55 protein-coding genes (2 of these 55 running past the window's edge) are annotated in these 56,702 nt (G+C 72.8%); 40 read left to right on the plus strand and 15 right to left on the minus strand.

Translation table 11 applies throughout. The features are described 5' to 3' along the window. The 14 genes from QSK21_RS05430 to QSK21_RS05495 all read left to right on the plus strand — a co-directional run. Positions 1 to 134, plus strand: partial view of a UDP-N-acetylmuramoyl-tripeptide--D-alanyl-D-alanine ligase gene (locus tag QSK21_RS05430; protein ID WP_285694117.1) — the final stretch only. 1,312 nt of this gene lie to the left of the window's left edge; only the last 134 of its 1,446 coding nucleotides appear in the window; its start codon lies beyond the left edge, outside the window; the stop codon is at positions 132 to 134. Beyond that, positions 131 to 1,192 (plus strand): phospho-N-acetylmuramoyl-pentapeptide-transferase, encoded by a 1,062-nt coding sequence (mraY, locus tag QSK21_RS05435; RefSeq protein ID WP_285694118.1) that lies wholly within the window; start codon positions 131 to 133, stop codon positions 1,190 to 1,192. The genes QSK21_RS05430 and mraY overlap by 4 nt, the downstream gene beginning before the upstream one ends. After that, positions 1,189 to 2,619, plus strand: coding sequence for a UDP-N-acetylmuramoyl-L-alanine--D-glutamate ligase (gene murD, locus QSK21_RS05440; RefSeq protein WP_285694119.1), 1,431 nt, complete (start codon positions 1,189 to 1,191; stop codon positions 2,617 to 2,619). Before mraY ends, murD begins: the two co-directional genes overlap by 4 nt. Before the next feature lie 21 nt (positions 2,620 to 2,640). Further along, on the plus strand, positions 2,641 to 3,939 hold the full coding sequence (gene ftsW, locus QSK21_RS05445) for a putative lipid II flippase FtsW (protein ID WP_502871507.1): 1,299 nt from the start codon (positions 2,641 to 2,643) through the stop codon (positions 3,937 to 3,939). Between the two features lie 125 nt (positions 3,940 to 4,064). Beyond that, positions 4,065 to 5,156 carry an undecaprenyldiphospho-muramoylpentapeptide beta-N-acetylglucosaminyltransferase gene (gene murG / locus QSK21_RS05450; RefSeq protein ID WP_285694120.1) on the plus strand — a complete coding sequence of 364 codons (1,092 nt, stop codon included), beginning with the start codon at positions 4,065 to 4,067 and terminating at the stop codon, positions 5,154 to 5,156. A gap of 84 nt (positions 5,157 to 5,240) precedes the next feature. Then, a complete protein-coding gene (gene murC, locus QSK21_RS05455; protein ID WP_285694121.1) occupies positions 5,241 to 6,680 on the plus strand; it encodes a UDP-N-acetylmuramate--L-alanine ligase in 1,440 nt (479 codons plus the stop codon). Between the two features lie 112 nt (positions 6,681 to 6,792). Beyond that, complete coding sequence (locus QSK21_RS05460) at positions 6,793 to 7,533, plus strand: cell division protein FtsQ/DivIB (protein ID WP_285694122.1); 741 nt, start codon at positions 6,793 to 6,795, stop codon at positions 7,531 to 7,533. 506 nt (positions 7,534 to 8,039) lie between these two features. After that, a complete protein-coding gene (gene ftsZ / locus QSK21_RS05465) occupies positions 8,040 to 9,539 on the plus strand; it encodes a cell division protein FtsZ (RefSeq protein WP_285694123.1) in 1,500 nt (499 codons plus the stop codon). 7 nt (positions 9,540 to 9,546) lie between these two features. Beyond that, positions 9,547 to 10,320: a peptidoglycan editing factor PgeF gene (gene pgeF, locus QSK21_RS05470; RefSeq protein ID WP_502871508.1), complete on the plus strand. Its 774-nt coding sequence runs from the start codon at positions 9,547 to 9,549 to the stop codon at positions 10,318 to 10,320. Next, positions 10,317 to 11,090, plus strand: a complete 774-nt coding sequence (locus QSK21_RS05475; RefSeq protein ID WP_285694124.1) for a YggS family pyridoxal phosphate-dependent enzyme — start codon at positions 10,317 to 10,319, stop codon at positions 11,088 to 11,090. The genes pgeF and QSK21_RS05475 overlap by 4 nt, the downstream gene beginning before the upstream one ends. Before the next feature lie 106 nt (positions 11,091 to 11,196). Then, positions 11,197 to 11,739: a cell division protein SepF gene (locus tag QSK21_RS05480; RefSeq protein WP_285694125.1), complete on the plus strand. Its 543-nt coding sequence runs from the start codon at positions 11,197 to 11,199 to the stop codon at positions 11,737 to 11,739. 23 nt (positions 11,740 to 11,762) lie between these two features. Next, complete coding sequence (locus QSK21_RS05485) at positions 11,763 to 12,047, plus strand: YggT family protein (protein ID WP_285694126.1); 285 nt, start codon at positions 11,763 to 11,765, stop codon at positions 12,045 to 12,047. 49 nt (positions 12,048 to 12,096) lie between these two features. After that, positions 12,097 to 13,017, plus strand: a complete 921-nt coding sequence (locus QSK21_RS05490) for a DivIVA domain-containing protein (RefSeq protein WP_285694127.1) — start codon at positions 12,097 to 12,099, stop codon at positions 13,015 to 13,017. Positions 13,018 to 13,204: 187 nt separating this feature from the next. After that, positions 13,205 to 14,341 carry a hypothetical protein gene (locus QSK21_RS05495; protein ID WP_285694128.1) on the plus strand — a complete coding sequence of 379 codons (1,137 nt, stop codon included), beginning with the start codon at positions 13,205 to 13,207 and terminating at the stop codon, positions 14,339 to 14,341. 49 nt (positions 14,342 to 14,390) lie between these two features. Here the strand turns inward: QSK21_RS05495 and QSK21_RS05500 are convergent, their stop codons facing one another. Together QSK21_RS05500 and ileS are read right to left on the minus strand one after the other, a co-directional pair. After that, positions 14,391 to 15,290, minus strand: a complete 900-nt coding sequence (locus QSK21_RS05500) for a DUF1707 SHOCT-like domain-containing protein (protein ID WP_352231253.1) — start codon at positions 15,288 to 15,290, stop codon at positions 14,391 to 14,393. Between the two features lie 83 nt (positions 15,291 to 15,373). Next, a complete protein-coding gene (gene ileS, locus QSK21_RS05505) occupies positions 15,374 to 18,559 on the minus strand; it encodes an isoleucine--tRNA ligase (protein ID WP_285694129.1) in 3,186 nt (1,061 codons plus the stop codon). Positions 18,560 to 19,548: 989 nt separating this feature from the next. Here ileS and QSK21_RS05510 point away from each other — a divergent pair. The 3 genes from QSK21_RS05510 to QSK21_RS05520 all read left to right on the plus strand — a co-directional run bounded on the left by QSK21_RS05510 (position 19,549) and on the right by QSK21_RS05520 (position 21,553). Next, entirely contained in the window at positions 19,549 to 19,950 is a 402-nt protein-coding gene (locus QSK21_RS05510) for a TraR/DksA family transcriptional regulator (RefSeq protein ID WP_285694290.1), read from the plus strand. An 80-nt stretch (positions 19,951 to 20,030) separates the two neighbouring features. Beyond that, positions 20,031 to 20,636 carry a signal peptidase II gene (lspA, locus tag QSK21_RS05515; protein ID WP_285694130.1) on the plus strand — a complete coding sequence of 202 codons (606 nt, stop codon included), beginning with the start codon at positions 20,031 to 20,033 and terminating at the stop codon, positions 20,634 to 20,636. Next, entirely contained in the window at positions 20,636 to 21,553 is a 918-nt protein-coding gene (locus QSK21_RS05520) for an RluA family pseudouridine synthase (RefSeq protein WP_285694131.1), read from the plus strand. The genes lspA and QSK21_RS05520 overlap by 1 nt, the downstream gene beginning before the upstream one ends. A 48-nt stretch (positions 21,554 to 21,601) precedes the next feature. Here the strand turns inward: QSK21_RS05520 and QSK21_RS05525 are convergent, their stop codons facing one another. Together QSK21_RS05525 and QSK21_RS05530 are read right to left on the minus strand one after the other, a co-directional pair. Continuing rightward, positions 21,602 to 21,916, minus strand: coding sequence for an AzlD domain-containing protein (locus tag QSK21_RS05525; protein WP_285694132.1), 315 nt, complete (start codon positions 21,914 to 21,916; stop codon positions 21,602 to 21,604). Next, positions 21,913 to 22,707, minus strand: coding sequence for an AzlC family ABC transporter permease (locus tag QSK21_RS05530; RefSeq protein ID WP_502871509.1), 795 nt, complete (start codon positions 22,705 to 22,707; stop codon positions 21,913 to 21,915). The genes QSK21_RS05525 and QSK21_RS05530 overlap by 4 nt, the downstream gene beginning before the upstream one ends. 77 nt (positions 22,708 to 22,784) lie before the next feature. On the opposite strand from QSK21_RS05530, the gene QSK21_RS05535 reads away from it, so the two are divergent. Further along, a complete protein-coding gene (locus QSK21_RS05535) occupies positions 22,785 to 23,615 on the plus strand; it encodes an AraC family transcriptional regulator (RefSeq protein WP_285694133.1) in 831 nt (276 codons plus the stop codon). A 271-nt stretch (positions 23,616 to 23,886) separates the two neighbouring features. Continuing rightward, on the plus strand, positions 23,887 to 27,417 hold the full coding sequence (gene dnaE, locus QSK21_RS05540) for a DNA polymerase III subunit alpha (RefSeq protein ID WP_285694134.1): 3,531 nt from the start codon (positions 23,887 to 23,889) through the stop codon (positions 27,415 to 27,417). Positions 27,418 to 27,534: 117 nt separating this feature from the next. Here dnaE and QSK21_RS05545 read toward each other — a convergent pair whose 3' ends face one another. Further along, the gene (locus QSK21_RS05545) at positions 27,535 to 28,233 is read right to left on the minus strand and encodes a DUF6882 domain-containing protein (protein WP_285694135.1); all 699 of its coding nucleotides are present in this window, start codon (positions 28,231 to 28,233) and stop codon (positions 27,535 to 27,537) included. Positions 28,234 to 28,423: 190 nt separating this feature from the next. On the opposite strand from QSK21_RS05545, the gene QSK21_RS05550 reads away from it, so the two are divergent. Then, the gene (locus tag QSK21_RS05550) at positions 28,424 to 29,011 is read left to right on the plus strand and encodes a hypothetical protein (RefSeq protein ID WP_285694137.1); all 588 of its coding nucleotides are present in this window, start codon (positions 28,424 to 28,426) and stop codon (positions 29,009 to 29,011) included. Here the strand turns inward: QSK21_RS05550 and ybaK are convergent. Together ybaK and QSK21_RS05560 are read right to left on the minus strand one after the other, a co-directional pair. Continuing rightward, the gene (gene ybaK / locus QSK21_RS05555; protein WP_285694139.1) at positions 28,895 to 29,392 is read right to left on the minus strand and encodes a Cys-tRNA(Pro) deacylase; all 498 of its coding nucleotides are present in this window, start codon (positions 29,390 to 29,392) and stop codon (positions 28,895 to 28,897) included. The genes QSK21_RS05550 and ybaK overlap by 117 nt on opposite strands. Before the next feature lie 74 nt (positions 29,393 to 29,466). Then, positions 29,467 to 30,129: an LON peptidase substrate-binding domain-containing protein gene (locus QSK21_RS05560; RefSeq protein ID WP_285694140.1), complete on the minus strand. Its 663-nt coding sequence runs from the start codon at positions 30,127 to 30,129 to the stop codon at positions 29,467 to 29,469. Between the two features lie 188 nt (positions 30,130 to 30,317). Here QSK21_RS05560 and QSK21_RS05565 point away from each other — a divergent pair, with 188 nt between their 5' ends. The 8 genes from QSK21_RS05565 to hisF all read left to right on the plus strand — a co-directional run bounded on the left by QSK21_RS05565 (position 30,318) and on the right by hisF (position 36,808). Next, positions 30,318 to 31,133, plus strand: coding sequence for a PhzF family phenazine biosynthesis protein (locus QSK21_RS05565; protein WP_285694141.1), 816 nt, complete (start codon positions 30,318 to 30,320; stop codon positions 31,131 to 31,133). 45 nt (positions 31,134 to 31,178) lie between these two features. Continuing rightward, positions 31,179 to 32,489 (plus strand): histidinol dehydrogenase, encoded by a 1,311-nt coding sequence (gene hisD, locus QSK21_RS05570; RefSeq protein ID WP_285694142.1) that lies wholly within the window; start codon positions 31,179 to 31,181, stop codon positions 32,487 to 32,489. Beyond that, a complete protein-coding gene (locus QSK21_RS05575; RefSeq protein ID WP_285694143.1) occupies positions 32,486 to 33,574 on the plus strand; it encodes a histidinol-phosphate transaminase in 1,089 nt (362 codons plus the stop codon). Before hisD ends, QSK21_RS05575 begins: the two co-directional genes overlap by 4 nt. Then, the gene (hisB, locus tag QSK21_RS05580) at positions 33,571 to 34,176 is read left to right on the plus strand and encodes an imidazoleglycerol-phosphate dehydratase HisB (protein ID WP_502871510.1); all 606 of its coding nucleotides are present in this window, start codon (positions 33,571 to 33,573) and stop codon (positions 34,174 to 34,176) included. Before QSK21_RS05575 ends, hisB begins: the two co-directional genes overlap by 4 nt. Positions 34,177 to 34,222: 46 nt before the next feature. Then, entirely contained in the window at positions 34,223 to 34,864 is a 642-nt protein-coding gene (gene hisH, locus QSK21_RS05585) for an imidazole glycerol phosphate synthase subunit HisH (protein WP_285694144.1), read from the plus strand. 83 nt (positions 34,865 to 34,947) lie between these two features. Then, positions 34,948 to 35,667, plus strand: coding sequence for a bifunctional 1-(5-phosphoribosyl)-5-((5-phosphoribosylamino)methylideneamino)imidazole-4-carboxamide isomerase/phosphoribosylanthranilate isomerase PriA (priA, locus tag QSK21_RS05590; protein WP_502871511.1), 720 nt, complete (start codon positions 34,948 to 34,950; stop codon positions 35,665 to 35,667). Next, positions 35,664 to 36,050: a RidA family protein gene (locus QSK21_RS05595; RefSeq protein WP_285694146.1), complete on the plus strand. Its 387-nt coding sequence runs from the start codon at positions 35,664 to 35,666 to the stop codon at positions 36,048 to 36,050. Before priA ends, QSK21_RS05595 begins: the two co-directional genes overlap by 4 nt. After that, the gene (hisF, locus tag QSK21_RS05600; RefSeq protein WP_285694147.1) at positions 36,047 to 36,808 is read left to right on the plus strand and encodes an imidazole glycerol phosphate synthase subunit HisF; all 762 of its coding nucleotides are present in this window, start codon (positions 36,047 to 36,049) and stop codon (positions 36,806 to 36,808) included. The genes QSK21_RS05595 and hisF overlap by 4 nt, the downstream gene beginning before the upstream one ends. A 1-nt stretch (position 36,809) precedes the next feature. On the opposite strand, the gene QSK21_RS05605 is transcribed toward hisF, so the two are convergent. Further along, complete coding sequence (locus QSK21_RS05605) at positions 36,810 to 38,564, minus strand: CocE/NonD family hydrolase (RefSeq protein ID WP_285694149.1); 1,755 nt, start codon at positions 38,562 to 38,564, stop codon at positions 36,810 to 36,812. 163 nt (positions 38,565 to 38,727) lie between these two features. Between QSK21_RS05605 and QSK21_RS05610 the strand changes: the two genes are divergently transcribed. Further along, a complete protein-coding gene (locus tag QSK21_RS05610; RefSeq protein WP_285694150.1) occupies positions 38,728 to 39,345 on the plus strand; it encodes a hypothetical protein in 618 nt (205 codons plus the stop codon). Between the two features lie 27 nt (positions 39,346 to 39,372). On the opposite strand, the gene QSK21_RS05615 is transcribed toward QSK21_RS05610, so the two are convergent. The 7 genes from QSK21_RS05615 to QSK21_RS05645 form a co-directional block, all read right to left on the minus strand. Next, positions 39,373 to 40,533 (minus strand): acyl-CoA dehydrogenase family protein, encoded by a 1,161-nt coding sequence (locus QSK21_RS05615; RefSeq protein ID WP_285694151.1) that lies wholly within the window; start codon positions 40,531 to 40,533, stop codon positions 39,373 to 39,375. A gap of 69 nt (positions 40,534 to 40,602) precedes the next feature. Then, positions 40,603 to 41,808 (minus strand): winged helix DNA-binding domain-containing protein, encoded by a 1,206-nt coding sequence (locus QSK21_RS05620; RefSeq protein ID WP_285694152.1) that lies wholly within the window; start codon positions 41,806 to 41,808, stop codon positions 40,603 to 40,605. A gap of 57 nt (positions 41,809 to 41,865) precedes the next feature. Continuing rightward, on the minus strand, positions 41,866 to 42,201 hold the full coding sequence (locus QSK21_RS05625; protein WP_285694153.1) for a hypothetical protein: 336 nt from the start codon (positions 42,199 to 42,201) through the stop codon (positions 41,866 to 41,868). 101 nt (positions 42,202 to 42,302) lie between these two features. Then, positions 42,303 to 42,749 (minus strand): hypothetical protein, encoded by a 447-nt coding sequence (locus tag QSK21_RS05630; protein WP_285694154.1) that lies wholly within the window; start codon positions 42,747 to 42,749, stop codon positions 42,303 to 42,305. Between the two features lie 141 nt (positions 42,750 to 42,890). After that, positions 42,891 to 44,135 (minus strand): hypothetical protein, encoded by a 1,245-nt coding sequence (locus tag QSK21_RS05635; RefSeq protein ID WP_285694155.1) that lies wholly within the window; start codon positions 44,133 to 44,135, stop codon positions 42,891 to 42,893. Between the two features lie 135 nt (positions 44,136 to 44,270). Then, on the minus strand, positions 44,271 to 46,052 hold the full coding sequence (locus tag QSK21_RS05640; RefSeq protein WP_285694156.1) for an ABC transporter ATP-binding protein: 1,782 nt from the start codon (positions 46,050 to 46,052) through the stop codon (positions 44,271 to 44,273). After that, positions 46,049 to 47,908 (minus strand): ABC transporter ATP-binding protein, encoded by a 1,860-nt coding sequence (locus tag QSK21_RS05645; protein WP_285694293.1) that lies wholly within the window; start codon positions 47,906 to 47,908, stop codon positions 46,049 to 46,051. The genes QSK21_RS05640 and QSK21_RS05645 overlap by 4 nt, the downstream gene beginning before the upstream one ends. A gap of 1,011 nt (positions 47,909 to 48,919) precedes the next feature. Here QSK21_RS05645 and QSK21_RS05650 point away from each other — a divergent pair. The 11 genes from QSK21_RS05650 to QSK21_RS05700 form a co-directional block, all read left to right on the plus strand. Then, complete coding sequence (locus QSK21_RS05650) at positions 48,920 to 49,126, plus strand: cold-shock protein (RefSeq protein WP_026405868.1); 207 nt, start codon at positions 48,920 to 48,922, stop codon at positions 49,124 to 49,126. A 144-nt stretch (positions 49,127 to 49,270) separates the two neighbouring features. Then, positions 49,271 to 49,651 (plus strand): phosphoribosyl-AMP cyclohydrolase, encoded by a 381-nt coding sequence (gene hisI / locus QSK21_RS05655; RefSeq protein ID WP_285694157.1) that lies wholly within the window; start codon positions 49,271 to 49,273, stop codon positions 49,649 to 49,651. Continuing rightward, on the plus strand, positions 49,648 to 50,250 hold the full coding sequence (locus QSK21_RS05660; RefSeq protein ID WP_285694158.1) for a Trp biosynthesis-associated membrane protein: 603 nt from the start codon (positions 49,648 to 49,650) through the stop codon (positions 50,248 to 50,250). The genes hisI and QSK21_RS05660 overlap by 4 nt, the downstream gene beginning before the upstream one ends. Next, positions 50,247 to 50,915: a response regulator transcription factor gene (locus QSK21_RS05665; RefSeq protein WP_285694159.1), complete on the plus strand. Its 669-nt coding sequence runs from the start codon at positions 50,247 to 50,249 to the stop codon at positions 50,913 to 50,915. The genes QSK21_RS05660 and QSK21_RS05665 overlap by 4 nt, the downstream gene beginning before the upstream one ends. 10 nt (positions 50,916 to 50,925) lie before the next feature. Next, positions 50,926 to 51,333: a DUF2752 domain-containing protein gene (locus tag QSK21_RS05670; RefSeq protein WP_285694160.1), complete on the plus strand. Its 408-nt coding sequence runs from the start codon at positions 50,926 to 50,928 to the stop codon at positions 51,331 to 51,333. Between the two features lie 169 nt (positions 51,334 to 51,502). Next, positions 51,503 to 52,309: an indole-3-glycerol phosphate synthase TrpC gene (gene trpC, locus QSK21_RS05675; RefSeq protein ID WP_285694294.1), complete on the plus strand. Its 807-nt coding sequence runs from the start codon at positions 51,503 to 51,505 to the stop codon at positions 52,307 to 52,309. Between the two features lie 127 nt (positions 52,310 to 52,436). After that, positions 52,437 to 53,651, plus strand: a complete 1,215-nt coding sequence (gene trpB, locus QSK21_RS05680; RefSeq protein WP_285694161.1) for a tryptophan synthase subunit beta — start codon at positions 52,437 to 52,439, stop codon at positions 53,649 to 53,651. Beyond that, complete coding sequence (gene trpA / locus QSK21_RS05685; protein ID WP_502871512.1) at positions 53,648 to 54,508, plus strand: tryptophan synthase subunit alpha; 861 nt, start codon at positions 53,648 to 53,650, stop codon at positions 54,506 to 54,508. The genes trpB and trpA overlap by 4 nt, the downstream gene beginning before the upstream one ends. A 168-nt stretch (positions 54,509 to 54,676) precedes the next feature. Beyond that, on the plus strand, positions 54,677 to 55,171 hold the full coding sequence (locus QSK21_RS05690; protein ID WP_285694296.1) for a vitamin K epoxide reductase family protein: 495 nt from the start codon (positions 54,677 to 54,679) through the stop codon (positions 55,169 to 55,171). A gap of 82 nt (positions 55,172 to 55,253) precedes the next feature. Next, entirely contained in the window at positions 55,254 to 56,027 is a 774-nt protein-coding gene (locus QSK21_RS05695; RefSeq protein WP_285694162.1) for a DsbA family protein, read from the plus strand. A 195-nt stretch (positions 56,028 to 56,222) separates the two neighbouring features. Further along, positions 56,223 to 56,702: the 5' portion of a DsbA family protein gene (locus QSK21_RS05700; RefSeq protein WP_285694163.1), read on the plus strand. It continues 273 nt past the right edge of the window; 480 of the gene's 753 nt are visible here — the first part of the coding sequence; it begins with the start codon at positions 56,223 to 56,225; its stop codon lies off the right edge, out of view.

The raw sequence follows: 56,702 nt of genomic DNA on the forward strand, positions 1-56,702 counted from the left end.
TCGTACTGGTGAAGGGCTCTCGCGTCGCCGGGATGGAACGGGTCGCCGAGCGGCTGCTGGAGGCCGCGGGGGGTGTGGGAGGCCGCACCCCCGCGGGTGGCGCGCTCTCCTCCCCCGGGGGTGACCCGGCGTGACCAATATCATCATCGCGGCCGGGATCGCGCTGATCATCGGCATGGTCGGGACCCCGGTGTGGATCCGGATCGTCAACCGGCTCGGCTACGGCCAGATGATCCGCGAGGAGGGGCCGTCCGGGCACCACGGCAAGCGCGGCACCCCCACCATGGGCGGCGCGGTGTTCATCGCCGGCTCGCTGGCCGGGTACGCGGGCGCGCACCTGTTCACCGGCAACGCGCCGACGGTGTCGGGCGTGCTGGTGCTGTTCCTGATGGCCGGTCTCGGCCTCGTCGGGTTCGTGGACGACTACATCAAGGTGTTCAAGCAGCGCAGCCTGGGCCTGCGCAGCGGCGCCAAGATGATCGGGATCATCCTGGTCGGGGTCGTGTTCGCGGTCGCGTCGCTGAACTTCCGTAACGGGTACGACATCGCCCCCGCGGATCCGTACCTGTCGTTCCTGCGCGACTTCGGCCCGCCGATCGGCCCGTACCTGTTCGTGGTGTGGGCGCTGCTGCTGATCGCCGCGATGTCCAACGGGGTGAACCTGACCGACGGGCTGGACGGCCTCGCCGCCGGGCCGTGCGCGATGATCCTCGCCGCCTACGTGATCATCGGCAACTGGCAGCTCCGCAACAGCTGCTTCGACTTCGCGCTGGCGCCCAACTGCTACTCCGTCCGCGATCCGCTCGACCTGGCGGTGGTGGCCGCGGCCGTGCTCGGCGGGGTGTTCGGGTTCCTGTGGTGGAACGCGCCGCCCGCCAAGATCTTCATGGGCGACACCGGCTCGCTGGCGCTGGGCGGGGTCCTGGTCGGCCTGGCCATCCTCACCCGTACCCAGTTCCTCCTGGCCATCCTCGGCGGCCTGATCGTGATGATCACGCTATCGGTGATGATCCAGGTCGGCGGGTTCAAGCTGACCAAGAAGCGGGTGTTCAAGATGGCGCCGCTGCAGCACCACTTCGAGCTGTCGGGCTGGGCGGAGACCACCATCGTCGTGCGCTTCTGGCTGATGTCGGCGCTGTTCACCGCGATCGGCCTCGGCCTGTTCTACCTGGAATGGATGCCGAAGAGTTGACGCAGGACACGGGGGAGTGGGACGGGCGGGGCGTCTGCGTCGCCGGTATCGGGGTGTCGGGACGGGCCGCGGCGCGCGTCCTGGCCGCGCGGGGCGCCCGCGTGACGGTCGTCGAGGGACGCGACGACGAGGAGCGGCGCGCCCACGCCGCCGAGCTGGAGGCGCTGGGCATCGCGGTGCGGCTGGGGGACGGCGACACGCTTCCCGAGGGCACCGATCTGGTGGTGATGTCGCCGGGCTGGCGTCCCGACGCGCCGCTGCCGGCCGCGGCCGTGGCCGCGGGCGTCGAGACCTACGGCGAGGTGGAGCTGGCGTGGCGGCTGCGCGCCCCCGGGTCGGCGCCCTGGCTGGCGATCACGGGGACGGACGGCAAGACCACCGTGGTGCGGATGCTGGCCCGGATGCTGGAGGCGGCCGGGCACGACGCGCTGGCCGTCGGCAACGTCGGGACGCCCATCGTCGAGGCCGTCCTGGAGAAGCACGACGTCCTCGCGGTCGAGCTGTCCAGCTACCAGCTGTACTGGTCGGGCTCACCGGCGCCGCGCGCCGCCGCCGTGCTGAACGTCGCGCCGGACCACCTGGACTGGCACGGCACCATGGACGCCTACGTCGCGGCCAAGTCCCGGATCTTCGAGCGCGCCGAGGTCGCGGTCTGCAACGCCGACGACCCGATCTCCACCGAGCTGGCGGAGAAGGCGCGCCCCCCGGCGAAGGCCGCGTTCACCCTGGGGGTCCCCGCGCCGGGGCAGCTCGGCGTGGTGGACGACCTGCTGGTCGACCGGGCGTTCGTCGCCGACCCGACGCGCGAGGCCGCCGAGCTGGCCGCGCTGGGCGACGTCCGGCCGTTCGCGCCGCACAACGTCGCCAACGCGCTCGCGGCGGCGGCCCTGGCCCGCGCGTACGGCGTGCCGCCCGAGGCGGTGCGGGACGGGCTGCGCGCGTTCGTCCCGGACCCGCATCGCATCCAGCACGTCGCGGAGATCGGCGGCGTCACCTACGTCAACGACTCCAAGGCCACCCAGCCGCACGCGGCGGCGGCGTCCCTGGCCGCCTACGAGTCGATCGTGTGGATCGCGGGCGGGCTGCTGAAGGGCCTGGAGGTCGACGACCTGGTGCGGTCGTGCGCGCCGCGGCTGCGCGGCGTGGTGCTCATGGGCCGCGACCGGGCGCGGATCGCGGAGGCTCTCGCGCGACACGCGCCCGATATTCCGGTCGTGGACGTGCCCGACACCGACACTGGGGCGATGGACCGCGTCGTGACCGAAGCCGCCGCCCTGGCCCGTCCGGGCGACACCGTGCTGCTCGCCCCCGTGGGGGCCTCCTTCGACATGTTCGCCAACTATCCGGCGCGCGGCGACGCCTTCATGGCGTCCGTCCGCCGCCTCCCCGGCGCGGAGCCGGCGGTCCCCGGCGGCGAGGCCCGCTGACGGCGGCGAGCGGGGGGACACGTGAGCACCGCGATACCGGCCGAAAAGCGGCCCCCGGCGGGCGGCACCGGGCGGCGCCCGGAGCCGCGCCCCGGGCGGCGGTCGGGCCCGCGCGAGCAGGTGGCCGCGGCGGTGGGCCTGCTCGACCGGCCCCTGACCTCCTACTACCTGGTGCTGGGCTGCTCGGTGTTGCTGCTGGCGCTGGGCCTGACGATGGTGCTGTCGGCGTCCCTGGTCACCCAGATCCAGGCGACCGGGTCGGCGTACACGCTGTTCCAGAAGCAGGCGATGTGGGTGGCGATCGGGCTGCCCGGGATGTGGCTGGCCTCCCGGCTGCCGGTGCGGACGTTCCGGGCGCTGGCCTACCCGCTGCTGCTGGTGTCGATCGTGGCGCTGCTGCTGGTGCTGGTCCCCGGCCTGGGACGCAGCGCGGGCGGCGCGACCCGGTGGATCGACCTGGGAGCGGTCCAGATCCAGCCGTCCGAGCCGGCCAAGCTGGCGCTGGTGCTGTGGGGCGCCGACCTGCTGGCGCGCAAGGAGAGGCTGGGCCAGCTCACCGAGTGGAAGCCGCTGCTGGTGCCGCTGCTGCCCGGCGCCGGGCTGCTGGTGCTGCTGGTCATGCTGGGCAGCGACCTGGGCACCACGCTGATCCTGCTGACGATCTTCCTGGGGCTGCTGTGGGTGGTGGGCGCGCCGGGACGGCTGTTCGTCGGCATGGCCGGCCTGGTGTCGCTGCTGGTGGCGATCCTCATCGTCGTCGAGCCGTACCGGATGCAGCGGCTGGCCGGCTTCCTGGACCAGTCCGGCGACCCGCTCGGCGCCCGCTACCAGGGCACGCAGGGCCTGCTCGCGGTCGCGTCCGGCGGGTGGTTCGGCACCGGCCTGGGCGAGGGGCGGGCCAAGTGGGACTTCCTGCCCCATGCGGAGACCGACTTCATCTTCGCGATCGTGGGTGAGGAGTTCGGGCTGGTCGGTACGCTCGTGGTGCTCAGCCTGTTCGGGCTGCTGGCCTACGCGGGCCTGCGGATCGCCAGGCGCGTCAAGGACCCGTTCACCCGGCTGGCCGCGGCCGGCGCCACCGCGTGGCTGGTGGTGCAGGCGATCGTGAACATCGGCGCGGTCATCGGCGTGCTCCCCATCACGGGGATCCCGCTGCCGCTGGTCTCCTACGGGGGGTCGGCGCTGGTGCCGACCTTGATCGCGCTGGGGATGCTGCTGGCGTTCGCCAAACGCGAGCCGGGGGCCCGGCAGGCTCTGGCCGCGCGGGGTCCCGGACCGGTCCTGCGGGCTCTAAGCTGGCTGGGCCTGGCACGGCGCTGAATCCCCCCGAACCCGGGGGTGCCGTTCGGCCCGGCGACCGCTCGTCCGCCCGCGGGGCGGGCGCGGCGCGGGAGGCGGGCCCGCGGCACCGCCACGACGAACACGCTGAGGAGTTGTCGAGGAGCATGAGGGTTGTCCTGGCCGGCGGTGGCACCGCCGGACACATCGAGCCCGCCCTGGCCCTGGCCGACGCGCTGCGGCGCGACGATCCGAACGTGCAGATCACCTGCCTGGGCACCGAGCGCGGCCTGGAGACCCGGCTGGTCCCGCAGCGTGGGTACGAGCTCGCGCTGATCCCGCCCGTGCCGCTGCCCCGCACGCTGACGCCCCAGTTGCTGACCGTTCCCGGACGGCTGCGCGGCGCCATCAACGCCGCCGCCGCCGTCCTGGACCAGGCGCGGGCCGACGTCCTGGTCGGCTTCGGCGGCTACGTCGCGACCCCCGGCTACCTGGCGGCGCGCAAGCGCAAGGTGCCGATCATCGTGCACGAGGCCAACCCCAAGCCGGGACTGGCCAACAAGCTCGGCGCCCGGTTCACCGACCATGTGGCCGTCTCGCACACCGACTCGCCGCTGCCCAACGCCCGGTTCGTCGGCATCCCGCTGCGGCGCGAGATCGCCACGCTGGACCGGCTGGCGATGGGCGACAAGGCCCGCTCCTACTTCGGGCTGCTGCCCGACCTTCCCACGCTGCTGATCTTCGGCGGCTCGCAGGGGGCGCGCTCGCTCAACCAGGCCGCGGTCGCCGCCGCGCCCGCGTTCCGGCAGGCGGGCATCCAGGTGCTGCACATCGTCGGCCCCAAGAACACCGAGGCCCCCGAGCCCGCGTCGGGTGGCCCGCAGTACGTGACGATCCCGTACTGCGACCGGATGGACCTGGCCTACGCCGCCGCCGACATGGCCATGTGCCGTGCGGGCGCGATGACCTGCGCCGAGCTGACGGCGGTGGCGCTGCCCGCCGCGTACGTGCCGCTGCCGATCGGCAACGGCGAGCAGCGGCTGAACGCCGAGCCGATCGTGTCGGCGGGCGGCGGCCTGCTGGTCGACAACGCCGATCTCACCCCCGACTGGATCGTGAACAACCTGCTGCCCGCGCTGGCCGACCCGGCGCGGGTCGCGCAGATGTCCGAGGCCGCCGGCCGGATGGGCCGCAGGGACGCCGACGCGGCCCTGGCCCGCATGGTGTACGAGGTGGTCCGCGGGGCGGGCCGGGCATGAGGGGGCGGTGGCGGGCCGGGCGGGCCCGCCACCCGCGCGGGGGCGACACCGATCACGAGGGCACGAGGGGACGAGGGGCGAGCGATGAGTCTCATCACACCCGGCGAGGGCGAGGTCGTGCCCGCGGGGGAGCTGGGCAGGGTCCACTTCGTCGCGATCGGCGGCGCCGGCATGTCCGGCATCGCGCGGATCATGCTGAGGCGCGGCATCGCGGTGTCGGGCAGCGACGCCCGCGACTCCGACCTGCTGGCGCATCTGGCGGAGCTGGGCGCCAAGGTGTTCGTCGGGCATGACGCCGCGCACGTCGGCGACGCGGACACGGTGGTGGTGTCCACCGCGATCCGCGACTCCAACCCCGAGCTGGTCGCGGCCCGCGAGCGGGGGCTGCGGGTGCTGCACCGGTCCGAGGCGCTGGCCGCGCTGATGGCCGGACGCCGGGCCGTGGCGGTCGCGGGCACGCACGGCAAGACCACGACGACCTCGATGCTGACCGTGGCGCTGCAGCACGCGGGCGCCGACCCGTCCTACTGCATCGGCGGCCAGCTCGTCACCACCGGGCTCGGCGCGGACGAGGGGACGGGCGAGGTCTTCGTGGCCGAGGCCGACGAGAGCGACGGCTCGTTCCTCATCTACACACCGCACATCGCGGTGGTGACCAACGTCGAGGCCGACCATCTGGACAACTACGGCGGCTTCGAGCGGGTCAAGGAGAACTTCGCCCGGTTCGTGGAGCGGGTCGAGCCGGGCGGCACGCTGGTGGCCGGCGCCGACGACGAGGTGGCGATGGAGCTGGCCGCGCTCGCCCGCGACCGGGGCCTGCCCGTCCTCACCTACGGCGAGGCGGCGGGCGCCGACCTGCGGGTGTCCGGCTTCACACCGCGGGGGCTCGGGTCGCGCTTCGCGGTCGAGGGCGTGGGCGAGGTCACGCTGGGCGTCCCGGGACGGCACAACGCGCTCAACGCCGCCGCGGTGATCGCGGTGGCGCGGGCGCTCGGCCTCGACCTCGCCACCGTACGGGACGGGCTGGCGGAGTTCCGCGGGGCCATGCGGCGCCTGGAGCCCAAGGGCGAGGCGGCCGGGGTCGAGGTCTTCGACAGCTACGCCCATCACCCCACCGAGCTGACCGCCGACCTGTCCGCCACCCGCGACTACGTGCGCGAGAAGGCGGCGGGGGACACGGGCCGCGAGGGCCGGATCGTCGCGGTGTTCCAGCCGCACCTCTACAGCCGCACCCGGTTCTTCGCCGCCGAGTTCGGCGCGGCGCTGGGGCTGGCGGACGTGGCCGTGGTGCTGGACGTGTACGGGGCCCGCGAGGATCCGGAGCCCGGCGTGACGGGACGCCTGGTCGCCGAGCGGATCCCCGACGGCACCACCTGGGAGTACGTCCCGGAGTGGGACGAGGTGGCCGCCGCGGTCGTCCGTCTCGCCGAGCCGGGCGACGTGGTCATCACGCTGGGCGCGGGCGATGTCACCCAGCTCGGCCCGCGCATCCTGGCCGGGCTGCGGGCGGCGTCGTCGTCCTGAGACGGCGGTGGCCCGGCCGCGACCGCGGTCCGGACATTCGGGTCTGATCGGATTCGGGGGAAGCGGGCGTGGGCTCCCCGGATCCGGCGCCGGGAGCTGCCAAGCTTGCGTCATGGCCGAGGCCGGTGTCCGGGAGCGCACGACGGACCGGGCCGGGGCCGCCCATGGCCGGCGCCCCGCCCGCTGGAAGGCCGTGTTCGCCGTCCTGCTGGTGCTGGGCCTGCTCGGCACCCTCGCGTGGGTGCTGCTCGGGTCCCGGCTGCTGGTGGTGCGGACCGTGGAGGTGACCGGCACGAAGCTGGCGCCGCGCGACCGGGTCGTGGCGACCGCGGGGATCCGGCTCGGCCTGCCGATGGCCCGGCTGAGCACCGGCTCCGCCCGGTCCCGGCTGGAACGGATGCGCGAGGTGGAGTCGGCGCGGGTGGAGCGGCGCTGGCCCGCCACCGTCCGGATCGTGATCCGCGAACGCGTCCCGATCGTCGGTGTCGAGCGCGGCGGCCGTTTCTACCAGCTCGACCGGCACGGCGTCGCGGTCGCCGACGGCCCGTCCCGCCCGAAGGGGCTGCCGACGCTGTCGGTGGCGGCGCCGGGGCCGACGGACGCCTCGACGCTGGCGGCGCTGCGCGTCCTGCACACGCTGCCGGAGCGGCTGAGGCGCCAGGTGGACATCGTGGAGGCGCCCTCGGCCGAGTCGGTGACGTTGCGCATGAGCGGCGGGCGCACGGTGGTGTGGGGGTCGGACGAGCGCGCGGAGGAGAAGGTCCGGCTGGTGGACGCCCTGCGGAAGACGGCGGCGGGCCGTGCCGCCCGTACCATCGACGTCAGCGCGCCCGAGGTCGTCACGGCACAGTGACCTACGACAGCGGGACCGTACGACAGCGGGACCGTACGGCACGGGACCGGGGATCCGGTGGCACGGGTCATCGGTGATCGAACCGATGCATTCGGGACGTGTGCGGCACATGTGGACGGGTAATGCACTGAGACTCCGTCCCCGTGGTGTGTCGCGACGATTCCCGGCGCGCGATGGGGCACGCTGGAACGGATCCGAAGTGTCGGAGGTGAAACGTCGATGGTCTTCGCCAACCAGGGCATCTGGTGCCCTGTGCGACACGCCGGGTCCGAAGGCGGGAGGTTAGTTGACCCTGGAGGTAAGCCCGCCCTACTGTCCGTATCAGTCCTCAGGTTGACATAACTGTAAGCCTCAAGTTGAGGGTGAGGGTTGCGGATGGCGGCGATCATCCACTCCCGTACACGGACCACGCAGCACACTCGGACACAGGTCAGGAACACCGCGACGGCGATGGCCGCAAGGCCGGGCCGGCGGGTCGGATAGAGCGAGCGGAAAGGCCCCTCGTCGTGGCAGCACCGCAGAACTACCTCGCGGTCATCAAGGTCGTCGGCATCGGCGGCGGCGGCGTCAACGCCGTCAACCGGATGATCGAGGAGGGACTCAAGGGCGTCGAGTTCATCGCGATCAACACGGACGCCCAGGCGCTGCTGATGAGTGACGCCGACGTGAAGCTCGACGTGGGCCGCGAGCTCACCCGCGGCCTGGGCGCGGGCGCCAACCCGGACGTGGGCCGCAAGGCCGCCGAGGACCACCGCGAGGAGATCGAGGAGGTCCTCAAGGGCGCCGACATGGTCTTCGTCACCGCGGGCGAGGGCGGCGGCACCGGCACCGGCGGCGCGCCCGTCGTCGCCAACGTGGCACGCTCCCTCGGCGCGCTGACCATCGGCGTGGTCACCCGCCCGTTCAGCTTCGAGGGCAAGCGGCGCGCGATGCAGGCCGAGGCCGGCATCGAGACGCTGCGCGACGAGGTCGACACCCTCATCGTGATCCCCAACGACCGGCTGCTGTCGATCTCCGACCGCCAGGTCAGCGTGCTGGACGCGTTCAAGGCCGCCGACCAGGTGCTGCTGTCCGGTGTCCAGGGCATCACCGATCTGATCACCACCCCGGGACTGATCAACCTGGACTTCGCCGACGTCAAGTCCGTGATGTCCGGCGCCGGCTCGGCGCTGATGGGGATCGGCTCGGCGCGCGGCGACGACCGCTCGGTGGCCGCCGCCGAGATGGCGATCTCCAGCCCGCTGCTGGAGGCCAGCATCGACGGCGCGCACGGCGTGCTGCTGTCCATCTCCGGCGGGTCCGACCTGGGCCTGTTCGAGATCAACGAGGCGGCGCAGCTCGTGTCCAACGCGGCCGCGCCGGACGCGAACATCATCTTCGGCGCGGTCATCGACGACGCGTTGGGCGACGAGGTCAGGGTGACCGTGATCGCCGCGGGCTTCGACGAGGGCCGGCCGGCCCGGCCCGCCCCGGAGCCCGAGACCAAGCGCCTTCCCCCGCCGCCGCGTCCGGTCCCGGCGCCGGCGAACCCGATCCCCAGCAAGGTCGGCCGGTCCGACTCGTTCGGCTCGCCGGGCCCGCAGTCCGCCGGGGGCCGGCCGCACCAGTCGATCGCGCAGGCCGCGGCGGCGCCGAGCCAGGCCGCCTCGCCGTCGTCCTCCTCCTCGCCCGCGCCGCCGGCGCCGGGTCCGCCGCAGCCTCCGGCCGCCCCCGAGCGCCCGAAGTCCGGCGAGGCGTCGTCCGGCGACGCGTCCGGGGACGAGAACGACGCTCCGGCCGCCCGGGACGACTCCGCCTCCTCCGGGTCCGCGCAGTCCTCCCGGCAGGACGAGGCCGCCCGGCCGCCCGCGCCGCGTGCCCCGGAGCAGTCCGCCACCCGCGTGCACGCCGGCGAGTCCGAGAGCGGCTCCGCCGTGCCGGGGCAGCGCCGCCGCCCGGTGGTGTTCGACGAGGACGACGACCTCGACGTCCCGGAGTTCCTCAAGGGCCCCGACTACCTCAAGTGACCCGCACGTGACGACACACACCCCCCAGCACGACGGCACGTCCCTTGGGCTTTCGGGCTTCTCGCTGGCCGAAGGCGTCGGCGCCGCGTTCACGTCACGAACCGGCGGGGTCAGCGCGGCACCGTTCGACTCGCTCAATCTCGGCGGGGCGGTCGGCGACGACCCCGAGGCCGTGCGGGAGAACCGCGCGCGCGTCGAGACCGCACTCGGCCTGCCGCCCGGCCGTACCGTCTGGATGCGCCAGGTGCATGGCGCGGACGTGCGCGTCGTGGACGAGGTGCCCGCCGACACCCCGGAGGTGGACGCCCTCGTGACCACCGTGCCGGGGCTGGCGCTGGCGGTGCTGGTCGCGGACTGCGCGCCGGTGCTGCTGGCCGATCCCGTCGCGAGGGTGGTCGGCGCCGCGCATTCCGGACGTCCCGGAACCGCGGCGGGCGTCGTCCCGGCGCTGGTCCGGAGGATGGTGGAACGGGGCGCCGATCCGTCCAGGATCCGCGCCGCGATCGGCCCGGCGGTGTGCGGCGAGTGCTACGAGGTGCCCGAGGCGATGCGGGACGAGGTCGCCGCCGTGGTGCCCGCGGCCCGCGCCACCACCCGCGGGGGCACGCCCGCGCTCGACATCAGGGCCGGGATCGCCGCCCAGCTCGCCGGTGAGGGCGTCACGGACGTCCGGACCGACCCGAGGTGCACCCTGGAGACCCCCGGCCTGTTCTCGTACCGCCGGGACGGCCGCACCGGCCGTTTCGCCGGTTATGTCTGGCTCGCGGGCGAGGCCGGATGAGCGACGCGCCACCAGACGGGGCACCGGCACCGGCCGGGACGCCGGACCGGACGGCGGACGAGGGTGCGCGGCGCGCGGAGCTCGCGGCCAACCTCGCGAGCGTGCGCCGGCGGATCGACGCGGCCTGCGCGGACGCCGGCCGGGATCCCGCGGAGATCACGCTGGTCGCCGTCACCAAGACCTTTCCCGCCTCGGACGTGCGGCTGCTCGCGGGCCTCGGGGTGAGGGACGTCGGCGAGAACCGCGACCAGGAGGCCGCGCCCAAGGCGGCGGCCACCGCCGACCTCCCGCTCACCTGGCACTTCGTGGGGCGGTTGCAGACCAACAAGGTCCGGTCGGTGGCCTCCTACGCCGATGTCGTCCAGTCGGTCGACCGCCCGCGGCTGGTGCGGGCGCTGTCGTCGGCGGCCGTCCGCGCCGGCCGCACGCTGCGCTGCCTGATCCAGGTCTCGCTGGACGGGCCTGGCCCGGGGCGGCACGAGCGCGGCGGGGTGCCGCCCGAGGACGCGGTGGCGCTCGCCGGCACGGTCGCCGAGGCGGACGGCCTGGTCATGGACGGGGTGATGGCGGTCGCACCGCTGGGCGCCGACCCGCTCCCGGCCTTTCGACGGCTCGCGGAGGTCGCCGCCGAGGTGCGGGACGCGCATCCCGGCGCCCGGGTGCTATCGGCCGGAATGAGCGGTGATCTGGAGGCCGCGATCGCATGCGGTGCGACACACCTGCGGGTCGGTACGGCGTTGCTCGGCGGCAGGCGGGCAATCGTCAGGTAATGTCCCCCCAGTGGTACCTGCCGAAACGGCGGTGCCCACTGACGGAGCAGTCCGACGGCGGTGCCGAGGCGCCGGGTGCCGCGGCCACAGGACGACGGAGGGGCAAATGGCCAGCGCGATGCGCAAGATGGCGGTCTACCTCGGCCTTGTGGAGGACGACCGCTACGACGACAAGTACGACTACGACGAGTACGACGTCTACGACGACGAGGCCGAGCCCGCGCAGGGCCGGCAGGGCCGCCTCCGTGAGGACGAATCCGGCGGTCAGCTTACCCGAGCCGACGAGGCCGCGGACCGCGAACGGGACCATCACGGTCCGTCGTCGTCCGAGCGACGCTCCGTAGCGCTCTACGAGTCCGGTACCACCGATCTCGCTCGTATCACTACGCTGCACCCAAGGACCTACAACGAGGCGAGGACCATCGGGGAGCACTTCCGTGAGGGAACACCGGTGATCATGAACCTGACCGAGATGGTCGACAGCGACGCCAAGAGGCTCGTCGACTTCGCGGCAGGTCTTGTATTCGGCCTGCACGGAAGCATCGAGCGTGTTACGAACAAGGTGTTCCTGTTGTCACCCGTCAACGTGGAGGTGACGGCGGAGGACAAGGCCCGGATGGCGGAACGAGGGTTCTTCAACCAAAGCTGACTGCGACATGTGAGAGTGTGTCTGTGACCATCGTTGGAAGCGTGCTGCTCGCGGCCCTCTACATCTTCCTCCTGTTCCTGATCGGGAGGCTGGTGCTGGAGGTGCTGCAGTCGTTCGCGCCGTCGTGGAGGCCCACCGGGGTGGTGCTTGTGATCGCGGAGGCCACGTACACCATCACCGATCCGCCACTCAAACTGCTGAGGCGTTTCATCCGGCCCATCCGGCTGGGTAACGTTGCGCTGGACCTCAGCTTCACTGTCCTCATCCTTGTGGTCTGGGTCATGATCATCTTCGTGCAGAGGCTCTGATCGGATACCGTCCTTTGGGACAGACTCCAAGCGCGCCAAGGAGACGAACATGCCGCTGACACCCGCCGACGTGCGGAACAAGCAGTTCAGTACCACCAGGCTGAGGCCGGGGTACGACGAGGAGGAGGTGGACGCCTTCCTCGACGAGGTCGAGGCGGAGCTGGACCGCCTCATCCAGGAGAACGAGGAGCTGCGGGCCAAGCTGGCCGAATGCCTGCGCGGCAAGGTTCCCGCCATGGCCGCGCCGATCGTCGAGCCCAAGCCCGACGTGGCGCAGATCCCCGAGCCGCCGCGGCCGCCCGAGCCGGTGCAGCCGCAGCCCGAGCCCGAGCCGGTGCTCGGCGGGCTCGGCATGGCGCCCGCGCCGTCCGGCGAGGACAACATGGACACCGCGGCGCGCGTGCTGGCGCTGGCGCAGCAGACCGCCGACCAGGCGATCGCGGACGCCCGCCGGGAGGCCGACGAGACCCTGGGCCGCGCCCGCCGCGAGGCCGAGGAGATCCTCGGCAAGGCCCGCAGGCAGGCCGACCAGATCGTCAGCGAGGCCCGCTCCCGCGCCGAGGCCCTCGACCGGGACGCCCAGGAGCGGCACCGCCAGGTGATGGGCTCGCTCGTGCAGCAGCGCGAGGAGTTGGAGCGCGAGGTCGACAACCTGCGCGCGTTCGAGCGCGAGTACCGCAGCAGGCTCAAGGTCTATCTCGAGGGCCAGTTGCGCGACCTGGAGGCCGGCAGCGCCGAGACCGGCGGGTTCCCCACCGTCCCGCCCAACCCGGCGCAGCAGGGCGCCCAGCAGACCGGTCCGCAGCCCGCGATACCGCACGAGAACCGCAACGGCGCCGCCGGCGCGGGTCCCGCGGGTCCCGGTTCGTTCCCGCCGCCGTCCGAACCTGCGCAGCACCAGCAGGTCCAGCACTCGGCGACCGGCGCGTTCCACGCGGGCGGCGACAACCCGCCGCACGACAGGCGCTGAGCCTCCCCCCGCGCGGACGGCATCGAGTGTCCGTAGGCGCTGAGGTCCACCCCGCGCGGACGATAGTGTCTGTCCCGTTCGCCGTGCCGGTGATGGCGATGACGCCGTCCCGGCCGCGTCACGGAGCATCGGCGGCGACCCAGGCCCGTGCGGCCCGGGACACGCGGCCCGAAAGGGGAGAGACCCAGTGATCATCCTGAGTGGCGTGCTGATCGTCGTCGCGATCGCCCTGCTCGCCGCGGGTACCGTCCCGAGCATCATCTCCGGGGACGGGGGGACCGCCGAGGTCCTCGGCGTGGAGGCCCAGATGGTGATCTACCTGTCGATCGCCGTGAGCCTGGTCTCCGCGCTCTGCCTGATCATCGGGGTGTTCGTCCGGCGCAAGGAGCTGTTCCCCGGTTCGGCCCCCGCCGCCGGCGACCGCAGGGCCAAGGGCCGCAAGGCGAAGAAAAGGCCCGCCAGGCCGACCGCCGCACAGGGCCGCGGCAAGTCCGCCCCTGCCCAGGACGGCGCCACCGGCGACACGGTGGTGATCCCCTCCCCGCCCGCCGAGGTGCCCGGGGACGCGGTGGTCTTCGTGGTCCGCGGTCGCAAGCGCTACCACCTGGACACCTGCCGGCAACTGGCCGGTCGTGACCGGGAGGAGCTGACCTACGCCGAGGCCAAGGAGGAGGGTTTCAGCCCCTGCACGGCCTGCATGCCCGACACCGCACTGGCGGCGCGCGCCGCGGTGTCGGTCGCCGCGGGCCCGGTGAAGGAGGCCGCGGGCGAGACGTCCGCGACGGCCCCGCTCCCCAAGCCTTCCAAGCCGGGCGACCGCCCGGTCGGCCCCCCACCATCAGCGTCCGGTACGGGCAGGAGCGAGCCCGTCAAGGCCGCCGCGGCACCGGCCACCGAGCCTCCGCGGGACCAGCCCGCGAAGACGTCCCCGCCCAAGACCCGGCCGGAGAGTACGCCCGGCGCCCCCACGGCACGGCCCTCGCTCGAGGACCCCCCGCCCGCCGGTTTCGGCTCGGACCCGCTCGACACCGGCGCCCCGTTCGGCAGCGGCGGGCGACTGTCCGGTTCCGGCCGTCCCGCCGCGGACGCGCCCGCCCCGGCGACCGCGGCGACGCCCTCCGGAGCCCCCGCCGCCGGTGACGCGGCCGGCGACGACGTTCCGGTGAAGATCCTCAGCGGCACCCGGCGCTACCACCGGCCCGGCTGCGCCCTTCTGGAGGACATCGGCGACGGCGCCGACGACCTGGAGTCGCTGACCCGCGGCGAGGCGAAGGCGCGTGACTGCACGCCCTGCCTGGTCTGCCGCCCCGACGACCCTTCCTGACCGCCCTTACCTACTGCCCGTCCTCACGGTCCCGTACGCGGGACGGCGTTCAGCACTGGCGGCGGCGGTACTCGCGCAGTTGCCTGAGGTGGTCGCGGCGCTGGTCGCGAAGCTCCCTGAAGTAGGCCCGGCGCTCGTCCCGCATCGCGCGGAGTTCCTCACGCAGTTCCTTGCGGTGCTCGCGCAGCCGATGGTGGTCGCCGTGCGCGCCGTGCCTTCGCGCGTGGCGTTCCACCCGGCGTTCCGCCCGGGTCTCGCCGATCTGCTTGCGCGCCACCGACACCCCGCCGAACAGCGCGATCCCGGTGAGCCGGATGACCGGGGCGTCGGCGTCGAAGGTGTCGTCCTCGGGCACGTCGACGCCGCCGAACACGGCCGACACGGAGCTGACCACGCGCACGCCCGGCGGCACCGTGATGTCCACCCCGCCGAACAGGCAGCTGATGTTCACGGTCACGTCCCGCTGGGCGAGCACCGCCCGCCGGAAGTCCAGGGAGGTGCCGCCGAACACGCAGGTGACGGTGGTCGTCGGCTGGACCAGCCAGCGCCCCTTGCGCTCCGCGCCGCCGAAGATCGCCACGATCGAGGTGGACTGCGGCTCGGGCGGCGGCAGCGCGGCCGTGTCCCGCGCCTCCTTGCCCAGCCCGACGCCCAGCCCGACGCCCAGCCCGACGCCCAGCCCGACGCCCTGCCCGGCGCCCTGCCCGGCGCGCGGCGGCCCGAGCGGCTCGTCGGCGCCCGGCTCGGGGGGCAGGTCGCTCAGGACGGGTTCCAGCTCCGCGTAGGTCTTGGCGCTGTACACCACGTCGATGCGCTCGGCGTGCTCCTCCGGCGTGATGCGGCCCTCGGCGAGGGCCTCGCGGAGGCGGTCGGCGACTCGATCACGATCAGCGTCCGAGGCCCTCAGCGCCGCTTCGGGCGGGGGCTCGGAGGGGTCCGTCGGCTTCACACCACCATCATCGCAAACGCGATGTGTCTTGTCTTGTCCCGCGCCGCCGTGGGGGGCGCCGGCGGCGCCCCCCACGGCGCCGGTCAGTCCGTCACGCGGGTGAGCCAGAAGGTCAGGCCCAGCTCGTCGTCCCGCTGGGCCGGCAGGTCGGCGGAGGGGCGGCCCTCGTGGACGGCGGTGGCCAGGACCTCGGCGGCCAGCTCGGACTCGTGCGCGCGCAGCGCCTCGGCCAGGTCGTCGCCCTGCGCGCGCCACCACAGCTCGATGCGGTCGGTGACGTCCAGGCCGGAGGACTTGCGGCCGTCCTGGATCAGGCGCACCGCCTCCCGGACAAGACCGGCGCGGCGCAGCTCGGCGGTGACCTCCAGGTCGAGCGCGACGCTCGCGCCGCCGGCGCTCTCCACCGCCCAGCCGCTGCGGGGCCGCTCGGTGACGATCACGTCGGCGGGGGACAGGGCGACCTCGCCGGGGCCCTCGGCCTCCACCGTGACCGTGCCGTCGGCGCGCAGCGCGGCCACGAGGGCGGCCGGGTCCGCCGAGGTCACCGCCTTGGCGACCTTCGGGGTGTCCTTGCCGAACCGCTTGCCCAGCTCGCGGAAGTTGGGCTTGACCTCGTACTCGACCAGGTCGCCGCCGATCGAGGACAGCTCCTCCAGCGACAGCACGTTCAGCTCGTCGGCGATCTGCTCGCGCAGCTCCCCGGGCAGCGCCGACCAGCCCGCCGCGCCCACCAGCGCGCGCCCGAGCGGCTGGCGGGTGCGGACACCGCTCGCTGCGCGGGCGGCCCGCCCCAGCTCGACCAGGCGGCGCACCAGCGCCATCTGCGCGGTGAGCTCCTCGTCCAGCAGGTCCTCGCGGACGGTGGGGAAGTCGGCCAGGTGCACCGACTCGGGGGCGTCGGCGGGACGGATGACGTCCCACACGTAGTCGGTGACGAACGGCACCATCGGAGCCATCAGCCGGGTCAGGGCCTCCAGGCACTCGTAGAGGGTGGCGAAGGCCGCGGCGCCGTCGCGGGTGCCGGGGCCCTCCCAGAAGCGCCGCCGGGACCGCCGCACGTACCAGTTGGACAGGTCGTCGACGAACTCGGCGAGCCGCCGCCCGGCCCCGGCGGAGTCGAACACCTCCAGGGCGTCGTCGACCTCGCCGATGGTGCGGTGCAGCTCGGCGAGCGCCCAGCGGTCCAGCAGCGGGCGGTCGGCGGGTGCGGGTGCCTCGCCCAGCCTGTCGGGCGTCCACGCCCGCCCCTGCGACTCCGCCGCGTTGGCGTACAGGACGAGGAAGGAGGCGGAGTTCCAGTACGTCAGGAGCACCTTGCGGACGATCTCCCCAAGGGCGCGGTCGCCGACCCGGCGTGCCGCCCAGGGCATGCCGCTGGCCAGCATGAACCAGCGCAGCGCGTCGGCGCCGTGCTTGTCCATCAGAGGGATGGGCTGAAGCACGTTGCCCAGGTGCTTGCTCATCTTGCGGCCGTCCTCGGCCAGGATCAGGCCCAGGCAGAGGACGTTCTCGTAGGACGACCTGTCGAAGACGAGCGTGCCCACGGCCATCAGGGAGTAGAACCACCCGCGGGTCTGGTCCTGCGCCTCGCAGATGTACTGGGCCGGGTAGGAGGACTCGAAGACCTCCTTGTTGCGGTGCGGCGCGCCCCACTGGGCGAACGGCATCGAGCCCGAGTCGTACCAGGCGTCGATGACGTCCGGCACGCGACGCGCCTCCGTCCCGCACTGGGGGCAGGGGATCGTCACGTCGTCCACGTAGGGGCGGTGCGGGTCGAGCGCGGAAAGGTCCCGCCCGGCCAGTTCGCCCAGTTCCTTCAGCGAGCCCACGCAGGTGATGTGGTCCTCATCCGCGCCGCACACCCACAGGGGGAGGGGCGTTCCCCAGTAGCGGCTGCGGGACAGCGACCAGTCGACGTTGTTGCGCAGCCACTCCCCGTACCGGCCCTCCTTGACGGACTCGGGGAACCAGTTGGTCTTGGCGTTCTCCTCCAGCAGCCGGTCCTTGATGGCCGTGGTGCGGATGTACCAGGACGGCAGCGCGTAGTAGAGGAGCGGCGTGTGGCATCGCCAGCAGTGGGGGTAGCTGTGCTCGAAGTGCCCGCCCCGGTACAGCAGCCCGCGCGCGCGCAGGTCATCGGTCAGGGGCTTGTCGGCGTCCTTGAAAAACGTGCCGCCCACCATGGGGACGTCGGCGAGGAACTTGCCGTCGGGCCCGATCGGGTTGACGACCGGCATCCCGTACGCCCGGATCACGGCCATGTCGTCCGCGCCGAACGCGGGGGCCTGATGGACGAGGCCGGTGCCGTCCTCGACGGTCACGTAGTCGCCCAGGACGACGTAGTGCGCGTCAGGGATGTCCACCAGATCGAACGGGCGCTTGTAGGGCGTGCGCTCCAGGTCCCTGCCCTGGTAGGTGGCCACAATCTCGGCCTCGGTCCCCAGGACCTGCTCCAGCAGCGGCTCGGCCACCACCAGCACCTCGTCCGACCCGGCGGGGCGCGCCGCGACGTAGGTGACGTCCGGGTGGACGGCGACCGCGGTGTTGGACACCAGGGTCCACGGGGTGGTCGTCCAGATGAGCAGGGACGCGCCCAGCTCGGCCAGCGGGCCGGAGGTGACGGGCATGCGCACGTACACCGACGGGCTGGTGATGTACTCGTACCCGCCGGGCTGCCCCAGCTCGTGGTCGGACAGGGGGGTGCCGCAGCGCGGGCAGTACGGGGTGATGCGGAAGTCGCGGAACAGCAGGCCCTTGTCGAACACGACTTTCAGGGACCACCACACGGCCTCGACGTACTGGGAGTCCATGGTGCGGTACGCCTGGTCGACGTCCACCCAGAAGCCCATCCGCTCGGACATCTCCTCGAAGGCGTCCACGTGCCGCAGCACCGATTCGCGGCAGCGGGCGTTGAACTCGGCGATGCCGTATTCCTCGATGTCCTTCTTGCCGGTGAGACCCAGCTCCTTCTCCACGGCCACCTCGACGGGCAGCCCGTGGCAGTCCCACCCGGCCTTGCGGGGCACGTGGTAGCCCTTCATGGTGCGGTAGCGCGGGAAGACGTCCTTGAACACCCGGGCCTCGACGTGGTGCACGCCGGGCATGCCGTTGGCGGTGGGCGGGCCCTCGTAGAAGAGCCAGCGCGGGCCGGACGCGGTGCGTTCCAGCGACCGCTCGAAGACCTTGTTCTCGCGCCAGCGATCCAGCATCTCCCGCTCCAGGGCGGGCAGATCGACCTGCGCGGGCAGGGGCCGGAACTTGCGGCTCACTTGGGCGGACCTCCGGTTCGGCGTCGCATCGAGCGCTATCGACGTGGCAGTGACCGGAGGGACGAGATCCTGCCAGGCGCTGCGCCGGGCCGGTCCCGCGGTACCACCCTCCTTGACCGCGCCGCGAGTGCGCGGTCCCCTTCATTCGAGCCTCGGCTGCCGGGTCTACCACGCCCTCGGACCGCGCCGGCCTCTGCCGTACGGCCGCGTCCAGGGGCGCTTCTTCCGGCGGCTCCGGGGTGATCAGACCGCCGGGCTCGCCCCCGGGCTCGCACCGTCCCCGGGTCGCTCATGGCTGCGTGCGGCGGCAGGTGTCCCCATCACGGCCTGCCGATATGACTGCTGGATAGGACATTAACGCACGCCGGGCGGAAACTCTTCCCCTTTAGCCGCCCGCCGGGGTGGCGGGGACGGGGTTCACTTGGCGGATTCTGGGGTCTCCCATGGTTCTCGGCGCCCCGTGGCAGGGCATATGCGGTCGGTAACGGATCCAGGTTGTTTGCCGTCCCGCGGAAAGGGGACCTATGCTGCCCGCACTGCCTGTCGAGGGGTTCAGCGCGAAGGGGGCTGATATGCGCAACGAAGCGAGCGATATCGGCCTGGCGGGGGCCGGAGCCTCTGGGGGGAGCGTTCCCCAGAACGGCATGGACACGCGCGGTGAAGCGCGTGCGCCGCAGAATTCCGGTTCCCAGCCCGCGGATGCCTCGTCCACCCCCGTTCACACCCCCGCAGCCAGGGGCCCGGCCAAGAGCACGGGTGCGGCCAAGGCCAAACCCGGTGGCAAGAACGCCTCCCGGCCGTCGGCGCGGCGGGCCAAACCGGTCAAGCCGGGCAAGGCCGCCGCGAACGCCAAGGCCAGGCGGTCCGCCGCCGGTCACGGGACCGACACCGTCGACGGAGCCGACACCGTGGACGGGGCCGGCACCGTCGAAAAGGCCGACGCCCTGGACGGGGCCGGCACGGTGGACGGGCCGAACACCGGGACGGCGGTGGCGGACACGGCCGCGGTCCTGCCCGTCCGCGAAGGCGAGGGCCGCTGGACCGCGCGTGAGCTCGCCGAGGTCAGGGCGACGCTGATCGAGGAGAGCGCCGCGCTGGAGGCCGAGATCGCGGCGGCCGCGTCCCAGATCGCCAAGGGCGACGGCGCGGACGGCGCGGGCGACGACCAGGCCGACACCGGCGCCAAGACCTACGAGCGCGAGCACGAGCTCGCGCTCACCTACAACGCCCGTGACCTGCTCAACCAGGCCGAGCGCGCGGTCCAGCGGATCGACGCGGGCACCTACGGGATCTGCGAGTCCTGCGCGAGGCCGGTGGGCAAGGCGCGCCTTCAAGCCTTTCCTCGTGCGACCCTATGCATGTCATGCAAACAACGCGAGGAGCGTCGCTGAACGACGCAACCGACACCGACGGCCGGGCCGAGGGATCGAGCGGATCTCCTCGGCCGCGCCGTGTCGGCGTACTGATCACGGTGGCGCTCGCCGCGCTGGGCCTGGACGTCGTGTCCAAGGTCGTCGTGGTGGCCACGTTGCAGGACCGCGAGCCGATCCGGCTGCTGGGCGGCCTGCTCACGCTGCGTGAGACCCGCAACAGCGGCGCCGCGTTCTCCATCGGCACCGGCTACACGATCATCTTCACGCTGATCGCCATCGGCGTGGTGGTGGCGATCCTGCGCACCGCCCGGAACCTGCGCAGCGTTCCCTGGGCGGTGTGCCTGGGGCTGCTGCTGGGCGGCGCGTTCGGCAACCTGATCGACCGGCTGCTGCGCGCGCCCGCGCCCTTGCAGGGCCATGTCGTCGACTGGATCGAGGTGCCGAACTGGCCGGTGTTCAACCTGGCCGACTCGGCGATCGTCTGCGGCGGCGTCCTGGCGGTCCTGCTGGCCGCCCGGGGCCTGCAGATCGACGGCACCCGCATCGGCAAGGACGGCGGCAAGGACGACGGCCAGAACGGCGACAAGCACGACGCCAAGGACGACGCCGAAGTCGGCGGCAGGGACGGCGGGGGTGCCGACGGTAAGGGCGCCGAGTCGCCGGAGCCGCCCGATTCCGCCTCCGCCTCGGAGGGGCGCGGCTGATGGCGGACGTGCGGAACCTTCCCGTCCCCGAGGGGCTGGAAGGCGAGCGGGTCGACGCGGCGCTGGCACGGTTGTTCGGGCTGTCGCGCGGCCAGGCGGCCGACATCATCGCCGCGGGCGACGTGCTGCTGGACGGCAAGACGGTGGCCAAGTCCGACCGGGTCCACGGCGGGGCGTGGCTGGAGGTGACGCTTCCCCCGCCCCCGGTCCCGCCCGCCCCCGTGCCCGAGCCGGTGCCGGGCATGGGGATCCTGTACGAGGACGACGACATCGTGGTGGTGGACAAGCCCGTCGGGGTCGCCGCCCATCCCACGACGGGCTGGAACGGCCCCACCGTCCTGGGCGGCCTGCTGGGGGCCGGGCACACGGTCGCCACCAGCGGCGCCGCCGAACGGCAGGGCATCGTTCACCGGCTGGACGCCAACACCACCGGCGCCATGGTCGTCGCCAAGAGCGAGGTGGCGTACTCGCGGCTCAAGCGCGCCTTCAAGGAACGCACGGTGGAAAAGCGCTACCACGCGCTCGTCCAAGGGCACCCCGACCCGTTCCGGGGGACGGTGGACGCCCCCATCGACAGGCATCCGGCCGGGGACGGCCGGTTCGCCGTGGTGGCGGGCGGCAAGCCCTCCGTGACCCACTACGACACGCTGGAGGCGTTCCGGGCGGCCACGCTGCTCGACATCGACCTTGAGACGGGGCGTACGCACCAGATCCGCGTCCACATGGCCGCCATCCGCCACCCCTGCGTCGGGGATCTGGCGTACGGGGCCGACCCGACGCTGGCGGCCCGGCTCGGTCTCCGGCGGCAGTGGCTGCACGCCGTCCGCCTGGCGTTCGAGCACCCCACGCGGGGGGACCGGATCGAGTTCGAGAGTCCCTATCCTGAGGACCTGGCACGGGCGCTGGATCGTCTCTAGCGGCGCGAGCCGCGTCTCCCCGTCCGGCCCGAGGAGGCGGGCGGGGCGTCAGATGAGCAGGCGGAGGCCGGCGGCGGCCGCGGCTCCCGTCACCAGCACCACCAGGAACGGTGCGCGCAGGAGCAGCGCCGCCACGGCCGCCGCGAGACCGGCCAGGCGTGGTCCGTCCAGTTCCAGCGTCCGGTCCTCGGGGGCGAGGGCCTGCACGGCGATCAGCGCGGTCAGCAGCGCCACCGGCACCAGGTCGGTGAACCGGTGGACGCGCGGATCCTCCAGGACCCGCTGGGGTGTGACCAGGCCGCCCAGCTTGAGCAGGTAGCACCCGGCCGCCGTGGCGAGGATCGCCGTCCAGACACCGCTCATGAGCGCTCCTTCCCATCGGACCCGTCAGACCCGTCGGACCCATCGAACCCGTCGGACACGGCACCGGGCGCCGCCCGGCGGCCCGGAAGGAAGATCGCGATCAGGGCGGCGGTGGCGGCCAGCATGACCGGGACGCCCGCGGGCAGCAGCGGGGTGGTCCCCACGGCGATCACGGCGGCGCCCGCCGCGACCCTGGCCTCGGTGCGGCCCGCGGTGAGCCTCGGCCACAGCAGCGCCAGGAAGGCCGCGGGGCCGAGCACGTCCAGGCCGAACGCCTTCGGGTCGCCGAGCCCGGTCGCGCCCAGCGCGCCGATCAGCGTGGTGAGGTTCCAGGTCAGATAGAGGGTGATCGCCGTGACGGCGAACCCGATCCGGGCGCCGTCCCGGTCCGGCTGCGCGGTGGCCACGGCCGTGGTCTCGTCGATCACCACCTGCGCGGCCACCAGCCGCCGCGCTCCCCGCACCCGGAGCAGACCGGCCAGCCGCAGCCCGTACAGCGCGTTGCGGCCGCCGAGCAGCACCGCGCCCAGCGCGCCGCTCACCAGGTTCCCGCCACCGCCGATCACCCCGATCAGGGCGAACTGCGATGCCCCCGTGAACGCCAGCAGGCTGAGCGCGCACGCCTGGGGCACCGTGAGCCCGGCCGCGACCGCCGCCGCGCCGAAGGCCAGCCCGGAGATCCCGACCGCCAGCCCGACGCTCAGCGCGTCCCGCACGGCGGCGGCGTGCTCGGGGGGACGGCCCCCGGGCCGCCCGCGAGCCGGTGTTTCCTCCGTTTCCGCCGAATTCATGCCGATGAAGCTATCCGGCGGTGCCCGGAAGGTCTTGAACGTTCTTGCTCCCCCGTCCGGCGTCTAGGATCACGGGCATGAGCGGGGAAGTGGCGCATTACTGGAGCCATCCCGCGCTACCCGGTGTGGACCTGCTGCGGGCCCGGTTCGTGACCCACCGCTACAACCGGCACGCCCACGACACCTACGCCCTGGCCCTCGTCGAGTACGGGGTCGAGCAGTTCGAGTACGGCGGCAGCCTGGAACGGGCGGGCGCGGGGTCGATCGGTCTGGTCAACCCAGGGGTCATCCACACCGGCGAGGCCGGGGTCCCCGAGGGCTGGGCCTACCGCGTGCTGTACCCGACCGTCGAGGTGATGAGCGACATCGCCGCCGACCTGGGCGCGCCCAGCGGCACGCCGTACTTCCCCGAGCCGGTCATCACCGACCCCGAGGCGGCCCGGCTGCTGCGCGCCGCCCACCGTTCCGGGGAGCAGGGGGACGCCCTGGCGGCCTCGTCGCTGTTCCGCCAGGCGGCCGCGAGCCTGCTGCGGTTCGCGCGTCCGCGGACAGGCGTGGACGCCGGCGACACCCCGCCCGGCCGGATGCCGCGTGCCGTACGGGCCGCGCGGGAGATCCTGCACGAGAGCCTGCTGGATCCGCCGTCCCTGGACGAGCTGGCCGCCTCCGTGGGAGTCGGCGCGTTCCCGCTGCTGCGCGCGTTCAAGGAGGCCACGGGCCTGCCGCCGCACGCGTACCTCAACCAGGTGAGGGTGCGGCACGCCCGCCGCCTGCTGGACGAAGGGCTGCGCCCGGCCGAGGTCGCGTCCCGTACCGGATTCGCGGACCAGGCCCACCTGACCCGGCATTTCAAGCGCACCGTGGGCGTCCCGCCGGGCGCCTACCGCGAGGGACGGGCCGCCGCCTGAGCCGCCCGCCCGGCCACCGGTACGGCCCCCCTTCGGGTGGAAAATCATGATCTTGGGCGGGGTCGCCGGGAGATCGGAGTGTCGGGCCGCCGCCTGTCGGTGGGGAGGGTTAGGCTCGCAGCACCGCGCCGCCCCGGTCCCCGATCCGGGGTGGCGGACTTCCCCCGGTACCTGAGAAGCCGAACACGTGCTCACGGCACGTGCGCGGTCGCATGCCAGGACACGAGCGACGCCGTCGAAGCGACACGGCGAACAGGAGGCGCACGAGGCCATGGCCGACTCGTTCGTTCATCTGCACGTCCATACCGAGTACTCGATGCTGGACGGCGCCGCCCGGCTGAAGCAGATGTTCGACGAGGTCGGGCGGCAGAAGATGCCCGCGATCGCGATGACCGACCACGGCAACCTGCACGGCGCCTACGACTTCCACAAGCAGGCCAAGGCCGCCGGGGTGACGCCGATCATCGGGATCGAGGCGTACATGGCGCCCGAGTCGCGGTTCCACAAGAAGAAGGTGCAGTGGGGCGAGCCCAGCCAGAAGCGCGACGACGTCTCCGGCGGCGGCCTGATCAACCACAAGACGCTGTGGGCGCGGGACAAGACCGGCCTGCACAACCTGTTCAAGCTGTCCAGCCGGTCCTACACCGAGGGCTTCGTCTTCAAGTACGCCCGGATGGACGAGGAGCTGCTGGCCGAGCACTCCGAGGGCCTGATGGCCACCACGGGCTGCCCGTCCGGCAAGATCCAGACCCGGCTGCGGCTGGGCCAGTTCGACGAGGCGCTCAAGGCCGCCGCGACCTTCCAGGAGATCTTCGGCAAGGAGAACTACTTCCTGGAGCTGATGGACCACGGACTGGAGATCGAGAAGCGGGTCAGGGACGGCCTGGTCGAGATCGGCAAGAGGCTGGGCATCCCGCCCGTCGTCACCAACGACTCGCACTACACCCATGAGAGCGAGGCCACCGCGCACGACGCCCTGCTGTGCGTCCAGGTGGGCAAGCAGCTCGCCGACCCGGACCGGTTCCGGTTCGACGGCACCGGCTACTACATCAAGTCCGCCGAGGAGATGCGCGCGATCGACTCCTCGGAGATCTGGGCGGAGGGCTGCCGCAACACTCTGATGATCGCCGAGCGGGTCGACGCCACCGGCATGTTCGAGCCGCACGACCTGATGCCGCGGTTCCCGGTGCCCGAGGGCGAGACCGAGGAGAGCTGGTTCCGCAAGGAGGTCTGGAAGGGCCTGGAGCGCCGCTTCCCCGGCGGCATCCCGGAGCGGTACAAGAAGCAGGCCGAGTACGAGATGGACGTCATCCTCGGCAAGGGCTACCCCTCCTACTTCCTGGTCGTGGCCGACTTCATCATGTGGGCCAAGCAGAACGGCATCCTGGTCGGCCCCGGCCGCGGCAGCGCCGCCGGCTCGCTGGTCGCCTACGCGATGGGCATCACCGACCTCGACCCGCTCCCGCACGGGCTGATCTTCGAGCGGTTCCTCAACCCCGAGCGCGAGTCCATGCCCGACATCGACATCGACTTCCCTGAAGACCGGCGGGCCGAGGTCATCCGCTACACCACCGAGAAGTGGGGCGCCGACAAGGTCGCGTTCATCGCCACGTTCGGCACCATCAAGGCCAAGGCCGCCATCAAGGACGCCGGCCGCGTCCTGGGCTTCCCGTACGCGCTGGGCGACCGGATCTCCAAGGCGTTCCCGCCCGCCGTCATGGGCAAGGACATCCCGCTGGCGGGCATCTTCGACGACAAGCACCCGCGCTACGGCGAGGCCGGCGAGCTGCGCAAGCTGTACGAGGAAGAGCCCGACGTCAAGCAGATCATGGACCTGGCGCAGGGCCTGGAGGGCCTGATCAGGCAGACCGGGGTGCACGCCGCCGGTGTGATCATGAGCGGCGAGACCATCACCGACTACGTGCCGATCATGCGGCGCGACACCGACGGCGCGATCATCACGCAGTTCGACTACCCGACCTGCGAGACGCTGGGCCTGCTGAAGATGGACTTCCTGGGCCTGCGGAACCTGACGATCATCGATGACGCGCTGAAGGGGATCAAGCTCAACAAGGGCATCGACATCGACCTGCTCGCGCTGCCCTTCGACGACCGCAAGGCTTACGAGCTGCTGCAACGCGGCGACACCCTCGGCGTGTTCCAGCTCGACGGCGGCCCGCTGCGCTCCCTGCTGCGGCTGATGAAGCCCGACAACTTCGAGGACATCTCCGCCGTCATCGCCCTGTACCGGCCCGGCCCGATGGGCGCCAACTCCCACACCAACTACGCGCTCCGCAAGAACGGCCAGCAGCAGATCACCCCGATCCACCCCGAGCTGGAGGAGCCGCTTAAGGAGATCCTCGACACGACCTACGGCCTGATCATCTATCAGGAGCAGGTCATGGCGATCGCGCAGAAGGTGGCGGGGTACTCGCTCGGGCAGGCGGACCTGCTCCGCCGCGCCATGGGCAAGAAGAAGAAGGAGGTCCTCGACAAGGAGTACAAGCCCTTCTCCGAGGGCATGCGCGCGCGCGGCTACTCCGACGAGGCCATCAAGACGCTGTGGGACATCCTCGTCCCGTTCTCCGACTACGCCTTCAACAAGGCGCACAGCGCCGCCTACGGGCTCGTCTCGTACTGGACGGCCTACCTCAAGGCCAACTACCCCGCCGAGTACATGGCGGCGCTGCTGACCTCCGTCGGCGACGACAAGGACAAGAGCGCGCTCTACCTGAACGAGTGCCGCCGCATGGGCCTGAAGGTGCTGCCGCCGGACGTCAACACCTCCGACGCCGACTTCACCCCCATGGGCGACACCGAGATCCGCTTCGGTCTCTCGGCCGTCCGCAACGTCGGCGCCAACGTGGTCGAGGGCATCATCGCGGCGCGGCGCGAGAAGGGCCCCTACACCGACTTCAACGACTTCCTCAACAAGGTCCCGCCGGTCGTCTGCAACAAGCGGGTGGTGGAGTCACTGATCAAGGCCGGGGCGTTCGACGAGCTGGGGCACCGGCGCAAGTCCCTGCTCATGGTGCACGAGCAGGCCATCGACTCGGTCATCGACATCAAGCGCAAGGAGGCCATCGGCCAGGACTCCCTGTTCGGCGCCCTGGAGGACGACGGCGGCGAGGACGCGTTCGCCGTCGCCATCCCCGACGGCGAGGAATGGGACAAGACGACCCTGCTGGCCTTCGAGCGCGAGATGCTCGGCCTGTACGTCTCCGACCATCCGCTGCTGGGCGTCGAGCACATCCTGGAGAAGGAGGCCGACGCCGCCATCGGCACCCTCACCGAGGGTGAGCGCCCCGACGGCCAGATCGTCACGGTCGCCGGCCTGCTCTCCGGCCTCCAGCGCAAGGTCACCAAGCAGGGCAATTCCTGGGCGATGGCGTCCCTGGAGGACCTGTCCGGCGTGATCGAGGTGATGATCTTCCCGTCCGCCTACCAGCTGTGCTCCACCCTCCTCGCCGAGGACACCATCCTGGTGGTCAAGGGCAAGCTGGACCGCCGCGAGGACGTCCCCAAGCTGATCGCGATGGAGGTCACCCAGCCCGACCTCACCGTCACCGACGCGCAGGGCCCCCTTTCGGTCAGCCTCCACATCGGCCGCTGCACCCCGCCCCTGGTGTCGCGCCTCAAGGAGGTCCTCACCACCCACCCGGGCTCCTCCGAGGTCCACCTCCACCTCCAGAACGGCCCCCGCACCACGGTGGTCCGCCTGGACGACAAACTGCGGGTGGCCCCGTCCCCGGCCTTGATGGGCGACCTGAAGCAGCTCCTGGGCCCGTCCTGCCTGATCTGACGCGACCCCCGTCCCTGAGGCCGCCGGGGCGCTGCCGCGGCGGCCTCCCGCGGCTCGGGCTTCCGGGCTCGGGCTCGCGGTGTCTGAAGGACCTCTTCGTGTCCAGAGGGTCCGTGTCTAGAGGGTGGCCGGGGTCAGGTCGGCCTGCCAGTTGACGAAGCGGCCCAGGCCGTCGAAGTGGGCGCGGGCGATCCCGCCGCCCGGAAGGCTGATCTCGGTCAGCCCCTCGCGCTCCCGGTACGGGACGCGGTGCCGGCTCAGGAACCGGGCCAGGGTGAGCCGGGGCTCGCGGGGGAACAGGCTCACCGCGTTCATCAGCAGGCGGGGGACCGGGACGGGGTCCCACGCGGCGGGCGGGGCCTGCGGGTCGTCCACGTGCAGGTAGGCCGAGCCGCCCTCGTAGCCCGCGCCGATGTAGCCGCCACCGCCCAGCACGCCGCCCGCGGCCATCGCGATCAGCTCGCCGCCGTGCCCGGCCGGTCCCTCGTACCAGCCGAGGTCCACCTCGGGGGTGGTGAACTCGGGGATGCCGAGCCGCCGGCCGAGGCCGCGGATGGCCAGGATCGGCTCCACCGCCGGATGGTCGTCGCCGAACTGCGGGTTGGCCCAGCCCCACAACCAGGTGCGCTCGCGCGCGGCGTAGCTGCCGAGCAGTGACACCTGCACCGTCACCCCGCCGCTGGTGTAGGTGCGGGCGGTCAGGTCGGCGCTCCAATCCTCGCGCGGCAGGAACTCGGCCAGCGTCTCCTGCTGCTGGAGCACGACCGCGGCGAGAGCGGCGCCGAGGCGTTGGAACGCGGGGCTGAATCCGGACATGTCGGGCACATTATCTCAGAGAATCGGGCCGCTCTGCGGCGGGAATCGGACACCGTTCGGTTGTCTGCGGACCGCCCCGGCCGGCGGCACGGCCGTCGGGCGGCACGGCCGTGAGCCACTAGGCTGTGTCACCGCTCGGGTTGCGTCCGGGGCGGCAGTCGAAGGAGCGTGGGCAGTGCGGGGACCGACCATGGGCACCTTGCGGACCTGGGCGGTCACCACTGCGATCATCGCATTCCTCGGGGTCCCCGCCGGGCTGTTGTGGGCGGAGATCTCCCCCAAGGTGACCTACATCGTTATCCGAGGTCAGGCCGTGCTTGCCGATCCGGAAGGCCAGGCGCCCATCGCGACGGACGGCCGGTTCGCGCTGATCGCCGTGGCCGCGGGCCTGGCCTGCGGGATCGCCGCGTACCTCGCCGGGGGCCGGGGCAACGACCTGCCGCTGCTGTTCGGGCTGGCGGCCGGCGGGCTGGCCGCGTCCCTGCTGGCCTGGCGGCTCGGCCACCACATCGGGCTGGACGGCTTCCAGCGCGCGGTGCGGCGCGCCCCCGACGGGCGGCTGGTCACCGGGGCGGCGCAGCTCCGCGCGACCGGCATCGTGGTGTTCTGGCCGGTGCTGTCGGTCCTGGCCTACGAGCTGCTGGAGCTGGTGGTCAGGCGGCTACCCCCGGGCGATGGCCGCAAGCGTCGCGGCGGTGAGGCGGACGAGGTCGGCGGGCGCGAGCTCGATCTGCAGGCCGCGCCGACCGGCGGAGACGTAGACGGTCGGGAACCCTGACACCGACTCGTCCACCACGGTCGGCAGTTCGCGGCGTTGCCCCAGCGGGCTGATCCCGCCCACGACGTACCCGGTGGCGCGCTCCGCGACCTTGGGGTCGGCCATCCGCGCCTTCTTGCCGCCGGCCGCCGCGGCGAGCGCCTTCAGGTCCAGCGATCCCGACACCGGGACGACCGCCACCGTGAGCGCCCCGTCCACCTCGGCCAGCAGCGTCTTGAAGACCCGCTCGGGCGGCACGCCCAGCGCCCGCGCCGCCGCCGCGCCGTACGACTCGGCGGCCGGGTCCGGCTCGTACGGATGCAGCGTGAACCCGATCTCCGCCTTGGCCGCGGCGAGCGTGGCCGGCGTGCCCTGCCCTCCCTTGGACTTGCGTGAACCCATGCGCGCCATCCTGCCCGCAACGACCGCCGGGTGCCCATCCGATTTCAGGTGGGTTCAGGTGGGAGGGACCGAGGTCAGTTGGGATGGACCGAGGTGTCCAGAAACTGGCCGGCCGGGACGGTCGCCAGGCCGTTGAGCAGCCGGTTCTCGCGCGCCAGCAGGTCGTGCTCGGCGCGCAGGCGCAGGGCGGCGTCCTCGGCCTCCAGCAGCCGCTGCTTCTCGTGCCCGTCCAGCACCACGGCCGAGGCGATCAGGTACGACAGGCGCACCGGGTCGTCGGGAAGGTCGACGGGCTCGACCACGTCCGCGCCGACGGCGGCCAGCCGGTGCCGGTAGAGCTGGAAGAGCAGCCGGGCCCGGTGGGCGAGCGGCCCGGGTTCGGCGCCAGCCTCCTCGGGCAGGAACTCCACCTCGCCGCGCAGGTACGGCAGGCCGCGGTCGAGCCGCTTGACGCGGAACCGGTCGGCGCCGATGGTGACGATGTCGAACCGGCCGTCCGGGCGTCCGTTCACGCCGTGCACCTCGGCCACGCAGCCGACCCCGGCCAGCCGCAGCCCCGCGGTGTCGCCGACCTCGTGCCCGACCTCGATGCCGACCACGCCGAGCCGCCACGGCTTGGGCCGTTCCAGCAGGTCGCGGATGAGCAGCCGGTACCGCTCCTCGAACAGATGCAGAGGGAGGACCAGGCCCGGGAAGAGGACCGTGCCCAGGGGGAACAGAGGAAGCAGCTCGGTCACCGCATCCCCACCCTCGCCTCTGGCGTGCGTCCGTCGAGAGCGCTCCTCCTCTCAGGATACGCCCGAGGATAATGATCTTGCTATCCCTGAAATTCTCACAATCTGAAGACGCCGCCGGATGGCGGACCAGGCCACTGAGGCCGATCGGCCCTGCCGCGCCGGCGCCCCGCGGGCCTAACCTCGTGGGCATGCGGATCTTCGTCATCGACGCCTTCACCGATCGCCCGTTCGCCGGCAACCCGGCCGGAGTCTGCCTGCTGGACGCTCCCGCGGACCCCGCGTGGATGCAGCGGGTCGCGGCCGAGATGCGGCACTCCGAGACCGCGTTCGTCCGCCCCCTGGACGACGACCCCGGTGCCGATCTCGAACTGCGCTGGTTCACCCCCGAGGTCGAGGTCGCGCTGTGCGGGCACGCCACCCTGGCCGCCGCGCACGCCCTGTACGAGGCCGGCGCCGTCCCGTCCGCCGGGCCGATCCGGTTCCGGACCCTGCACAGCGGTGTGCTGACCGTCGGCCCCGGCGAGGGCGGCCTGCTGGAGATGGACTTCCCCGCCGTCCCGCCCGCCCAGGCCCCCGCCCCGGCCGGCCTGGCCGACGCGCTCGGCGTCCAGCCGGGCTGGACGGGCCGCAACGCCCAGGACGACCTGCTGGTGGAGGTCTCGGGCGAGGACGTGGTGCGCAAGCTCACCCCGGACATCACCGCCCTGTCCGCCGTCGACGCCCGCACCGTCATCGTCACCGCCCAGGCCGCGCCGGACGCCGGGTACGACTTCGTGTCCCGCGTCTTCGCCCCCAGCGTCGGCATCGACGAGGATCCGGTCACCGGCTCCGCCCACTGCGCCCTGGCCCCGTACTGGACGTCCAAGCTGGACCGCGCCACGCTCACCGGGTTCCAGGCGTCCTCCCGGGGCGGCCACGTCCGCACCGAGCTGCGCGGCGACCGCGTCCTCCTCTCCGGCAAGGCCACCACCGTCCTCGACGGCACCCTCAAGGCGACCGCGTAGCCGACCGGCGCAGGGCGGATGTCGTTCTGTCGATAAGCTGGAGCGGTGATTTCCCGGATCGATCTGCGCGGCTCGCTGCCCACGGGCGGCGAGCTGCGTTCCGTGCTGCCCCGCGCCGAGCTCGACGTCGAGGCCGCCCTGGAGAAGGTGCGGCCCATCTGCGAGGACGTGCGGCATAGGGGCTCGGAGGCCGTCCGGGAGTACACCGAGCGGTTCGACGGGGTGAGGCTGGAGAGCGTCCGGGTGCCCGCGCAGGCGGTGCGGGACGCGCTCGCGGCGCTCGATCCGGGGCTGCGGGACGCGCTGGAGGAGGCGATCCGGCGGACCCGGCTCGTCCACCGCGACCAGCGGCGCGAGGACGTGACCACGCAGGTGGTGCCGGGCGGGACGGTCACCGAGCGGTGGGTGCCGGTGCGCCGGGTCGGGCTGTACGTGCCGGGCGGCAACGCCGTCTACCCGTCCAGCGTGATCATGAACGTGGTGCCCGCGCAGGAGGCCGGGGTGGAGTCCCTGGCCGTGACGTCGCCGGCGCAGGGGAACGGGCTTCCGCACCCGGCGATCCTGGCGGCGTGCGCGTTGCTCGGCGTGGACGAGGTGTACGCGGCGGGCGGCGCCCAGGCGATCGCGATGTTCGCCTACGGCACCGAGGACTGCCCGCCCGTGGACCTGGTGACCGGCCCCGGGAACGTGTACGTGGCGGCGGCCAAGCGGCTGCTCAAGGGCGTGATCGGGATCGACTCGGAGGCGGGGCCCACGGAGATCGCGATCCTGGCGGACCGGACCGCCGACCCGGTGCACGTCGCCGCCGACCTGATCAGCCAGGCCGAGCACGACACGCTGGCCGCCGCCGTGCTGATCACCGACTCGGCGGAGCTGGCGGACGCGGTCGAGACCGAGCTCAAGGGGCAGGTGGCCCGCACCAGGCACGCTGAGCGGATCACCGCGGCGCTGGCCGGGCGCCAGTCCGGGATCGTGCTGGTCGACGGGCTGGACGACGGCCTGACGGTCGCCGACGCCTACGCGGCCGAGCACCTGGAGGTCCAGACCGCGGACGCCCGCGAGGTCGCGGCCCGGGTGCGCAACGCGGGTGCGATCTTCATCGGGCCGCACGCGCCGGTGTCGCTGGGCGACTACCTGGCCGGGTCCAACCACGTCCTGCCGACCGGCGGCTGCGCCTGCCATTCCTCGGGACTGTCGGTCCAGTCGTTCCTGCGCGGCGTCCATGTCGTGGAGTACGACCGGGCCGCGCTGGCCGAGGCAACCGCGCGCGTGGTCACGCTGGCCGAGGCCGAGGACCTGCCCGCCCACGGCGCCGCCCTGAAGGCCCGGTTCGACTGGGAGATCCCCGCCCCATGACGTCCCTGAACGACCTGCCCATCCGCGACGACCTGCGGGGGCGCGAGCCGTACGGGGCGCCGCAACTGGACGTCCCGGTGGCCCTGAACACCAACGAGAACCCCTACCCGCCGTCCGACCGGCTGGTGAAGGCGCTCGCCGAGGCCGTGGCGGACGTGGCGGGCGGCCTCAACCGCTACCCCGACCGCGACGCCGTGGCGCTGCGCGAGGACCTGGCGGCGTTCCTCAACGGCGACACCCCTGGCGCCGGGCTGACGGCCCGCCAGGTGTGGGCGGCCAACGGGTCCAACGAGATCCTGCTGCAGATCCTCCAGGCGTTCGGCGGCCCGGGACGCGGCGCCCTCGGCTTCGAGCCGTCGTACTCGATGCACCCGATCATCACCCGGGTGTCCGGCACCCGCTGGATCGACGCGCACCGCGACGAGGACTTCGGCCTCGACCCGGGGCGCGCCGTCGCCGCGGTCGAGGAGCACCGTCCCGATGTGGTGTTCCTCACCTCCCCCAACAACCCGACCGGCACCGCGCTGCCGCTGGAGGCGATCGAGGCGGTGCTGGACGCGGCGCCCGGCATGGTCGTGGTGGACGAGGCGTACGCCGAGTTCCGCCGCGCCGGCACCCCGTCCGCGCTGACGCTGCTGCCCGGCCGCCCGCGGCTGATCGTGACCCGGACGATGTCGAAGGCGTTCGCCATGGCTGGCACCCGCCTCGGCTACCTGGCGGCCGACCCCGCCGTGGTGGACGCGCTGCAACTGGTGCGGCTGCCGTACCATCTGTCCGCGGTCACCCAGGCCGTGGCCCGCACCGCCCTCGCGCACGAGGCGGACCTGCTGAGCACCGTCGGCATGCTGCGCCGCGAGCGCGACGACCTGGTGGCGTGGCTGCGTGCCGAGGGCTTCGAGGTGGCCGACTCCGACGCCAACTTCGTCCTGTTCGGGCGCTTCCCCGACCGCGAGCGGGTGTGGCGGGCGCTGCTCGGCAAGGGCGTGCTGATCCGGCAGGTGGGGCCGCCCGAGTGGCTGCGGGTGAGCGTCGGTACCCCGGAGGAGATGGCCGCCTTCCGGAACGCGATCAAGGAGAGTCTGTGACGGCTGTGACACACCGCAAGGGCCGTGTGGAACGCGGGACCAAGGAGACCCAGGTCCTGGTGGAGATCGACCTGGACGGTACGGGCGTGGTGGACGTCGCCACCGGCGTCGGCTTCTTCGACCACATGCTGGCGCAGCTCGGCAAGCACGGGTCGTTCGACCTCACCGTCAAGACCTCCGGCGACCTGTACATCGACAGCCACCACACCATCGAGGACACCGCCATCGCGCTCGGGCAGGCGTTCCGGCAGGCGCTGGGCGACAAGGCGGGCATCCGCCGCTTCGCCCACGCCTCGATCCCGCTGGACGAGGCGCTGGCGCAGGTCACCGTGGACGTGTCCGGCCGTCCCTACCTGGTGCACAGCGAGCCCGAAGGCATGGCGCCGATGATCGGCCCCGAGTACGACACGACGCTGACCCGGCACATCCTGGAGTCGTTCGTGGCGAACGCGCAGGTGGCGCTGCACGTCCACGTCCCGTACGGGCGTAACGCGCACCACATCGTCGAGGCCCAGTTCAAGGCCCTGGCGCGGGCGCTGCGCGACGCGGTCGCCCACGACCCCAAGGTGCGGGGCATCCCGTCGACCAAGGGGGCGCTGTAGCCGTGTCCACCGGCGGCCTCGACTTCACCGCGGGAGCGCCGCGGCCGTGACCAAGAAGATCGTCATCCTGGACTACGGCTCGGGCAACCTGCGCTCCGCCGAGCGCGCGGTGGCGCGGCACGGCGTGGAGGTGACCGTCACGCCCGACCGGGACGCGGCGCTGAACGCCGACGGCCTGATCGTCCCGGGCGTGGGGGCGTTCGCCGCGTGCATGGAGGGCCTGCTGTCGGTGCGCGGCGACCAGATCATCGGGCGCCGTCTCGCCGGCGGGCGCCCCGTGCTCGGCATCTGCGTGGGCATGCAGATCCTGTTCGCCAAGGGCATCGAGCACGGCGTCACCACCGAGGGCTGCGCCGAGTGGCCGGGCACCGTCGAGCGGCTGGAGGCGCCCGTCGTCCCGCACATGGGCTGGAACACCGTCGAGGCGCCCGAGGGCACGCGGCTGTTCAGCGGGCTCGGTCCCGGCACCCGGTTCTACTTCGTCCACTCCTACGCGGTGCGCCGCTGGGAGCTGCCCGCCGACCCGTCCGGCCTGATCAAGCCGCCGCTGGTCACCTGGTCCGAGCACGGCGACCGGTTCGTCGCCGCGGTCGAGAACGGGCCGCTGTGCGCGACGCAGTTCCACCCGGAGAAGTCCGGCGACGCCGGCGCCACGCTGCTGGAGAACTGGCTGGCCACCCTGCCCTGACGGGCACCGGCCCGCGCTCCGCCCGCTCCCGTCCGATCCTGTCCGTTCCTGTCTGGTCCCCGCCCCACCGGTAAGGTTTGCGCATGACCCTCACTCTCCTTCCCGCCGTCGACGTCGCCGATGGCCAGGCCGTACGCCTGGTCCAGGGCGAGGCCGGCACCGAGACCTCCTACGGGTCGCCGCTGGAGGCCGCCCTGGCCTGGCAGGAGGCGGGGGCGGAGTGGATCCATCTGGTCGACCTGGACGCCGCGTTCGGCCGCGGCTCCAACCGGGAGCTGCTGGCCGAGGTCACCGGGCGGCTGGAGGTGAAGGTCGAGCTGTCCGGCGGCATCCGGGACGACGAGTCCCTGGAGGCCGCGCTGTCCACCGGGTGCGCGCGGGTCAACATCGGCACGGCCGCGCTGGAGAACCCCGAGTGGTGCCGCCGGATCATCGGCGCGTACGGGGACAGGATCGCGGTCGGCCTGGACGTGCGCGGCACCACCCTGGCCGCCCGCGGCTGGACGCGTGAGGGCGGCGACCTGTGGGAGGTCCTGGAACGCCTGGAGAAGGACGGCTGCCCGCGTTACGTCGTCACCGACGTGACCAAGGACGGCACCCTGCGCGGCCCCAACACCGAGCTGCTGCGCGAGGTCTGCTCCCGCACCGACAAGCCCGTCGTCGCGTCCGGCGGCGTGTCGTCCCTGGACGACCTGCGCGCCCTCGCCGCGCTCGTCCCGGAGGGCGTCGAGGGCGCGATCGTCGGCAAGGCCCTGTACGCGCGGGCGTTCACGCTCCAGGAAGCCCTTGAGGCGGTCAAGTGATCGAGCGGATCTCCTCGGGCGGGCTGTGGGAGGACGAGTTCGGCTACTCCCGCGCCGTGATGGCGGGGGACCTGGCCCTGGTCGCGGGCTGCACCGCCACCGTGGAGGGCAAGGTCGTCCACCCCGGCGACCCGTACGAGCAGACCAGGACCGCCTTCCAGATCGCGCTGTGGTCGCTGGAACGGCTCGGCCTGACCCGCAACGACGTCGTCCGGACCCGCATGTACATCACCAGGGCCGGTGACTCCGCCGAGGTCGGCCGGGCGCACGGCAGCCTGTTCCAGCATATCCGCCCGGCGGCCACGATGGTGGTGGTGGCGGGCCTGATCGACCCGCGCATGCTGGTCGAGGTCGAGGTCGAGGCGTACAGGGGGACGTCGTGAGCGTGGCGGTCCGGGTGATCCCGTGCCTGGACGTGGACGCCGGGCGCGTGGTGAAGGGCGTGAACTTCCAGAACCTGCGGGACGCGGGCGACCCCGTCGAGCTGGCCCGCCGGTACGACGCGGAGGGCGCCGACGAGCTCACGTTCCTGGACATCACGGCGTCCAGCGGCGACCGTTCCACCACCTACGACGTGGTGCGGCGCACCGCCGAGCAGGTCTTCATCCCCCTCACCGTCGGCGGCGGCGTCCGCACCGTCGAGGACGTCGACAGGCTCCTGCGCGCCGGGGCCGACAAGGTGTCCATCAACACCGCCGCCATCGCCCGTCCCGAGTTCCTCCGCGAGGCCGCGCACCGCTTCGGCTCCCAGTGCGTCGTCCTGTCCGTGGACGCCCGCCGCGCCGAGGGGACGCCCTCCGGCTTCGAGGTCACCACCCACGGGGGCCGCAGGGGCACGGGCATCGACGCGATCGAGTGGGTGCGCCGCGGCGAGGACCTGGGCGTGGGGGAGATCCTGCTCAACTCCATGGACGCCGACGGCACCAAGAACGGCTTCGACCTGGAGATGCTGCGCCGTGTCCGCGAGGCCGTCACCGTCCCGGTGATCGCCAGCGGCGGCGCGGGCGCGGTGGAGCACTTCGCCCCCGCCATCGAGGCGGGCGCCGACGCCGTCCTGGCGGCCAGCGTGTTCCACTTCGGCGAGCTCACGATCCCCGAGGTGAAGCACGCCCTCGGAGACGCGGGCCACCCCGTCCGCTAGGTCACCGGCCCCGCGTACCCCGGCCGTGACCGAGGTCCGGCCCGTTCTCCTCGTGCGGGGCGGGGGAGACGGCCTCGGCGGCGCGCCGGACGACCGGGAGCAGGATCGCCGAGGGGTGGTCGGGGTCGTGGAAGACCTCCTGCCTGGCCGGGACGGACATGCGGGCGGTGGCGATCGGCTCCCCGGTGCCCGGGTTGGCCGCCACCTTCGGGTAGGCGCCGCTGGTCACGTGCACCCGGACGCGGTGGCCCCGCCGGAACCTGTGCCCGGCCGGCCACAGGTCGATCGCCACCCGCCGGACGCCCTCGGTGCCCACGTCCTTGTAGCCGACGGCCTCGGTGGCGACGGAACGGCCCGGGTCCAGGCGCAGGCCGCCCTCGCACACGTTGCGGGACGTCCCGTCCGGCGCCACGTCGCAGAGCCGGACGATGAAGTCGGTGTGCTCCCGGCTCGACCGGACGAACAGGTCGGCCGCGACCGGGCCGATCACCTCCAGGTCGTCCTTCAGGACGGGGGAGGAGAACACCAGGACGTCCTCGCGCCGCTCCAGGGGCCGGTTGTCGACGGGACGGGAGCTTCCCAGGATCCTGGGGCCGCCGAGGGCGGGCGTGGGCCTGGCGGGCTCGAACCGGTAGCGGCTGGGCGGCGCGGGCCGCGGCCCGTCCTCGCCGAGCCCGCCGCCCGCGTGCAGGTGCCAGCGCCGCTGCTCCATTCCGGGCGGGGGCCAGTCGCCGTACTCGCGCCACTCCCGCGCCCCGGTGACGTAGATCCGGACGGGGTTGGCGCGCAGCCCGGAGAAGTCGCCGAGCAGGTGCGCGCGGAACCAGGCCAGCGACTCGCGGAAGGACACCAGGCCGTGCCGGGCGTCGGTGTGCCACCACGGGCCGATCGTGAGGTAGGGGCGATGGCCCGCCCCGCGCAGCGCGAGATAGTCCTTGATCTGCCAGGGCAGGAACACGTCGTACCAGCCGCCGAGCAGGGTGACGGGCGCGCCGACCCGGCCGACCGTCCCGCTGAAGTCGCGGTCGAGCCAGTAGGCCGAGCCCGGGTCGTGGTGGGCGGCGAGGATGTCCTGGTAGAACCGCATGGGGGCGCCGCCGGTGACCACGTCCAGCTCGCCCAGGGGACGCCCGGTGAGGGCGGCGCGGGCGACCCGGCGCCGCGACAGCAGCGGCCCGGTGACCAACCCGAGCGGCCGCCGCTGCCGGTGGGTGAGGTCGGTCCAGGTCAGCGTGGACTCCAGCGCGAAGCTCCCGCCGATGTACGCCGCGTCCCTGAACGTGGACGCGGTGATCTGGAGGGACATCGCCTTCAGCTCCGGACCCGCCTCCGCGGCCAGCGCCCAGGCGGAGTACCCCAGGTAACTGGCGCCGTAGGCGGCGAACGACCCGTTGAACCACGGCTGGTTCCGCAGCCATTCCACGGTGGCGAGGCCGTCCTCGCGCTCGCTGCCGAGCGGGTCGAACTCGCCCTCCGAGCCGAACGTCCCGCGGGCGCTCTGGACGAGCAGCTGGAACCCGAACGGGACGAACGGCAGCCCGGCGACGACGGCGGCCGGGCCGCGCCTCCCATAGGGCGTGCGGACCAGGATGGTGGGTGCGGGACGGTCCATCCCGGCGGGCACGTACCGGTCGGCCAGCAGCGTCACCCCGTCGTTCATGCTGATGGGGAGGTCGCGTTCGACGTGGTAGCGCCGCAGCGGGCGGGGGCGGGGGATCCGGATCGGGGCGGCGGGCCAGCGGTCCCTGAGTGCCATGCTGTCTCCAGTACGCGGTACTACTGCCTAGTAACCGTTACTTCCTAGTAACAGTAGCCGTTCGGGGCGTGACCGGAACCTTCCGGCCGGTGGGGCGCATGGCAGGGGCCGGAGTTCTCTGCCATATTTGCGTAAAACAACGCGGATTCGGGGGAGGTCGTCCATGTGGCCCGGGTTCGAGCTACCTGTGGGGCCTCCTCCGTCCTCCGAGCCGCCGCGGATCCGGCCCGGCGCGGGCTGGTTCGCGCTGCCCGCCGTGCTGCTGGCCATCGCGGTGATCGTCGTGGTCGCGGTGGTCGCCGTCACCTGGGACGAGGCGCAGGCCGCGGACGGCCCCCGGGCGTCCGGCGACGCCCGCGAGGGGATCCAGATCGTAGTGACCGGCGGCTACAACTACTTCATCTTCGTACGCGACGGCGACCCCCCGCCCACGAGCTGCACGGTGGCCTACCCGAACGAGGATCCCGGGCCCGTCGAGCTGACCAAGGAGAACTCCTGGGCCGCCACACCGCCCCCCGGATACCGCTGGGCGGCGTCCTTCACCGCCACGCTGTCCGGCCGGCCCGAGCTGACCTGCGAGGGCACCGCCGGGACCGTGCGGATCGTGCCGGACGACACCTCCTACGGCTACATGGGGCTGGGCCTCATCGTGGGGATCTTCCTCGGGTGCGCGGCCCTCATCGCCTTCGTCGTGATCCTGCTGATGCGGAGGAACTCCGCCAGGGATCCCGGCGCCGCGATGGCGGGCACGCCGGGACCGCACGAATCCTGGCCGTACTGAAGGCCGTACTGAGACCCGGCGCGGGGCTCAGCCGGCGTCGCGGGCGAGGTGACGGCCGATCACCATCCGCTGGATCTGGTTGGTGCCCTCGAAGATCTGCATCACCTTGGCCTCGCGCATGTACCGCTCGACGGGGAAGTCGCGGGTGTAGCCGTACCCGCCGAGCACCTGCACGGCGTCCGTGGTCACCTTCATCGCCGCGTCCGTGGCGACCAGCTTGGCGATGGACGCCTGCCGCCCGAACGGCAGCCCGCGGTCCTTGCGCCTGGCCGCCTCCAGGTACGTCGCGCGGGCGGACTCCACGGCCGCGGCCATGTCGGCCAGCAGGAACGCCAGCCCCTGGTTCGCGATGATCGGCCTGCCGAACTGCTCGCGCCTGGCGGCGTACGACACCGCGTGGTCGAGGGCGCCCTGCGCCAGGCCCACCGCGCACGCCGCGATGCCCAGCCGTCCCGAGTCCAGTGCGGACAGCGCGATGGGGAGGCCCTGGCCCTCCGCGCCGATCCGGCTCTCCGCGGGCAGCCGTGCGTCCTCGAAGATCAGCTGCGCGGTGGTGGAGCCGGTCAGGCCCATCTTCCGCTCGGGCGTCCCGAACGACAGGCCCGGCATCCGCCCGTCCTCCAGGCCGTCCACCAGGAAGCAGGAGATGCCGCGGCCCCCCTCGTCCGACGTGCGCGCGAACAGGACGTAGAAGTCGGCCTCGCCGCCATGGGTGATCCACATCTTGGTGCCGGTCACCCGGTAGCCGTCCCCGTCCGGGACGGCGCGGGTGGCCAGTGCGGCCGCGTCCGAGCCCGCCTGCGCCTCCGACAGCGCGTACCCGCCCAGCAGGTCCCCGGCCAGCAGGTCGGGGAGCCGCTTGCGGTGCTCGTCGCCGCCGAACGCGCTGAGCGGGTAGCAGGCCAGCGTGTGCACGCTGACGCCGACCGCGACCGACGCCCACACCGCCGCGATCTCCTCCAGCACCTGGAGGTAGACCTCGTACGGCTGCCCGCCGCCGCCCACGTCCTCGGGATAGGGCAGCCCGAGCAGCCCGGACCGGCCCAGCAGCCGGAACATCTCACGCGGGAACTCCCCGGCCTCCTCGGCGGGCGCCGCCCGCGGCTCCAGCTCCTTGCGCGCGATCTCCCGGGTGAGCGCGATGAGGTCCTCGGCTTCGGGGCTGGGCAGCATGCGTTCTGCGGGCATGGCCCTATTCTGTACGGTCCCGGCGCGGGAGGGCGCCGCGGGTCCGCGGCGGTGGGCCGGGGCGGTGGGTCACGAGGACAGCTCGCGTTCCAGCGGCGTGCGGAAGCGCGGGGTGACGCGCACCCCGCCGCACCAGCCGGCGATGCGATCGGCCTCGGCCTCGATCGCGGTCCTCGCCTCGGCGCCCACGTCCTCCAGCAGGCGCAGCGCGATCTCGCCGTCGCCTCGCTGGGCCCAGCCGCCCACGACGCGGCCGTTCCACCACACGGTCGGGCCGATGTTGCCGGACCGGTCGAACAGGCGCGGCCGGTGGTCGCCGACGAGCCAGTCGCGTTCCTGCCAGCCCATGGGCGTCGGGTCGAGGGCGGGCAGCAGCGCCGCCCATGGCTCCGGTTCGGGTACGGGCGTGCCGAGGTCGTCGGTGAGCATCACGCCGGTCGCGGTGCCGGTCCGCTCGTCGGGCAGCTCGACCTCCGTGACGTCCAGAAGGGCCAGGGCCTTGCGCACCTCGCCCATCGTCCAGCCCGTCCACCACTTGAGGTCGGACACGGGGGCGGGGCCGAACGCGCGCAGCCACTCCCGTACCAGGTCGGCACGGGCCTGCTCGGGCGGCACCGGGGTGATCCCGCCGGGCAGCCACGCCTCGATGGGCGACCAGCGGTACTGGCTGCTGATCCAGGATCCGTTGGGACGCCCGCGCACGATCCGCCCCTGGCAGCCCAGTATCACCAGGACCCAGGTCGTGATGCTGACGGGACGCGAGTACGACTTGTCCGGCGCCGGGTGGACCTTGGTGCGCAGCCGCGGCTCGTCGGCGCTGAGCTGCGCGCCGGTGGCCTCGCCGCGGGCCAGCAGCGCCCGGTGCGTGGCCTCCTCGACCTCGGCGAGCCAGCCGTCGAGCCCGCCGGGGTGGCCGGCGCCGAGCCCGGCCTGCTCCATGAACCGGGAGTAGGTGCGGCGCTGCCGTACCGCCAGGGCGTCGGCGCACGACGCCTGTAAGACGGGGAGCAGTTCGACCGGCACCACGAACATCGTGCGCCGCATCGCCAGCAGCCGTACGAGCGTGCGGTCGTCGTACAGGGCGGCCTCGATCGCGGCGGGCGTGACATCGCGCCCGCGCGCCGCGACCGACAGGAACACCGTGGCCGGGTCGGTGGCGTGCAGGGCCACGAGGGACCTGGCGACGGAGGCCGCGTCGTCCGCCTTCGCCGCGGGCGCCAGCCGGTGCCGGTGCGCCAGCAGCGCCCGCCGCGTGTCCACACTGATCGAACGCATGAGCGAAGCATACGTTCCGGGGAGGGTGGCGGCGCCCCCCGATCCACCGGCGAGGGGTCAGCCGCCCCCGCCGTTGGAGATCTTGACGACCACGTTGTCCTTGGTGACCGACTGGACGGAGATGTCGAACCCCTCCGCCTGCTCGCCCTCGCCCACCGGGACGGTGATCTGCTGTCCGGCGATCCTCATCGTGACGTTCTGGCCCTGCACGCTCACCAGCTCCGCCTCCACGCCCAGGATGGACGCGCGGGCGTCGACGCCACGGTTGAAGGTCACGGTGCACGCGTTGATGGTGCAGTCGGTCTCGGCGTTCTCGCTGCTGCACGCCGCCGCCCCGAGGGGCAGCAGCAACAGGGGCAGCAGCGCCAGCTTCCGTCGTACAGGCGAGATCATGGCTCGGAGTCTAGGGGGCCGGGGCCACGCCCCACCCCTTCCGAGGACGGAACCTCGCGCCGAGGCAAGTCATACCCGGCGGTGACGCCGGGTCCCCCGCGTCATCCACCCGAGTGGCCGGGACCGTGGCCGCCGTTCTTGTCGCCCACGCCGTGCTGGTCGCCGTGGACGATGCTGCCGCCCAGGTCCTTGCGCAGCGTCTCCAGGATCTGCGGGGTGGCCACCGCCACCCAGCCCGGCCCGACCAGGTACGTGCCGCCCCACGGCTTGGCCTCGGTCAGCCAGGCGTCCCGGCCCTTGTCGTCGGTGAAGCTGACCAGCACGTACCGCCCCGCGGACGTCTTGCACTGCCCCTGCTTCAGCTCCTTGGAGTCGCGTTTGCCGATCAGTGTGCACCCGGTCTTCTGCGCGAGCTGCTCGATCGTGGCGCGTTGCGCCTGAGGCGTCTCCTGACCCGACTTCGAGCAGCCGGCGGCCAGGGACAGCGCTAGTGCGGCGCCGCACACCAGTGCGGCCTTGACCGGGGTGAGGTGGTACAGGGAGCCCATTGGCCCTTCCTCCCGCGTGAGATGCGCGAATCGACGGGAGGTACGCAAGAGGGGCCTGCGAGGTTCAGTGCACCTTCAGGGTTACATCTCTGCTGCTTCAGTGCCGCGACAGTGCTGCGGCAGTGCTTTGTCAGTGCTCTGCTAGTGCTGCATCAGGCGGCTCGCGGCCGCCGCGCGCACGCCGGGTTCCTCGGCCTCGTCATGATGGAGCCGTTGGAGGCGGATGCGGGTCTCGCGGGTGAGGGGCGCGGTCTGGGACGCGACCTGGCGTACGCCCTCCTCGCAGTCCCACAGGCCCTCGATGGTGTAGGACTCGGCCGTGTGGGGCGCGGTACGGGTCAAAGCGGTCAGCACACGTGGTCGTAGAAAAGCGTAGGTCGACTCGGTCCAAGCGGATTTCAGCAACGGTACGGCTTCGCCTGCGCGTAGCCTGCCCAAGCCCTCAATGGGACCTGCGGCGTCACCCCAATCACGGCGTTCAAGCGCGTCATGCAACTCGGTCATCAGCAAGGGGATGTCTTGGCGCGTGCCGTAGCGGGCGAGGATCGCCAAACCCATGTCGGCGCAACCGCCTCTGGTGCTGGCCCACGCCCGCGCGCGCGGCAGCGCCTCCGGCCCGTACTCGCGCAACGCACGGCACACGGCCCCGCCCCATCTGCTAGGTCGCTGGGGCAGCAGTTCCTCCGCCAGATCCAACAGGCCCGGCGCGCGCCTGCGCCCCAGCTCGAAGATGGCCCCCACCGCGGCGTCGTCGCGCCGCCTGGCCAGTTCGAGCAACTCGTCCTCCGAGCGCCGCGACCGGTCGGCGGCACCGGAACCGGTGCCCGTCCGGCGCAGCCGCCCCTTCTCCCGGACGCGGCTGAGCGCGTCGGCGATCCGCGGCCGCCTGGCCGCCCAGCTCTCGATCACCGGATTGCTCGGCCCCATGATCAGCAGATTGAGCGTGGCGTCGTCGCAGCGCGCGTCCACCAGAGCCTCCATCCCGGCGGCCGGCCCGGGATCGCCCAGCTCGATAAGGGCCTCCACGGCGTCGAGCCAGTGCGTGCCCTCCTCGGCGTACCGGCGCAGCACCCCCGCCGCCTCCCGGCGGCTCAGCCGTGCCAGGTCGGTCAGCACCCGCAAGGCCAGCAGCACCCGCCGTTCGTCGCCCTCGCCCTGGTCGGCTGGGTCGAACAGATGCTCGGCGACAGGACGCACGGGTAGTTCGAGATCGACCATCAACCGGGCGTAGTACAGGCTGCGCGTCTCGCATTGAGGGTCCCACCGCGGATCGCGGCGTATGCAGTCGTACACGTACTCTCCCGCGCCCGGCCGGTCGGCCGCCCGCCGCGCCGCCCTGCCGAGCCCCCGCTGTAGCTGACCATGCAGAGTACCCGCTGATTGCATCTTGACCTCGTTGTTCACCACGCCAGAATGCGCACCCGACCAGATATCGGGCAAGTGCTTTAGCCGTCGAACGGCCGGTCTCCTTCCCCGGCGGCTCGCCGATCATGCGTCCCGCGGATCGCGCCGGGGCCGGTCCTACACGGCCCGCTGGGCGATCCAGGACGCGTGCAGCTCGGCGTACACGCCGGGCTCGCCCACCAGGACCGAGTGCGGGCCGCGCTGCACGATCCGCCCGCCGTCGAAGACGATCACCTCGTCGGCGGCCTCCGCCGTGGACATCCGGTGAGCGATGGCGATCGCCGTGCGGCCGCGCGTCGCCCCGTCCAGCGCCCGCTGGATCCGCACCTCGGTGGCCGGGTCGACGGCCGAGGTCGCCTCGTCCAGCACCAGCAGGTCGGGGTCGGCGACGTAGGCGCGGGCCAGCGCGACCAACTGCCGCTCACCGGCCGACAGGGACTCGCCGCGCTGGCCGACGGGCGTGTCCAGGCCGCGCGGCAGGCCCTCCAGCCAGTCCGCCAGGCCGAGTTCGGTCAGGGCCAGCACCAGGTCGGCGTCGGTCGCCCCGGGCCTGCCGTAGCGGATGTTGTCGGCCAGGGACGCGTCGAACAGGAACCCGTCCTGCGGCACCATCACGATGCGCTCCCGCAGGGACGAGAACCGGACGCGCTCCAGCGGCACCCCGTCCACCAGGACCCGCCCGGACACCGGGTCCATGAGGCGGGTCAGCAGCTTGGCGAAGGTGGTCTTGCCCGACCCGGTCTCGCCCACGACCGCGACCCGGCTGCGCGGCGCGATCGCCACGTTCACCTCGTGCAGCACGGGCGGGCCGCCCGGGTAGGCGAACCCCACGTCCTCGAACCGCACCTCGATGGGGCCGCGCGGCAGCACCTCGCCGTCCTCGCCCGGGTCGGCCACGTCCGGCTCGGTGTCCAGGACGCCCAGCACGCGCCGCCAGCCGGCGATGGCGTTCTGCGCCTCGTTCAGCACCTCGGTCGCGGTCTGCATGGGGCTGACGAACAGGGTGACCAGGAACAGGAAGGCGATCAGCCGTCCGGCCGAGAGCTGCCCGCCCACGCCCAGCAGCGTCCCGGCCACCACGACACCGGCCGTGGCCAGGGCGGCGACCAGCTCGCTGGAGGGGAAGGTCAGCGCCACCAGCCCCTGCGCCCTGGTCTGGGCCTTCCTGTGCTGGTCCACGGTCTCGTCCACGCGCCTCGCGGTGCGCTCCTCGGACCCGTAGGCGCGGATCACCGCGGCGCCCACCACCGACTCGCTCACGGCCGCCAGCAGGTCCCCCATCCGCTCCCGCACCCGCATGTACGCCGCGGAGATCAGCCGCTGGAACCGGCGCAGCGCGAACGCCAGCGGCAGGAACGCCGCCCACACCAGCAGCGTCAGCGGCCAGGAGTAGATCGCCATCAGGACGGTCGCGACCACGAGCTGCCCCAGCGAGACGATGATCATCAGCCCGCCCCACTGCATGAACTGGCTGATCTGGTCCACGTCACCGGTCACCCGCGACACCAGCGCGCCGCGCCGCTCCCCGCTCTGCGTCAGCATCGACAGGTCGTGGACGTGCCGGAACGCCTTGATCCGCAGCGTCGCCAGACCGGCCTCGGTGGTCTTGTAGAGCCGGACGTTCATCGCGTACGCGCTCAGCGCGGTCAGCACCACGGCCACCGCGCACAACAGCACGGCACCCCGGATGAAGCCCACGTCGGGGCCGCCCGGCGCGGCCAGGCCACGGTCGATCGTCTGCTGGACGGCGATCGGCACCACGACCCGCCCGGCGGTCGCCACCAGGGCCAGCAGCAGCGTCCCCACCAGCCCGGCCGTGAACTGGGGGCTCAGCCGGAGGCCGCGGCGCAGCGTGCTGACGGCGCCCTCACCGGCCGACGTCTCGCTGAGCGTGGTCATCGCAGCGCCTCCTCTTCCAAGCCGAAGCCGCCCGGTTCGTCGCCCGCCTCCGCTTCTTCCTCTGGGCCCTCCTCTGGTTCTGCGCCCGTCGCAAGGGCCTCCTGTTCCGCCTCGGCGCGCTCGTAGGCGTTGACCAGGTTGCGGTAGCCCTCCGAGCGCTCCAGCAGCTCGGCGTGCGTCCCGCGATCCACGACCCGGCCGTGCTCCATGTAGACGACCTCGTCCGCCAGGCCGATGGTGGCCTTGCGGTACGCGACCACGACGACCGTCGTCCCGCCCTGCCCGGCGTCCTGCGCCTCCCGGATGCCCTGGAGGATCCGCGCCTCCACTTGGGGGTCAACGCTGGAGGTGGCGTCGTCCAGGACGAGCAGCCGCGGCCGGCGCACCAGAGCACGCGCCAAGGCGATCCGCTGCCGCTGGCCGCCGGATAAGGTCGCGCCCCGCTCCCCGACCCTGGTGTCCAAGCCGTCGGGCAGCGCGGCCACGAAACCGTCCGCCTGGGCCAGGCGAAGGGCCTCCCACACGCGCTCGTCCGGGACGTCCAGGCCGAGCGTGACGTTGCCGCGCACGTCGTCGTCGAAGAGGAAGGTCTGCTGGGGGACGAGCGCCGCCGTCTCCGCCACCCCGCCGCGCCGGACGTCCCGCAGGTCCACGCCGTCCAGCAGCACCGAGCCGTCGGCCGGATCGACCAGCCGCACCAGGAGCGAGGTCAGGGTGGACTTGCCGGACCCGGTCGGGCCGACGATCGCGAGCGTCCGTCCGGGTGCGGCCGCGAAGGCGACGTCATGCAACACCGGTGCGCCGCCTTCCCCGGCGCCCTCATAGGCGAAGCGGATCGCGCGCGCTTCGAGGGAGGCCGCCTTGTCCCCGTCCAGAACGGCGTCCCCGTACGGGAGGGAACCCCCGGCCTGGAGGACGTTCTGGACGCGCCGCCAGCCCACGACGCTGCGCGGCACCTCGGCCAGCACCCAGCCCAGCGCCCGGATGGGCCAGGCCAGCAGGGTGAACAGGTACGCCACGTTCACCAGGTCGCCCTCGGAGATCCCGCCCGACTCCAGCCGAATCGAGCCGACCAGCAGCACCGCCAGCACGCCCAGGTTGGGCAGCGCCTCCAGAACGGGGTCGAACAGGCCGCGCACCCGTCCCACCGCGACGTTGGCGTCCCGGAGCGCGTTCGCCGCGTCCGCGAACCGTTCCGTCTCCGACGCCTCCCGGCCCAGCGTCTTGACCACCAGGCCGCCCTCGAAGCTCTCGTGCGCCACCTCGCTCACCTCCGCCCGCAACTGCTGCGCGCGGGTCGCGACGGGCGCCAGGCGCCGCTGGTACAGGACGTTGAGCAGCGCGATGGCCGGGAACACCAGGAAGCCCACCACGGCCAGCGTCACATCGGTGACCAGGATCGACACCGCGGCGATGAACAGCATGAACACCACGCCCACGGCCATCGGCAGCGGCGCGATCGGCGCCCATACCGCCTCCACGTCGGCGTTGGCGTTCGACAGCAGTTGCCCGGTGGGATGGCGGTGGTGCCAGGCCAGCGGCAGCCTCAGGTACTGGCGGGTGACCGAGCGCCGGTAGCTCGCCTGCATGCGGTACTGCATGAGCCCCGCGTAGAACCGGCGGCCCGCCACGCCCAGCGCCTTGAGCAGCGCCACCCCCATGATCGCCACGGCCGCGGCGGTGAGCGCCCCGGCGGTGGTGTCGCCGGACCGGAAGGCGGGCAGCACCACCTCTTCGGTGGTCCAGCCGAGCACCTGGGCCGTGCCGACGGTCATCACCGCGTACAGGGCGCTGGCCAGGACGGAGACCGTGAACACCCTCGGCTCGGCCCGCACGGCGATCCACAGGACCCGCATCCCCTCCCGGAGGATGCGGGAGTTCACTCGCGTCGACCCAGCAGCAGGCACGGGCAGTCTCTCCTCATCTGTGTGTCAAGGCGCCGCATCCCACCCTGCGGGGAACGTAACGGGGAGCAAAAGGGGCATGCAGGCGTGCACATGCCTACCATCGGCGGGGACCGGTTATTCCCGGCGCCCTCACCGGTGCGGCCCGCTCATCGCCGGATGAACGGGGCCCGCCGCCCGCCTCGTCGCAGGGGAACGCCGTCCCGGTGTGGCCGCGACCGGATACGGATCGGTCCTCCGAAGTGGCCGCCGTACTCGGTTCCGGGCGTGGACGAAATCGCCGACTCGGTCGAGTTCTTTGTCCGCCATGAGGGCGTTCGCCACGCCGTCCGGGACTGCGGCCCAGGCCGCTGAGCCGCAACGGGAGGAACTCCTGTGGCGGCGGATAAAAATTGCCCGGTTTGCCCGCGGAAAAGTCGTGGTTGAGATGACCTTGGTCCGGCCGGCCGGGCGCGGCGTGCCGGTTCCCCCGGCCCTCGGCGCGCCGCCCGGCCGATCGCGCAGGTCACGCGCCGCGGGCCCGGCGGATCGGCCATCCGGCCCGCCGGTAAAGGCCGCGTGAGGCCCGGCGCGGGCGGCGTCCCGGGCCACGGCGCGGCCGGCGGGCCGGGCCTGCGGGGCGCCGGGACGCGCGGATGCCGGGCGGGCGCCGGGGCCGGCCGGCGCGCCCGATCCGCCGGCATCCGGGAGGATCCGGCTTGGCGCCTTTAACAGGACGGTAACGGGAAGGTTCGCCGGCCGGCGAATCACCTTGCTTGCGGCTCCTCCGTTTTACGCGGAACCGGTGATACGGTGGCAGCGTCGGTTGCAGTCGTGGTTCTCGATCGTTTGTCAGACGCCCGCGGACTGATGACAGCGGGCGTTTTGGCTTTTCCGGGACCGTACCGGGAGGCGAGGGCGTTCCGCAGCGACCGCGCTGGGCTCGCGAGGTGTGGGCCCACGTTTTGCCGCAAGGAGAAAGACATGCCCCAGCAGGGCACCGTGAAGTGGTTCAACGCCGAGAAGGGCTTCGGTTTCATCGCCGTCGACGGCGGCGGACCGGACGTGTTCGTGCACTACTCGGCGATCCAGACCTCCGGGTACCGCACTCTGGACGAGAACCAGCGCGTCCAGTTCGAGGTGACGCAGGGTAACCGGGGCCCGCAGGCCGACCAGGTCGTCCCCCTGTAACTCCCGTTACACCCTAGCCGTACTGCAGGGCCCGCATCCGTGCGGGCCCTGCTGCCTTTGTACGGGCCGCCTTTGTGCGAGCCGCCTTCGCCGAGGGCTGCCTTGGTGCGGCTCGTGGTGGCGACAGGCAATAGGATCGGTCCCATGTCCGCTCGCCCTTCCAATCTCGATCCCAAGATCGCCGACCGCCTCAAGCGGAACGCCGACGGTCTCGTCCCGGCCATCGCCCAGCAGTACGACACCGGTGAGGTGCTCATGCTCGCGTGGATGGACGACGAGGCCCTGCACCGCACCCTCACCACCGGCCGCGCCACGTACTGGTCGCGCAGCCGCCAGGAGTACTGGGTGAAGGGCGAGAGCTCCGGGCATCAGCAGTGGGTCAAGTCGGTGGCGCTGGACTGCGACGGCGACACCGTGCTGGTCAAGGTCGACCAGATCGGGGCCGCCTGCCACACCGGCGACCGCACCTGCTGGGACGCCGACGTGCTCGACGCCGTCGTCGGCGAACGTCCGCCCGGCCCGTGACACCCGGGCGTGAGCGCGGGCTGGCCGCGCTGCTGTGCGCCGCCGGCGCCGGGCTCGCCCTGCTGGCGGCCGGCCGCCCGTGGGCGACGGTGCGCGCCCAGGACGCCATCACCCCGTTCGCGCAGGACCTCACCGGGCGCGACCTCGGCACCGCCGCGGGCGCCCTCGGGTGGGCCGCGCTGGCGGGGCTCGCGGCGCTGTTCGCCACCCAGGGACGCCTGCGGGTGGCCGTGGGGGTGCTGCTGGCCCTGTTAGGAGTCGGTGTCGGGTATTCGTCCGTGCTCGCCGTCCAGCGTTCATCGGTCGTGTCCGCGGCGGGGGAGAAGAGCGCCCTGCTGCGCCTGGGCGGGTCGCTCCTGGTCGACGTCTCGGCCTGGTGGGTCGTCTCCCTGCTGGGCGGCGTGCTGCTGGTCGCCGCCGGGGTCATCACGGCCGTGCGCGGGGCCCGGTGGCCCGGCATGTCCGCTCGCTACGAACGCCCGCGCGCACCGTCGCGGACGGCGGTGGGCGCGCCCGGCGAGCAGGACGCCTCCAGCCTCTGGAAGTCCCTCGACCGGGGTGAGGACCCCACGGCGCGGCCGGGCGAGCGCGGGCCGTGAACGCCGACGGCGCCGGCGGGCTGGTGCTCGTCGTCGAGCACGACCAGGCCGTGGCCGAGCTCCAGCGCCGCTACCTGGCGCGCGCGGGGTACACGGTCGAGATCGAGACGGATCCGGCGCTTGCGCCCTCCGCGACCGGGCGGCTCCGGCCGGATGTGGTCGTCCTTGACCTGTCCGTCGCGTCCCTGCCCGCCGACCTCTACCGGCGGGTCACGGAGGCGGCGGGCGGCGCGCCGGTCATCGCGGTGACCGCGCCGCTGGATCAGCCCGCCGGACGGGCCCTGGGCGAGTACCAGGTGACCCGGCCGTTCAGCCCCCGCGTCCTGGTGGGCGCGGTGGGGGAGGCCCTCCGCAGCGGCGGCCCCGGCGCCGATGGCGGGGTGCTCCAGGCGGGCGAGGTGATGCTGGACCCGAGGGCCCGCACGGTGATGGTGGACGAACGGTCCGTGGCCCTCACGGTCACCGAGTTCGACCTGCTGGAGTTCCTGATGGGGAACCCCGGGCGCGTCTTCACCCGTGAGCAGCTCCTCGACGCGGCCTGGGGACCGGGCGCGGGGGCGGGCAGCCGTACCGTCGACGTTCACATCGCGCAGCTACGGTCCAAGCTGGGTGAGAGCAGCCCTATCCGCACCGTGCGCGGGGTCGGCTACGTCCTGGACGCCTAGTGTGGAAGCCGTGACCGTCCCCCCGATCCAGCGGCTCCTCGGGCCCGTGGCCGTGTTCGCGGCGGGTGCCGTAGGGGCGGTGCTGGTCGCCTTCGTGGACCCGCATGAGCCCGGCCACTACCCCACGTGCCCCTCGTTGACTCTGACGGGCTGGTACTGCCCAGGGTGCGGTGGGTTGCGCATGGCCCACTCGCTGCTTCACGGGGACGTGCCGCATGCGTTCGACATGAACCCTCTGGTGCTGCTGTTGCTGCCGGTGTTCGGCTACCTGTGGGTGCGGTGGACGGTCAGCGCCGTGCGCGGGGTCCCCTTGCGTTCCGCGCTGATCCGGCCCGGGGTGCTCTACGGATTTCTCGTGCTTTTGGGTTTGTACTGGATTACAAGAAATCTTCCATTTGCCCAGGTGCTGGCGCCGTGACGCCGTGACCGTCGCCCGGGGGCTCAGGGCGGGTGCCGGGAGCGTCCGGAGCTCCGGCTACGATCGGTGCACGAACGACCGGACCGCAACGCCGGACCAGTAGGGGGCCCTCGTGAGCGAGCTTGCGGGGGCCGACGGAGGAGGCCCCGTGAGCGAGCCGGAGGCGCGCGTGAGCGTGCTGGACGAGATCATCGAAGGCGTCCGGGCCGATCTCGCCGAACGGCAGCGAGAGGTGCCGCTGGACACGCTCAAACGGAGGGCGGAGTCCGTCCCGCCGGCGCGCGACGCCCTGGCCGCCCTGCGCGGGCCGGGCGTCACGGTGGTGGCCGAGGTGAAGCGCAGCAGCCCGTCCAAGGGGGCGCTGGCGGCCATCGCCGACCCCGCGGCGCTGGCGCGCGACTACGAGGCCGGCGGCGCCAAGGTGATCAGCGTGCTGACCGAGCGGCGCCGGTTCGGCGGCAGCCTGGACGACCTGGCCGCGGTCCGCGCGGACGTGGACGTCGCCGTCCTGCGCAAGGACTTCGTCGTCACCTCCTACCAGCTGTGGGAGGCGCGCGCCTACGGCGCCGACATGGTCCTGCTGATCGTGGCGGCGCTGGAGCAGGACGCGCTGGTCTCGCTGGTCGAGCGGGCCGTCTCGATCGGCCTGCTCCCGCTGGTGGAGGCGCACACCGAGGAGGAGGTCGAGCGGGCCGTCGACGCGGGCGCCCAGGTCATCGGGATCAACGCCCGCGATCTGAAGACGCTGCGGGTCGACCGCGGCGTGTTCGCGCGGCTCGCCCCGCTGGTCCCCAAGGACATCGTCAAGATCGCCGAGTCCGGGGTGCGCGGCCCGCACGACCTGCTGGCCTACGCCTCCGCCGGGGCGGACGCCGTGCTGGTGGGGGAGAGCCTGGTCATCGGCGGCGACCCGCGCTCCGCCGTCGCCGACCTGGTCGCCGCGGGCGCCCATCCCGCCCTGCGCCAGAGCGGATGACGGCGAGCCAGTACAGTACGGGGCATGGCTGAGGCGTCGTTGGAGGTCAGGGTGTCACTGCGCGAACGATGGCGGGCGTGGCCGACGCCCCGCTGACCGATCGTTCCGCGCACCCTAGGAAACCCTGATGACCACCGACACCCTTCCCGACTCCACCGGCCACTTCGGCCTCTACGGCGGGCGTTTCGCGCCCGAGGCGCTGATGGCGGCGCTGGACGAGCTGACCCGCGAGTTCGAGGCCGCCCGCACCGACCCGGCCTTCACCGCCGAGCTGGACGGCCTGCTCAGGACCTACGCCGGCCGGCCCAGCCTGCTGACCGAGGCGAAGCGGTTCGCCGAGCACGCCGGCGGCGCGCGGATCCTGCTCAAGCGCGAGGACCTGAACCACACCGGCTCGCACAAGATCAACAACGTGCTGGGCCAGGCGCTGCTCACCCGCCGCATGGGCAAGACCCGGCTGATCGCCGAGACCGGCGCCGGCCAGCACGGCGTCGCCACCGCCACCGCCGCCGCCCTGCTCGGCCTGGACTGCACGGTCTTCATGGGCGAGGTCGACACCCGGCGGCAGGCGCTCAACGTCGCCAGGATGCGGATGCTGGGCGCCGAGGTCGTCCCCGTCCGCACCGGGAGCCGCACCCTCAAGGACGCCTGCAACGAGGCGTTCCGCGACTGGGTCGCCACCGTCGACCACACCCACTACTGCGTCGGGTCCACGATGGGCCCGCACCCGTTCCCCATGATCGTCCGGGAGCTGCACCGGGTCATCGGCCAGGAGGCCCGCGCCCAGGTGCTGGAGCTGACCGGGCGGCTGCCGGACGCCGTCGCCGCCTGCGTGGGCGGCGGCTCCAACTCCATCGGCGCCTTCCACGCGTTCATCGGCGACCCGTCCGTGCGGCTGTGCGGGTTCGAGGCCGCGGGGGACGGGGTGGACACCGGGCGGCACGCGGCCACCATCTCCGCCGGCCGGGTCGGCGTCATCCACGGGATGCGCACCTACCTGCTGCAGGACGAGGACGGCCAGACCCTGGAGTCGCACTCGATCTCCGCCGGGCTCGACTATCCGGGCGTGGGCCCCGAGCACTCCTGGCTGCACGACACCGGGCGGGCCGAGTACCGCCCGATCACCGACGCCGAGGCGATGGAGGCGTTCTCGCTGCTGTGCCGCACCGAGGGCATCATCCCGGCGATCGAGTCCGCGCACGCCCTGGCCGGGGCGATCAAGCTCGGCGGCGAGCTGGGCCCGGACGGGCTGATCCTGGTGTGCCTGTCGGGGCGCGGCGACAAGGACGTCCACACCGCCGCCGAGTACTTCGGCCTCATCCAGGAAGGAGAGGCCCGGTGAGCGGAGCGGAGGGCACCACAGGAGGGGCGGAGAACACCGTGAGTGCGGTCCAGGCGGTGTACGACCGGGCCAAGGCCGAGGGGCGTGCCGCGCTGGTCGGCTACATCCCGGCCGGGTTCCCCACCTACGAGGGGGCCATCGAGGCGGCGAAGACCATGGTGGACGCCGGCTGCGACGTGATCGAGCTCGGCCTGCCCTACAGCGACCCGATGATGGACGGTCCCACCATCCAGGACGCCGTCCACCAGGCCCTGGTCGGCGGTATCCGGGTGGCCGACGTGCTCCGCACCGTCGAGGCGGTGGCCGCCACGGGCGCCCCCACGCTGGTCATGACGTACTGGAACCCGGTGGACCGCTACGGCGTGGACGCCTTCGCCCGCGACCTGAGGTCCGCGGGCGGCGCCGGGCTGATCACGCCCGACCTCACCCCGGAGGAGGCCGGGCCGTGGCTGGAGGCGGCCGAGGCGCACGACCTCGACCGCGTCTTCCTGGTCGCGCTCAGCTCCACCGACGAGCGGATCGAGCTGATCACCAAGGTGTGCCGCGGGTTCGTCTACGCCGCGTCCCTGATGGGCGTGACCGGGACCCGCGGCGCGGTCGACACCGGGGCGCCGCACCTGGTCCGGCGCACCCGGGAGATCCTGGCCCGCGACGGTTCCCGCCTGCCCGTCGGGCTGGGGCTGGGGGTGAGCAACGGCGCCCAGGCCGCCGAGGTCGCGGGGTTCGCCGACGGTGTGATCGTGGGCTCGGCGTTCGTCCGCCGGATCCTCGACGCCCCCGACCTTCCCACCGGCCTGAAGGATCTGCGGCTGCTCACCGCGGAACTCGCCACGGGCGTCCGTTCGTCTGCATCCTGACGGCGGCGCCGTCCGGCCGCAGGTGGTGGGCGGGCGCGCCGTGTTCCGAACGCGGAACTTATGGGGTGTGCTCTAAGGTGATTCCCGCCGGGGGGCGGTGTGACCCCTCCCGGCGAACCCTTGGACGCGCGTTCCGGTGACGGTCGCTCGCGGAAGGACTCATCAGTGATGGTGCGGCAAGCCGAAGTGCGGGACGGTGGGAACGGGTACGCGCCCGCGCCGGCGCGACCGCGGTGGTTCCTGCCCGCCGCGTGGGTGCTCACGCTCATCGGCCTGGCGCTCTCGGTCTACCTGACGGTGGCGCACTACCAGGAGGGCGCGCTGGTGTGCACCACCACCTCCACGGTGGACTGCCACTCGGTCACCACCAGCAAGTACAGTGAACTGGCGGGGGTCCCGCTGCCGCTGCTCGGGCTGGCGTTCTTCGCCGGCTTCGCCGTGCTGATCACGCCGGCGGCGCTGCGCTCGGCGCACCCCGTCCTGCGATGGGGGCGGCTGGCGAGCGTGTGCGTCGGGCTGCTGTTCGTGGTGTACCTGGTGACCGCCGAGCTGGCCATCCTGCACAAGCTCTGCCTGTGGTGCACCGGGGTGCACGCCGTCACCGTCCTGCTGTTCGTCCTTGTCCTGTCCGATGAGTTCCGGCGGATCGGCTCGGTCGACTAGCCGCCGCCGGCCGGCCGGCGGGCCCGGCCCCGCCTCGCCGCGTGAGCCCACGCCCGCGGCGTTTCCCTAGGAGAGATCCACTATGAGCAAGGCCGCACGAGAGCGGACCGCGCGGGAGCGGCTCGCCGAGGAGCGCAGGCGCCAGGCCGCGCGCGCGAAGCAGCGGCGGTTGCTGACCGTCGTGCTCGGCGCGGTCGCGGTGGTGGCGCTGATCGTGGTGGTCACCGTGATCGTCCTGGACCAGCGCGGCCAGCGCGACCAGACCGCCACCCCGTACCGCGGCCCGCAGGCGCCGCTGACCCGGCAGTCCGACGGCTCGATCGTGATGGCCAAGCCGGGCGTCAACGCTCCGGTGCTCGAGGTGTTCGAGGACTTCCAGTGCCCGGCCTGCAAGGCGTTCGAGGAGAACACCGGCAAGACCGTCAAGCAGCTCGCGGCCGAGGGCAAGGCCAAGGTGGTCTACCGGCCGTTCCACCTGTTCGGCGAGCAGCGCGACCCGATCAGGAGCAACTCGCTGCGGTCGGCGGCCGCCGCCCTGTGCGTCCCGGCGCCGCAGTGGCTCTCGTACCATGACGCGCTGTTCACGTTCCAGCCGCGGGAGGGCTCGGAGGGCTTCGCCACCAGGGACCTGGTCGCCTGGGGCAGGGACGTCGGCGTGACCGACCCGAACTTCGAGAAGTGCGTCACCGACCAGCAGAAGAAGCCGCAGGTCGACGCGATGACCACGTACGCGCTCCAGACCCGCGGGGTCACCGGCACGCCGACGGTGTTCCTGGACGGCCGCAAGCTGGAGAACGAGCTCCAGGACCCGGCCGCGCTGCAGAAGGCCGTCGCCGACGCCAAGGGCTCCCAGTGATGAGTGCCGGTAAAGACGGGTAAAGACGAGGGGTAGGGCACGGAAGAGGCCAGGTGAAGAGGGTGCCGCCCCTGGCGGTGTGACGCCATCGGCGGATGGTCGGTTCGAGTCTGACCGTTCACGGCCGGTGCGCATGCTCGGCGGAGGGGTTCGCTAGCCTCGTTGTTGCGAGCACGCGCATCGATCGGGGGAACGATGAGCACGTCGCGCAGTGGCGGTCTGCGCATGCCGCGGCGCCCCGCGGGGGAGGGCAGGCGCCGGGCGTCCGCCCTGCTCGGCGGGGTGGCGGTGGTGGCCGTGGCCCTGGCCGGCATGGTGGCGCTTCGCTGGGACGAGCGCGGCGCGGGCGGACTCCAGGGGGCCTACGACGGGGCGCCGCCACCGGTGACGCGCGCCGCCGACGGCTCCTTCGTGATGGCGTGGGGGGACGAGAAGACGCCGCTGCTGGAGATCTTCACCGACTACCAGTGTCCCGACTGCAAGGACGCCCACGACGAGGTGGGGCCGCTGCTCAGGCGACTGGCGTCCCAGGGGCGGGTGCGCGTCGTCTACAGGCCGATCCAGGTCTACCGGGGCGCGGGCGGCGGGCCGTCGGCGTCCAACAGCCGCCGCGCGGGCAACGCCGCCTTGTGCGCGCCCGCGGTCGGCTGGCTCGCCTATCACGAGGCGCTGTTC

Origin of the sequence: Actinomadura sp. NBRC 104412, from assembly GCF_030269515.1 — a bacterium.
Classification (GTDB): domain Bacteria; phylum Actinomycetota; class Actinomycetes; order Streptosporangiales; family Streptosporangiaceae; genus Spirillospora.

Bases quoted from the DNA above. Each gene is read 5' to 3' on its own strand.
- murG (WP_285694120.1), top strand. From the start codon at position 4,065: ATGAGGGTTGTCCTGGCCGGCGGTGGCACCGCCGGACACATCGAGCCC.
- murC (WP_285694121.1), top strand. From the start codon at position 5,241: ATGAGTCTCATCACACCCGGCGAGGGCGAGGTCGTGCCCGCGGGGGAG.
- QSK21_RS05460 (WP_285694122.1), top strand. From the start codon at position 6,793: ATGGCCGAGGCCGGTGTCCGGGAGCGCACGACGGACCGGGCCGGGGCC.
- QSK21_RS05475 (WP_285694124.1), top strand. From the start codon at position 10,317: ATGAGCGACGCGCCACCAGACGGGGCACCGGCACCGGCCGGGACGCCG.
- QSK21_RS05480 (WP_285694125.1), top strand. From the start codon at position 11,197: ATGGCCAGCGCGATGCGCAAGATGGCGGTCTACCTCGGCCTTGTGGAG.
- QSK21_RS05490 (WP_285694127.1), top strand. From the start codon at position 12,097: ATGCCGCTGACACCCGCCGACGTGCGGAACAAGCAGTTCAGTACCACC.
- QSK21_RS05520 (WP_285694131.1), top strand. From the start codon at position 20,636: ATGGCGGACGTGCGGAACCTTCCCGTCCCCGAGGGGCTGGAAGGCGAG.
- QSK21_RS05525 (WP_285694132.1), bottom strand. From the start codon at position 21,916: ATGAGCGGTGTCTGGACGGCGATCCTCGCCACGGCGGCCGGGTGCTAC.
- QSK21_RS05530 (WP_502871509.1), bottom strand. From the start codon at position 22,707: ATGAATTCGGCGGAAACGGAGGAAACACCGGCTCGCGGGCGGCCCGGG.
- QSK21_RS05535 (WP_285694133.1), top strand. From the start codon at position 22,785: ATGAGCGGGGAAGTGGCGCATTACTGGAGCCATCCCGCGCTACCCGGT.
- dnaE (WP_285694134.1), top strand. From the start codon at position 23,887: ATGGCCGACTCGTTCGTTCATCTGCACGTCCATACCGAGTACTCGATG.
- QSK21_RS05545 (WP_285694135.1), bottom strand. From the start codon at position 28,233: ATGTCCGGATTCAGCCCCGCGTTCCAACGCCTCGGCGCCGCTCTCGCC.
- QSK21_RS05550 (WP_285694137.1), top strand. From the start codon at position 28,424: ATGGGCACCTTGCGGACCTGGGCGGTCACCACTGCGATCATCGCATTC.
- ybaK (WP_285694139.1), bottom strand. From the start codon at position 29,392: ATGGGTTCACGCAAGTCCAAGGGAGGGCAGGGCACGCCGGCCACGCTC.
- QSK21_RS05565 (WP_285694141.1), top strand. From the start codon at position 30,318: ATGCGGATCTTCGTCATCGACGCCTTCACCGATCGCCCGTTCGCCGGC.
- QSK21_RS05575 (WP_285694143.1), top strand. From the start codon at position 32,486: ATGACGTCCCTGAACGACCTGCCCATCCGCGACGACCTGCGGGGGCGC.
- priA (WP_502871511.1), top strand. From the start codon at position 34,948: ATGACCCTCACTCTCCTTCCCGCCGTCGACGTCGCCGATGGCCAGGCC.
- QSK21_RS05605 (WP_285694149.1), bottom strand. From the start codon at position 38,564: ATGGCACTCAGGGACCGCTGGCCCGCCGCCCCGATCCGGATCCCCCGC.
- QSK21_RS05610 (WP_285694150.1), top strand. From the start codon at position 38,728: ATGTGGCCCGGGTTCGAGCTACCTGTGGGGCCTCCTCCGTCCTCCGAG.
- QSK21_RS05615 (WP_285694151.1), bottom strand. From the start codon at position 40,533: ATGCCCGCAGAACGCATGCTGCCCAGCCCCGAAGCCGAGGACCTCATC.
- QSK21_RS05620 (WP_285694152.1), bottom strand. From the start codon at position 41,808: ATGCGTTCGATCAGTGTGGACACGCGGCGGGCGCTGCTGGCGCACCGG.
- QSK21_RS05625 (WP_285694153.1), bottom strand. From the start codon at position 42,201: ATGATCTCGCCTGTACGACGGAAGCTGGCGCTGCTGCCCCTGTTGCTG.
- QSK21_RS05630 (WP_285694154.1), bottom strand. From the start codon at position 42,749: ATGGGCTCCCTGTACCACCTCACCCCGGTCAAGGCCGCACTGGTGTGC.
- QSK21_RS05635 (WP_285694155.1), bottom strand. From the start codon at position 44,135: ATGCAATCAGCGGGTACTCTGCATGGTCAGCTACAGCGGGGGCTCGGC.
- QSK21_RS05640 (WP_285694156.1), bottom strand. From the start codon at position 46,052: ATGACCACGCTCAGCGAGACGTCGGCCGGTGAGGGCGCCGTCAGCACG.
- QSK21_RS05645 (WP_285694293.1), bottom strand. From the start codon at position 47,908: ATGCGGGTCCTGTGGATCGCCGTGCGGGCCGAGCCGAGGGTGTTCACG.
- QSK21_RS05650 (WP_026405868.1), top strand. From the start codon at position 48,920: ATGCCCCAGCAGGGCACCGTGAAGTGGTTCAACGCCGAGAAGGGCTTC.
- hisI (WP_285694157.1), top strand. From the start codon at position 49,271: ATGTCCGCTCGCCCTTCCAATCTCGATCCCAAGATCGCCGACCGCCTC.
- trpB (WP_285694161.1), top strand. From the start codon at position 52,437: ATGACCACCGACACCCTTCCCGACTCCACCGGCCACTTCGGCCTCTAC.
- QSK21_RS05690 (WP_285694296.1), top strand. From the start codon at position 54,677: ATGGTGCGGCAAGCCGAAGTGCGGGACGGTGGGAACGGGTACGCGCCC.
- QSK21_RS05695 (WP_285694162.1), top strand. From the start codon at position 55,254: ATGAGCAAGGCCGCACGAGAGCGGACCGCGCGGGAGCGGCTCGCCGAG.